Origin of the sequence: Pseudomonas sp. HLS-6, assembly GCF_002753995.1 — a bacterium.
Taxonomy (GTDB): Bacteria; Pseudomonadota; Gammaproteobacteria; order Pseudomonadales; family Pseudomonadaceae; genus Aquipseudomonas; species Aquipseudomonas defluvii.
In genome coordinates, this window is record NZ_CP024478.1 from 858810 (window position 1) to 913842 (window position 55033).

Here is a 55033-nt window from a genome sequence, read left to right on the forward strand (position 1 = left end):
CTTCGTACAGCTCCTGCACTTTGCGCAGAGCGCGCTCGTTCGGCAGCTGTTCAGGAAGCGGACCGGTCGGGCTGGTCTCACACATCACGTTCATAAAGAAGCCCAGTGCCTCATGCCACTGCACCTTGCGTTCCGCCAAGTGGCGCATGCGGTACATGAAGTCGTCCCATTGCGAGACGGCTATGCCGAGCTGCTTCTTCACCAGATCGCCGTCGAAGCGGGTGCTGTGCGGCACCTTGATCGCACGGCTGGTTCCATCCAAGGCGATGGTCAGAGTGTTGTTGCAGACCACACGAATGGTGGTGGGCGTTGCTGTGGTAGCCAGGGTGCCGTCACAGGAAGTGGCCAGCAGCAGGTAGCCATTCACCTGGTCGTTGCCCTTGAGCGCAGCGCCTTGGCCGGTACGCGCCAGCGCCCAGAACTTGCGCCCGCCCTTGAGCACCCCAGCGGTTTCCAGCTCGTAGCCGGAGACCTCGGTCAGATCCCTGTAAAACTCCAGCACATCCTTGGGCTGAACGGTGTGGTAGCGCTGCGAGACCACCGACAGTGGTGCCTTGGTGTCCGAGCGATAGAGCACCTTCTGTTCCGGGAACGAATGGATCGCGCCCAGGTGGCCGATGGCGTCCGATTTGAAATGCACAGGGCTTTCCAGGATCTGCCAGTCCATGCCGGCTTCGCGTTGCCAGACTTCGATGGGTTGCTTCTGCGGCAGGTTGTTGCCCAGGCCGTGCCACGGAGTAGCGCCAACGTAGGCCATTTGTTCGATTTGATGAGCCATGACGAATTTCCTTTGGGTGCAGGCCGGCATAAAGCGCCGCGCAGAGCGCAGCACCGGCAATCAGTGTTGGGTAAGGAAGAAGAGAGCGGTGGCCGGATCAGGTCGGCAGGTTGAAACGGTGACCGCAGAGCAGGCAGAGGTTGTGGGCCAGGACATGGCGGTCGAGCGACTCACCGAGCTGGGCGCCGAGCGCACAGCCGCCCACTCCACCGGCAAGGCCGCCGAGGATGGCACCTGATACATAGCCGAGCGTGATGCCGAAAGGCCCTGCGATAGTGCCAATCAGCGCACCTGCTTGGCCGCCTGCCAGAGCAGCACTGATGCCTCGTGCGAGACCACCGACAGCGCCGATGGCCGCGCCAGCTTTCATGGCGTGATGGAAAGAAGCGACTTTGGGAGAGTGACAGCGAGGGCACTGCAATGACATGGGGAGATCCTCCTTGTTGGCTATGTCATTGCGGTAATGTGTGGCTGAGATTTTTTTGAATCGAATGGCTGCTTCGCAGCAGTGCTAACTAGGTGCGAGCGGGCTGGAGTCGGCCAAAAGCGGACACAAAAAAGCGTCAAGGGAAACCGGCCTTAAGCTGGACCTTGAGCTCTACAACCTCTAAAGAGATCTTTGCTTGCTTGGTAAACTCGGGTGCCCGCCGCGTCAGGATAGTTGTCGTGTGAGTTGATTCGATGAGTCTTGGTCGGTGGGCGGACGTGAGAGCCGTGTGGCGCGTTATTCGATAGAGCATCGGGAGTGGGTGGTGCGGCAGATGATGCCGCCCTTGAACCGGACGGTGCCGGAGCTGGTGGAAGCGACAGGCATTACTGATGCCACCCTGTATGCTTGGCGCAAACAGGCCAGAGCAGCGGGAGCAGTGGTGCCGGGAGATGGACAGCAGGCCGACCAGTGGTCGAGCCAGGACAAGTTTCGGGTGGTGCTGGAAAGCGCCAGCCTCAATGCGGCTGAGCTGGCGGAGTACTGCCGGCGCAAAGGCCTGTATGTCGAGCAGATCAACGCCTGGCGCGAAGCCTGCGAGCAGGCCAACAGCCTGGCTCAGCCGAGCAAGACCCGGCGCGAACGCGAAGAGGAAAAGGCCGCGAAGAAGCGCATCAAGCAGCTGGAGCGTGAACTACGGCGCAAGGATGCGGCGCTGGCAGAAACCGCGGCTCTGCTGGTGTTGCGAAAAAAAGCCGAGGCGCTCTGGGGGAAGGACGAGGACGAATGATCAGCGCCCCGGATCGCCGTGAAACGCTGCAGTTGATCGAGGACGCCGTGGCGGCGGGAGCGCGGCGGGCGCAGGCCTGCGCCGAACTGGGCCTGTCGCTGCGCAGCCTGCAGCGCTGGCAGCACTGCCCGGAGGATCGGCGTCCTTCGGCACAGCGAGCTGAGCCGGCCAACAAGCTGACCCCGCAAGAGCGCCGCCGCGTGCTGGAGGTTGCCAATCAGCCCGAGTTTGCCAGCCTGCCGCCGCAGCAGATCGTGGCGCGGCTGGCCGATCAGGGCACCTGGCTGGCCTCGGAGTCGACCTTTTACCGGTTGCTGAAGGACGCCGAACAGCAGCATCCGCGCGGCCGTAGCCGCCCACCGGTGAAACGAGCGCTGACGACCCATGTGGCCGACGGCCCGAACCAGCTGTGGTGCTGGGACATCACCTGGCTGCCGACCACGGTCAAGGGCCGTTACTTCTACTGGTACATGATCAAGGACGTCTACAGCCGGAAGCTGGTGGCCAACGAGGTGCATGAAAGTGAAAGCGCCGAGCAGGCCGCCCAGCTGCTACGCCTGGCCTGCCTACGTGAACAGCGAGCAGGCCAGCCGCTGGTACTGCACTCGGACAACGGCAGCGCTATGAAGGGCTCGACCATGCTGGCGGCCATGCAGAACCTGGGTGTGATGCCCTCGTTCAGCCGCCCGCGGGTGAGCAATGACAACGCCTATGCCGAGGCCTTGTTCCGCACGGCGAAGTACTGCCCGCTGTGGCCGGAGCGGCCCTTCGACACGCTGGAGCAGGCCAGGAACTGGGTGAACAGCTTCGTGGCCTGGTACAACCATGAACATCGCCACAGCGCCCTGAAGTTTGTGACCCCGGCGCAGCGACATACTGGCCAGGCGGAAGAGTTGCTGCGCAAGCGTATCGAGCTGTACGAGGCGGCGCGTGCACGGCACCCGGAGCGCTGGAGCGGCAACATTAGGAACTGGGTGCTGGCACCAATCGTGTGCCTGAACCCGGAGCGGGAAGCGGTACTGCAGCAAACATCAAAGGCAGCGTGACACGCTCACGCGACAACTACCTTGAAAATCGCCGGCGGGGTCAACGTAAAGTCAAAACTTCGTCAACGCTTGATGGCTTGATAGTTGTCCACAGCGGACTTTGATACCTGGGGCTTAACACAAGGTGTTTCTTTAAATGCGAATTTTGCTGGTTGAGGACAATCCCGATCTCATGGCCAACGTCACCCATTTTTTGGAGGCGAAGGGCTTTGTTGTGGACTGTGCCAGAGATGGCCGAGCAGGATTGCACCTGGCGTCATCGCAGCACTACGACCTGATTGTGCTCGATATCATGCTCCCAGGGATGGATGGCTATCAGGTCTGCATGAACCTGCGTGACGTAGCCAGAAGTCACGTGCCGATTTTGATGCTGACGGCACGGGATACTCTGGAGGACCGCCTACACGGCCTTAAAGTAGGTGCAGATGACTATCTCATCAAACCATTCGCACTCAGCGAGTTGGTTGCGCGAATCGAGGCGATCGTACGTCGCGCGACCGGCGCGGTCAGCCGCTTTTTTAAGGTGGGTGACCTGACCTACGACGCAGACACGATGAAATTCGAGCGCGCAGGTATACCGCTTAAACTGTCGCCACAGAGTCAGAGGCTGCTGGTTCTGCTCATGCAACGCAGCCCCGCAGTGGTTCGGCGAGAAGTGCTCGAGGAGGCCATGTGGGGCGACGATTGCCCAGATAGCGACAGCCTTCGTAGCCACATCCATATGCTGCGTCAGGTTGTCGATAAGCCTTTTCCCCGCTCATTGATCCATACCCATCAGGGTGTCGGCTACCGGTTAGCAGAGATTGTCGATGAGTTCTAAGAAACCCCTGATGACGCGAATTGTCATCGCTTTTGTGCTGATGACTGCAGTATTCAGTGGCCTTTTTTCATTGAGCATTGTGCTGATAGTTCATGTCGTGGAAGAACACCTGGTCACCCAAGGCATGCAGGACGAGCTAGCAGCGGCACTTCATAGCCTTTCGGCAGAGCATCCACTTCGTCTGATGCCCGGCACTCGACTCTATAGTGATGGCGCCCGCTTCGGGAAGGCGAACATACCGGCGCGTTATGCAGATTTGGAACCTGGTTTTACCGAAGTGCTCAAGGGAGGGCGTGCAGTGTATGCGTTCACCAAGGTGCTTGATGGACAGAGGCTGGTTCTAGTCAAGGAGCAGGATAGTTTCGAGGCTAGGGAGCGAACTCTGTTCACGGTTGTTCTTGTCGGCTTTGTACTAACGGTTCTCGGCGCATTAGCATTCGGCTGGCAAGTGGCTCGCAGGGTGATGGTGCCTGTTACCCAGCTGGCCAAGCAGGTGCAGACGCTGGACGATCCTCAGATGCACTTACGGCCACTAGCAATGGATTACGCGGCTGATGAGGTAGGTCAACTCGCATCCGCCTTCGACAGCGCCTTTAGCAAAATTCGAGAGATGCTAGAGCGTGAGCAGCTGTTCACTGGTGATGTCAGTCACGAGTTACGTACCCCTCTCATGGTCGTGTCTACCTCCTGCGAAGTTCTTCGCCAGACCGAGCTCACAAATGAGCAACTAGAGCAGGTAGTGCGCATTGAGAGGGTGACCTTGGAGATGCGCAATTTGGTTCAGACCTTTCTGCTACTGGCGCGGGGTAACAGTACAGAGGCAAGCAGTGAGGAGCGGCAAGATCTGGCTGTTATCGCCGAGCGGCAATATCGCTACTGGCAACCAGCAATGGCTGACAAAGGCCTGGCATTTGACCTGGTTGTTGAAGCTGAGGATTCCGTAGGCTACAACGCAGTCTACCTAAGTCGTATCCTCTTCAATCTGCTACAGAATGCTCATCGTTACACCGACTTCGGAGAGGTTCGGTTGACCATAGGCAACGGATGGTTGCGCGTTGAAGATACTGGCCAGCCAATTCCATCGGCCCAGCATTCCGCTATCTTCGATCTGTTTTTTCGTGGCGAGGGGGCTGTAGGCGATGGCTTGGGCCTCGGGCTTTCGCTGGTCAAGCGCATCTGTCAGGCGAAGGGATGGAGCGTGGAGGTTTCCACTAAGGAACCAAGGGGGAACTGCTTCTTGGTGAGATTGGCGCCAGCCTGAAGGCTGCGAGAATGGAAGTGCCTACAAATAGCCAATTCCATGTACGTGCATCGATTAGAACAGTGCCAGGCCTGGAGCCGCCTGCTTAAAACTCCTAGCCCCCAAGTATTCTTAACCTTGGAGCCTCGCTAATCCAGGCCTGTTCGACGTCAAATGCCAGCCTATGGTTGTGCGCTGTTTCTTGACCGTTTCTCGACATTTCCCAGTGTATGTTGCTTAGCATTTATACGCTCGGAAACTCGTATGACTCTGCCACGTACCGCCCCTTTGCGTTATCTGTCTCTGTTGCTGGCCTGTTGGCTGGCCGTTTTCATAGCCACCCGTGGATTGCTCCTCGCTAGCAACTGGCATGAGGCAGGTGGTTTCGATCCTTCAGTGTTTGTCGTCGGCCTATTCTACGACCTTGGTTTTCTCGCCTATGCGGCACTGCCGTTGGGCCTTTACCTGTTTTTGTGTCCAGCACCCTTGTGGCAGCGCCGTGGCCACCGATTGATGCTTGGCTTGCTCCTACTAGCAAGCATCTTCGCCATGCTATTTGTGGCAACGGCCGAATGGCTGTTTTGGGACGAATTCGGCGTACGCTTCAACTTCATCGCGGTGGACTACTTGGTCTACTCCGATGAGGTGCTGAACAACCTGCTCGAATCTTATCCTCTGGGCCTCCTGCTGAGCGGCCTCGGCGTGCTTGCCGCGCTCATAGCGCTTGTCCTGCGTGCGCCGCTCAGCAAGGCGCTGCTGGCGCCGCTACCTAGTTGGCGCGCACGGGGCCTGGGCATCACCGGCCTGCTGTTGATGGCGGGGCTAAGTCTGCTCCTGCTCGACCAAGAAAGCCCGCGCGGCCTAGGCGGTAATGCCTACCGCCATGAGCTGGCGAGCAACGGTCCTTATCAGTTCTTCGCCGCGTTTCGTAACAACGAGCTGGACTACCGCCAGTTCTACTCCACCCTGCCGGACAGACAGATCGCTCCCACCCTGCGCCAGGAGTTGAACGAGCCGAATGCGACCTTTATCGGTAGCGACCCGCTGGACGTGCGTCGCCTGATCGACAACCCCGGCGTGCCACGCAAGCTGAATGTGGTGCTAGTGACCATCGAGAGCCTTTCGGCCAAGTACCTTGGCAGTTTCGGCGACCCGCGCGGCCTGACCCCGAACCTCGATGCTCTGCGCCAGAAGAGCCTGTTCTTCAACAACTTCTACGCCACAGGCACCCGTACCGACCGTGGCCTGGAGGCCATCACCCTGGCGATTCCGCCGACGCCCGGACGCTCCATCGTCAAACGAATTGGCCGTGAGAGCGGCTATGCCAGCCTCGGCCAGCAGCTCACCGCAAAGGGCTATGACAGCGTGTTCATATATGGCGGTCGAGGCTATTTCGACAACATGAACGCTTTCTTCAGCGGCAATGGTTACCGCGTGGTAGACCAGAGCAGCGTCGACGAGGAGGATATTCATTTCAAAAATGCTTGGGGTATGGCCGACGAGGATCTGTATGCCCAGGCCATCAAGGTCGCCGATAGCGATCATGCCGACGGTAAGCCCTTCTTCCTGCAACTGATGACTACCTCGAACCACCGCCCCTATACCTATCCGGATGGCCGTATCGATATTGCCTCGGGCGATGGACGCGAGGGAGCGGTCAAATACACCGACTGGGCCATCGGTAGCTTTCTCGAAAAGGCCAGAAGCAAGCCCTGGTTCGCCGACACCCTGTTCGTCTTTGTAGCTGACCACTGTGCAGGCAGCGCCGGAATGGAAGACCTGCCGGTCGCCAACTACCACATTCCGCTGTTTATCCATTCTCCTAAGTGGCTACCCGCGCGCGAAGATGGCCAACTAGCTAGCCAGATCGACCTGGCACCTACCCTGCTGGGCCTACTCAACTTAGATTACGAGTCCACTTTCTTTGGACGCGACCTGCTTAAACCCAGCAGTATCCCGCCACGCGTTGTCCTGGGTAATTATCAGCATCTCGGTCTATTTGACGGGCAGAACCTGGCCATTCTCAGCCCACGCCAGCACATGCGCCGTCACGATGATGCGCTGGGCGCCAGCAAGGAATATCAGGTAGATGCTAGCGACCCGCTTGTGCTGCGTGATATCGCCTACTATCAGGCCGCAAGTCATGGTTTCAAGAATCGATTGCTGGCCTGGAAAGGCTCGCATACCTCTGAGCTGCAGGTGGGGCAGCAATGAATGCCTCGCCTCGCTTTGACCGCCGCTGGTGGTACGGCCTGCCGCTGGCCCTGCTCGCCTTAATGCTGCTATTTGAGCCCAGCCGCCTAGACTTCGCGATCTCTGATCTGTTCTTTGTCCAAGGCCAGGGTTTCATAGGTCGACACAACAGTTTTCTCGAGGACGTGCTCCACGACCGAGCCAAGCAACTGGTGATCGTTATAGGCGCACTGGCCATCGTAGGATTTGTGCTAAGTCTGCTGCCGACACGCCTGCGCCCGCTGCGCCGAACCCTGGGCTACTTGGTGTTGGCAATGGGTGTCATTTTCAGAAGACGACTGCACCAGTTGATTGGGCGTAATGGCTGTTGTGCAGCCAGCTCCTGACAGTTCAATATCAGAAGTGATCTGCACCAATCTCGACTATGCTCAATACTCGTGTGCACCAAAGCGAGGTGAGCATGGCGACGGAGGCTCTGTTGCAAAGATTGGCGGCAGTCAGAGGTAGGCTGTCGCTCTGCGCCGATCAGGCGGCTGCTGCGAAATGGTGGTTGAGCATGCCCATGGCCTCCGTCAGCGCCGAGGGCCCAATGCCAAAAGCTCTCTCCACAAGGCGCACCTCGCCCCTGATGCCGGGCTGCAGGCACCAGGGGCGAGCCTGTCCTTTGCGCAGGGCTCGCATGACTTCGAATCCCTTGATCGTGGCATAGGCCGTGGGGATCGATTTGAAACCGCGCACCGGCTTGATCAGTATCTTGAGCTTTCCGTGATCGGCCTCGATCACGTTATTGAGATACTTCACCTGCCGGTGGGCCGTCTCCCGGTCCAGCTTTCCTTCGCGCTTCAATTCGGTGATCGCTGCACCATAGCTCGGCGCTTTGTCGGTATTGAGCGTGGCAGGCTTTTCCCAGTGCTTCAGGCCTCGCAGGGCCTTGCCCAGGAACCGCTTCGCTGCCTTGGCGCTGCGGGTCGGCGACAGGTAGAAATCGATCGTGTCGCCCCGCTTGTCGACTGCCCGGTACAGGTAGGTCCACTTGCCCCGCACCTTGACGTAGGTTTCATCCAGGCGCCAGCTCGGATCAAAGCCACGCCGCCAGAACCAGCGCAGCCGCTTCTCCATCTCCGGGGCGTAGCACTGGACCCAGCGATAGATCGTCGTATGGTCGACCGAAATGCCGCGTTCCGCCAGCATTTCCTCAAGGTCGCGATAGCTGATCGGATAGCGACAATACCAGCGCACCGCCCACAGGATCACATCACCCTGGAAATGGCGCCACTTGAAATCCGTCATCGTTCCGTCCGTCCAATCTCCGCCAAGCATGCTCAAGCTTCACGATTTTTGCAACAGAGCCCACACGAGTATTGAGCATAGTCGAGATTGGTGCAGATCACTTCTGATATTGAACTGTCAGGAGCTGGCTGCACAACAGCCATTACGCCCAATCAACTGGTGCAGTCGTCTTCTGAAAATGACATTTGGTATCTCTCATAAACGGATGTTTTTGAGAGAACTATCTTCGGCCTTCACACGCACGAAAGGCGGCGAAGCTCCGCCGTTAATCCGTCCGCCGGAGATCTCGCCCAGGCAGGCTGAAGGCCGAGCAAGCCTGACAGGCCCGAAAAGCCCGGCACGGGCGTCGGCGGCGATGACGGCGGCGGCATTATCCAGGGTTGATGATGGAAGTGGAGGATATCGACAACCTCTCGCGCAACCAAGACATCGCGGTCGGACTGCAAGTGATCTTGAAGCCACGGGCCCGTCCCACCCCGACATGGACCTCGATGCCCGAACGGACGTTAGATTTCGAGTTCTAGGCGTTCTGCGATGAAGGTTGGATCCCAGCCGGGATTGAAAGTGTCGACGTGGGTGAATCCGAGCCGCTCGTATAGGCCACGCAGGTTCGGGTGGCAGTCGAGCCGCAGCTTGGCGCACCCCTGCGTTCGCGCGGCATGGCGGCAAGCCTCGATCAGCGCGGAGCTGACACCCCGGCCCGCATGTGTCCGTCGCACCGCGAGCTTGTGCAGATATGCGGCCTCCCCCTTGAGGGCGTCGGGCCAGAACTCGGGATCCTCGGCCGACAAGGTGCAACAGCCGACGATGCCGTCGCTGCAACTCGCGACTAGGAGCTCGGATCTCAGGACGAAGGTCTCCGCGAATGTCCGGTCGATCCGCGCGACGTCCCAGGCGGGCGTTCCCTTGGCGGACATCCACGCCGCAGCGTCGTGCATCAGCCGCACAACCTCGTCGATATCACCCGAGCAGGCGACCCGAACGTTCGGAGGCTCCTCGCTGTCCATTCGCTCCCCTGGCGCGGTATGAACCGCCGCCTCATAGTGCAGTTTGATCCTGACGAGCCCAGCATGTCTGCGCCCACCTTCGCGGAACCTGACCAGGGTCCGCTAGCGGGCGGCCGGAAGGTGAATGCTAGGCATGATCTAACCCTCGGTCTCTGGCGTCGCGACTGCGAAATTTCGCGAGGGTTTCCGAGAAGGTGATTGCGCTTCGCAGATCTCCAGGCGCGTGGGTGCGGACGTAGTCAGCGCCATTGCCGATCGCGTGAAGTTCCGCCGCAAGGCTCGCTGGACCCAGATCCTTTACAGGAAGGCCAACGGTGGCGCCCAAGAAGGATTTCCGCGACACCGAGACCAATAGCGGAAGCCCCAACGCCGACTTCAGCTTTTGAAGGTTCGACAGCACGTGCAGCGATGTTTCCGGTGCGGGGCTCAAGAAAAATCCCATCCCCGGATCGAGGATGAGCCGGTCGGCAGCGACCCCGCTCCGTCGCAAGGCGGAAACCCGCGCCTCGAAGAACCGCACAATCTCGTCGAGCGCGTCTTCGGGTCGAAGGTGACCGGTGCGGGTGGCGATGCCATCCCGCTGCGCTGAGTGCATAACCACCAGCCTGCAGTCCGCCTCAGCAATATCGGGATAGAGCGCAGGGTCAGGAAATCCTTGGATATCGTTCAGGTAGCCCACGCCGCGCTTGAGCGCATAGCGCTGGGTTTCCGGTTGGAAGCTGTCGATTGAAACACGGTGCATCTGATCGGACAGGGCGTCTAAGAGCGGCGCAATACGTCTGATCTCATCGGCCGGCGATACAGGCCTCGCGTCCGGATGGCTGGCGGCCGGTCCGACATCCACGACGTCTGATCCGACTCGCAGCATTTCGATCGCCGCGGTGACAGCGCCGGCGGGGTCTAGCCGCCGGCTCTCATCGAAGAAGGAGTCCTCGGTGAGATTCAGAATGCCGAACACCGTCACCATGGCGTCGGCCTCCGCAGCGACTTCCACGATGGGGATCGGGCGAGCAAAAAGGCAGCAATTATGAGCCCCATACCTACAAAGCCCCACGCATCAAGCTTTTGCCCATGAAGCAACCAGGCAATGGCTGTAATTATGACGACGCCGAGTCCCGACCAGACTGCATAAGCAACACCGACAGGGATGGATTTCAGAACCAGAGAAAGAAAATAAAATGCGATGCCATAACCGATTATGACAACGGCGGAAGGGGCAAGCTTAGTAAAGCCCTCGCTAGATTTTAATGCGGATGTTGCGATTACTTCGCCAACTATTGCGATAACAAGAAAAAGCCAGCCTTTCATGATATATCTCCCAATTTGTGTAGGGCTTATTATGCACGCTTAAAAATAATAAAAGCAGACTTGACCTGATAGTTTGGCTGTGAGCAATTATGTGCTTAGTGCATCTAACGCCGGAGTTAAGCCGCCGCGCGTAGCGCGGTCGGCTTGAACGAATTGTTAGACATCATTTACCAACTGACTTGATGATCTCGCCTTTCACAAAGCGAATAAATTCTTCCAAGTGATCTGCGCGTGAGGCCAAGTGATCTTCTTTTTGTCCCAGATAAGCTTGCTTAGCTTCAAGTAAGACGGGCTGATACTGGGCAGGTAGGCGTTTTATTGCCCAGTCGGCAGCGACATCCTTCGGCGCGATTTTGCCGGTTATTGCGCTGTACCAAATGCGGGACAACGTAAGCACTACATTTCGCTCATCGCCGGCCCAGTCGGGCTGCGAGTTCCATAGCTTCAAGGTTTCCCTCAGCGCCTCGAATAGATCCTGTTCAGGAACCGGGTCAAAGAATTCCTCCGCTGCCGGACCTACCAAGGCAACGCTATGTTCTCTTGCTTTTGTAAGCAGGATAGCTAGATCAATGTCGATCATGGCTGGCTCGAAGATACCCGCAAGAATGTCATTGCGCTGCCATTCTCCAAATTGCAGCTCGCGCTTAGCCGGATAACGCCACGGGATGATGTCGTCATGCACGACAAGGGTGACTTCTATAGCGCGGAGCGTCTCGCTCTCGCCAGGGAAAGCCGAAGCCTCCATAAGGTCATTGAGCAATGCTCGCCGCGTCGTTTCATCAAGCTTTACGGCCACAGTAACCAACAAATCAATATCGCTGTATGGCTTCAGGCCGCCATCCACTGCGGAGCCGTACAAATGCACGGCCAGCAACGTTGATTCCAGATGGCGCTCAATGACGCTTAGCACCTCTGATAGTTGGTTCGAAATTTCGATGGTCACCGCTACCCTCATGATGTCTAACTTTGTTTTAGGGCGACTGCCCTGCTGCGTAACATCGTTGCTGCTCCATAACATCAAACATCGACCCACGGCGTAACGCGCTTGCTGCTTGGATGCCCGAGGCATAGACTGTACAAAAAAACAGTCATAACAAGCCATGAAAACCGCCACTGCGCCGTTACCACCGCTGCGTTCGGTCAAGGTTCTGGACCAGTTGCGTGAGCGCATACGCTACTTGCATTACAGCTTACGAACCGAACAGGCTTATGTCCACTGGGTTCGTGCCTTCATCCGTTTCCACGGTGTGCGTCACCCGGCAACCTTGGGCAGCAGCGAAGTCGAGGCATTTCTGTCCTGGCTGGCGAACGAGCGCAAGGTTTCGGTCTCCACGCATCGTCAGGCATTGGCGGCCTTGCTGTTCTTCTACGGCAAGGTGCTGTGCACGGATCTGCCCTGGCTTCAGGAGATCGGAAGACCTCGGCCGTCGCGGCGCTTGCCGGTGGTGCTGACCCCGGATGAAGTGGTTCGCATCCTCGGTTTTCTGGAAGGCGAGCATCGTTTGTTCGCCCAGCTTCTGTATGGAACGGGCATGCGGATCAGTGAGGGTTTGCAACTGCGGGTCAAGGATCTGGATTTCGATCACGGCACGATCATCGTGCGGGAGGGCAAGGGCTCCAAGGATCGGGCCTTGATGTTACCCGAGAGCTTGGCACCCAGCCTGCGCGAGCAGCTGTCGCGTGCACGGGCATGGTGGCTGAAGGACCAGGCCGAGGGCCGCAGCGGCGTTGCGCTTCCCGACGCCCTTGAGCGGAAGTATCCGCGCGCCGGGCATTCCTGGCCGTGGTTCTGGGTTTTTGCGCAGCACACGCATTCGACCGATCCACGGAGCGGTGTCGTGCGTCGCCATCACATGTATGACCAGACCTTTCAGCGCGCCTTCAAACGTGCCGTAGAACAAGCAGGCATCACGAAGCCCGCCACACCGCACACCCTCCGCCACTCGTTCGCGACGGCCTTGCTCCGCAGCGGTTACGACATTCGAACCGTGCAGGATCTGCTCGGCCATTCCGACGTCTCTACGACGATGATTTACACGCATGTGCTGAAAGTTGGCGGTGCCGGAGTGCGCTCACCGCTTGATGCGCTGCCGCCCCTCACTAGTGAGAGGTAGGGCAGCGCAAGTCAATCCTGGCGGATTCACTACCCCTGCGCGAAGGCCATCGGTGCCGCATCGAACGGCCGGTTGCGGAAAGTCCTCCCTGCGTCCGCTGATGGCCGGCAGCAGCCCGTCGTTGCCTGATGGATCCAACCCCTCCGCTGCTATAGTGCAGTCGGCTTCTGACGTTCAGTGCAGCCGTCTTCTGAAAACGACAATGGGCCTATCCACCAGTTTCGTCACGCCGCTGAAAAAAGTCAGTCAGATGCATTGTCCCTGGAGCTTGGAGCAGTACGGTGGTGTAGAGCACTTCTCACCACTGCTCGGCCCTCGCGCAGAACCAGTCGATAAGCCCGGTAACTGCTGGCCTGGCGGCCATGCCGCCGCTGGTTTCGCTCTGTTTGCTCTGTTCTTTGCGCTTCGCAACACTCACCCACGCTGCGCCAAGGCTGCGCTGATAGCCGCAATGACACTAGGAGTGGTGTTTTCCCTAGTACGCATTGCCCAAGGCGCGCATTTTCTCTCGCACAATCTTTGGACAGCATCACTGTGCTGGCTGATTAGCTTGGCTGTGTACGACTTGATGCTATATCGCCCATCGTCTGAATTAGCTACGGATCTAATCGCTTTCACCAACTGAATGGCACAAGAGTTATTAGTCATTCGATGGCAGCTATTGGCCGGTTTCTGCCTGTTACTACCGTCTGCTTTACGGTATTTGGCACAAATCAGCGTATCGAAACGACCTTCCAGTCCCGATTTTTCTTGATGACTGACATCGAAGGGGTTCTGGTAGCTTCCCTCTGAATGTGCTCAGTAAGCGTCCAGCCAAGTCACCTTCCGCAATCCCGCATTAAGGGCGATGGTGTCCGCGTATTTTTAAACGGACGCGATAGCCCTTATCGCCGGGATTTCCATGCGCCAACGAAGCTCTTACCCCAAACCGTTCAAGGCCCAGGTTGTTCAGGAGTGCCTGCAACCTGGTGCGACCGTCTCCAGCGTGGCCATACGCCATGGCATCAACGCCAACGTCATTCGCAAGTGGCTACCGCTTTATCGGGATCAACTGCCAGCGGCGTTGCCGGCGTTCGTTCCTGCGAGGGTTACGCCCAAACGACCAGCTGAAGCAGCGGTGATTATCGAGCTACCGCTGGGCGCGCAATCGGTCACGGTGAAATGGCCAGCCTCCGATCCTGAAGGTTGCGCCCGCTTTGTCCGTGGGCTCGCCCAGTGATCCGCGTGGATAGTATCTGGCTCGCCACCGAGCCGATGGATATGCGTGCGGGTACTGAAACCGCGTTGGCCCGCGTGGTGGCGGTGTTCGGTGCGGCGAAGCCGCACTGCGCCTATCTGTTCGCCAATCGCCGCGCCAACCGCATGAAAGTTCTGGTGCATGACGGCGTGGGTATCTGGCTCGCCGCGCGGCGCTTGCACCAGGGCAAGTTTCATTGGCCAGGCATCCGGCACGGCTCGGAAGTCGAACTCGACACCGAGCAACTTCAGGCTTTGGTACTGGGGTTGCCCTGGCAGCGAGTCGGCGCAGCCGGCGCGATCACAGTGCTGTAGCACCTGCCATTAGCCCATCGGTTTATCTCCGCTGACCGCCTGCTCTGGCACAATCAGCGGCATGACTTCCTCGCCCAATCTCGACCAACTGACACCTGACCAGCTGCGCGCACTGGCCGCGCAGTTGCTCACGCAAGTCGATGCGATGGGCAAAAAGATCCACCGCGATCAAACAGTCATCGAGCAGCTCACCCACGAAATCGCATGGTTCAAACGGCACAAGTTCGCCAAGCGCAGCGAGCAGCTAAGCCCTGATCAGGGCAGCCTGCTTGATGACCTGCTCGACACCGACATCGCCGCCATCGAGGCCGAGCTGAAAGCCGTCAATCCTCCGGTTACCCCAGCCGAACCACGCCAACAACCCAAGCGCACACCGCTGCCACCGCAATTTCCGCGCACCGTGATCCGTCACGAGCCGGAGAACACCCAGTGCGCCTGCGGTTGCCAGCTTCAGCGCGTCGGCGAAGACGTCAGCGAAAAGCTCGACTACACGCCGGGCGTGTTCACCGTCGAACAGCACGTGCGTGGGAAATGGGCCTGCCGCCAATGCGAAACGCTGATCCAGGCGCCCGTGCCGGCCCAGGTGATCAACAAGGGGATCCCTACCGCCGGCCTGCTGGCTCACGTGATGGTGGCCAAGTTCGCCGACCACCTACCGCTGTACCGGCAGGAGAAGATCTTTGGCCGTGCCGGCCTGGCCATCGCTCGTTCGACACTGGCACAGTGGGTCGGGCAAACCGGCGTGCAGCTCCAGCCCCTAGTCGATGCGCTGCGCGAAGCGGTGCTTGCCCAGCGCGTGATCCATGCCGACGAAACCCCGGTTTCGATGCTCGCGCCCGGCGAGAAGAAGACCCACCGTGCCTACGTCTGGGCCTACAGCACCACGCCCTTCGCCGATCTGAAGGCCGTGGTCTACGACTTCAGCCCCAGCCGTGCCGGCGAGCATGCGCGCAATTTTCTTGGCCAGTGGAATGGCAAGCTGGTCTGCGACGACTTCGCTGGCTACAAGGCCAGCTTCGAGCAAGGCATCACCGAAATCGGTTGCATGGCTCACGCCCGCCGCAAGTTCTTCGATCTGCACGCGGCGAACAAAAGCCAACTGGCCGAACAGGCGCTGCACTCTATCGCTGGGCTGTACGAAGTCGAACGCCAAGTGCGCGACATGAGCAATGAAGAACGCTGGCGAATACGGCAGGAAAAGGCTTCACCGCTCCTCGACGCACTACATGACTGGATGCTGGCCCAGCGTGATCTTGTGCCCAACGGCTCAGCCACGGCGAAAGCTTTGGATTACAGCCTCAAACGCTGGGTAGCGCTGACGCGCTACCTGGACGATGGCGCTGTGCCCATCGACAACAACCAAGTCGAGAACCAGATCCGCCCGTGGGCTCTAGGTCGCTCCAATTGGCTGTTTGCCGGGTCGCTACGCAGCGGCAAACGGGCGGCGGCAATCATGAGCCTGATCCAGTCGGCGCGGATGAATGGGCATGATCCGTATGCCTATCTCAAGGATGTGCTAACGCGACTGCCGACGCAGAAGGCCAGCGCTCTGGCCGAGCTGCTGCCGCACAGCTGGGTATCCGTCGGCAAGGTGTAATGCCCGTTCGCTTACTGTGCTCACTCCTCCAGGTCATCAGTGATCACTGCTTAGCGTAGTAGAGTCTGCAATGCGGCTCGTGTATGGTTCTTCCTTCATTTAGGAGGGATTATGCGCGTTAAACCAGTAGGTACACTTGTTTACAAGAAGAGCGGCCAAGAGTTTCGTATCCCAGCCAAGGAGCTATTACAGCAGGGTATGCAAAAGGAGGCTGTTGGCTTCCAGGGCGAGAGTGAGGATTGGTCGGTAATCTTCACTGCCGGGTTGGGTGCTGATAATTTTTCGTGGTATGTCACTTACACCATAGGTAATGAGGGGCTTGAGATTAATGATTCAGAAATTACTGAGCCTACTGGCGTTGAAGTGACCCAGGACGTGTCTTTCAAGTCAGCCTAAGCACTTTCATTTTTCCAGATGTCCAGTCTATCTGCCCATAGTTGCATCATGATGGCTCGGTCGCTTAGATACTCCGCGTGGTTGTACGTGCGGCGGACAGCATTTTGCTCGGTGTGAGCGAGCTGTCTTTCGATCCAGTCTGCTGAGTAGCCCATCTCATTGAGTCTGGTGCTGCCCGTTGTCCTCGTGGCATGCGGGCTGTATTTACCTCCCCAGCCAAGGGTGTTGAGCATCTGGCGGAATGAGGCCGCAACCATTGGGCGGGTGCGTACGTCGCGGTGAGGAAATACGTGGGTGTATTTTCCTGTGATGGAATGCAGGCCACGCAGTATTTCGACTGCCTGTCGCGGCAGTGGCACCGTGTGCTCTTTGCGCTTTTTCATCCGCTCGGCGGGAATGCGCCAAAGCGCCTTCTCCAGGTCAAATTCTGCCCACTGAGCCTCTACAGCTTCATTGGGGCGGCACAGAGTCAGCCACATGAGCTGGAAAGCGCAGAGGGTCTCATGGCGTCCGCCGTGAGATTCGACATCGCGTAACAGTTGGCCAATTTCTTCAGTGGAGAGAGGGCGTTTGTGCTGAGTCTTGTTGGCTGGCAGGGCTTTTCGAACGGGGTGTACCGGGTCGGTGCTGGCTCGCAACGTGGAAATTGCCAGTTCGAAAACTCCGGACATGCTCCGCTTGGCCTCTGCGGCAACAGATGGGCCATTATCTTGAGCGGCTGCTCTGAGCACTTCAAGAATGTGCATGGGGTTGATGGCTTTGATCGGCAGTTCACCGATTTTGGGAAATACGACGCGTTCAAGCATGTTGAGTCGTCTGGACTTGGTGATCTCCTCCCAGTCCTTCAGTGAAAGCCACTCTTTGGCGACGGCTTCAAACGTAATGGCCTTCTCGTGGTCGCGCTTCACCCGCTCCTGTTGCCGGTGGTGCGCGGGATTGATGCCCTGTATGACTAGGGCACGGGCTTTCACGCGCTCATCGCGTGCCTCTGCAAGAGTGAAGCGGCGCCCTTTGCGGCGCTCTTCGGCGTGCTCGGGTGATTCCCCTTTGGGTGCGATTACATAGTCCCCAATCGCGAACACGCTTTCCTTCCTGCTAGTTCCGTCGTTCAGCTCGAACCGATAGCGCCATGCCTTAACCCCGTTAGGCTTCACCTCCAGGTAAAGGCCATTGCCATCTGTGAGCTTGTAGGGCTTTTCCTTGGGCTTGGCGGTACGGCACTCGGTATCGGTAAGCGGCATGGCTGCTCAATCCTGTTATACCCGGTTATACGGGTAGGTGAATTTTTCGATACCCGGTAGCGTACCCGGTAAATATGCGGATCGTATAGATTCTTGTCGGACCTTTTGGGAAAAGAAAAACCCCTTGAGGCTCAATCTCTCAAGGGGTTATGTGTCCGGCAAGATCCTAGGAGATCTAAATTTCTATTTAGACGTTAAAGCGGAAGTGCATCACATCGCCATCTTTGACGATGTAGTCCTTGCCTTCCAGGCGCCATTTACCGGCTTCTTTCGCGCCGGCTTCGCCGTTGTACTTGATGAAGTCATCGTAGGAGATCACTTCGGCACGGATGAAGCCTTTCTCGAAGTCGGTGTGGATCACGCCGGCAGCCTGTGGGCCGGTGGCGCCAACGCGAACGGTCCAGGCGCGTACTTCCTTCACGCCAGCGGTGAAGTAGGTCTGCAGGTTGAGCAGGGCGTAGCCCGCGCGGATCACACGGTTCAGGCCAGGCTCTTCCAGGCCGAGGGATTCAAGGAACATGTCCTTCTCTTCACCGTCGTCCAGTTCGGCGATTTCCGCTTCGATCTTGTTGCACACCGGCACCACGATCGCGCCTTCTTCTTCGGCAATGGCCTTGACCACGTCCAGGTGCGGGTTGTTCTCGAAGCCGTCTTCGGCCACGTTGGCGATGTACATGACCGGTTTGCTGGTCAGCAGGTGGAAGCCACGGATCAGGGCTTTCTCGTCATCCGCCATGTGCTTCATCAGGCTGCGCGCAGGCTTGCCTTCGGTGAAGTGCGGGATGAGCTTTTCCAGAATGGCTTTCTGGGCCAAGGCGTCCTTGTCACCGCCTTTGGCGTTACGCGCGACTTTCTGCAGTTGTTTCTCGCAGCTGTCGAGGTCGGCGAAGATCAGTTCCAGGTCGATGATTTCGATGTCGCGCTTGGGGTCGACACTGTTGGAGACGTGAATCACGTTATCGTCTTCGAAGCAGCGCACCACGTGGGCGATGGCATCGGTCTCGCGGATGTTGGCGAGGAACTTGTTGCCCAGGCCTTCACCTTTCGAGGCGCCGGCTACAAGGCCTGCGATATCGACGAATTCCATGGTGGTGGGCAGCACCCGCTCAGGCTTGACGATGGCAGCCAGGGCGTCCAGGCGTGCATCGGGCATCGGTACGATGCCGCTGTTCGGCTCGATGGTGCAGAAGGGGAAGTTCTCTGCCGCGATACCGGATTTGGTCAAGGCGTTGAACAGGGTGGACTTGCCGACGTTGGGCAGGCCGACGATGCCGCAATTGAATCCCATGGTGAATCCCTCTTCGTGGAGTCAGGCCTTCTGGCTGTGCAGCTCTCTCATCGCACGCGTCCAATCGCCGGCGAGGATGTCCGGCAGCACGCCGAGGGCAAAATCGATACTGGCATCCAGTTTTTCCTGCTCGGCGCGTGGCGCCTTGCCCAGGACAAAACCGGACACCTTGCTGCTGTCACCCGGGTGGCCGATGCCAAGCCGCAGACGGTGAAAGTTATTCTGATTGCCGAGCTGCGCGATGATGTCGCGCAGGCCGTTGTGCCCGCCGTGGCCGCCACCGAGCTTGAGCTTGGCGACGCCGGGAGGCAGGTCGAGTTCGTCGTGGGCCACCAGGATGGCTTCTGGCGGTATACGGAAAAAACCGGCCAGTGCCGCGACGGCTTGGCCGCTGCGGTTCATGTACGTGGTGGGTATCAGCAGACGAACGTCTTTGCCCTGATAGCTGAACTTGGCTGTCAGGCCGAAATACTTGCGGTCAGCGGTCAGGTTGACGCGCTGGGCGCTGGCGATGCGTTCTACGAAAAGAGCCCCTGCGTTATGCCGGGTCTGTTCGTATTCGGGGCCGGGGTTTCCCAGGCCGACGATCAGTTGAATGGCGGTCACGTCAGGGGCTCTTCCTTGGAGTTGTGGGCCACGCGTTACGGCTGCGTGGCCCGGGCAACACCGGCGTGCTGAGTAAAATTACTCGGCAGCGCCTTCAGCTTCAGGCGCAACACGCGGAGCGTGAACGTTGGCTACTGCCAGGTCGTTGCCGTGAGCCAGTGCGACGAACTCGACGCCTTTCGGAGCTTTCAGGTCCGACAGGTGAACGATGGTGCCGACTTCGGCGTTAGCCAGGTCAACGGTGATGAACTCAGGCAGGTCTTTGGCTTCGCAAGAAACTTCGATTTCAGCCACTACGTGGGAGATCTCGCCGCCTTTCTTGATTGCAGCTTCTTCGTTTACGAAGTGAACTGGAACCTTGGCAGTCAGTTTCTGGCCAGCAACAACGCGAACGAAGTCGGCGTGCAGGATGATGCCTTTCGATGGGTGACGTTGCAGAGCTTTAACAACAACGTTCTGCTTGGCGCCGTCGACATTCAGTTCGATAACGTGGCTGAAAGCAGCTTCGTTTTCGAACAGCTTGGCGATTTCTTTAGCCAGGATGCTGACCGATACAGGGGCAGCGTCGCCACCGTATACAACAGCAGGAACTTGGCTGGCGAGACGACGCAGGCGGCGGCTCGCACCTTTCCCCAGGTCGTTACGCGCTTCGGCGTTCAGGATGAAATCAGTCATTTTGTATCTCCAAAATAGCCTCTCCGGTTTGGCGTTTGCGACCAGCGCCAAAGCGGGGTTGGCAAAAAAGCCCCGCCCCAACAACCAGTGTTGGGGCGGGGCGCTTTACGTCAACGTGATCTCGAAAAGGGCAGGGCCCTTAGCGGAACATCGCGCTGATCGATTCTTCGTTGCTGATGCGGCGAACCGCTTCTGCGACGACCGGTGCGATATCCAGTTGACGGATACGGTCACAGGCTTGAGCTGCGGCGGACAGCGGGATGGTGTTGGTCACCACCAGCTCGTCCAGCACGGATTTCTCGATATTCTCGATCGCCCGACCCGACAGAACAGGGTGCGTGCAATAGGCGTAAACCTTGGCAGCGCCGTGCTCTTTCAGGGCCTTGGCCGCGTGGCACAGGGTGCCAGCGGTATCGACCATGTCGTCGACCAGAATACAAGTACGACCCTCAACATCACCGATGATATGCATCACTTCGGAGTGGTTGGCCTTCTCGCGGCGTTTATCGATAATGCCGAGATCGACGCCCAGCGACTTGGCAACAGCTCGTGCACGCACGACGCCACCGATGTCTGGGGAGACAATCATCAGATTTTCGAAACGCTGGTCTTCGATGTCATCCACCAGAACGGGGGAGCCGTAGATGTTATCTACTGGAATATCGAAGAAACCCTGGATCTGGTCAGCGTGCAGGTCGACAGTGAGAACACGGTCGATACCAACGACGGTGAGCATATCAGCAACGACTTTGGCGCTGATTGCAACACGCGCCGAACGCGGACGGCGATCTTGGCGGGCGTAACCGAAGTAAGGAATCACGGCGGTGATTCGGGAGGCAGATGAACGGCGGAAGGCGTCAGCCATCACTACCAATTCCATCAGATTATCGTTGGTTGGCGCACAAGTCGGCTGAATGATAAATACGTCTTTACCGCGGACGTTTTCATTAATCTCAGTGCTGATTTCGCCGTCGGAAAACTTACCGACAGAAACATCACCCAGTGGGATATGCAGCTGACGTACGACACGCCGAGCCAGATCGGGGTTGGCGTTCCCCGTAAAGACCATCATCTTGGACACGCGCAGTACCTGAAGGCTGAGGGTAACCTGGATGAGTATAAGGAAAATGGCAGGGGCGGCTGGATTCGAACCAACGCATGGCAGGATCAAAACCTGCTGCCTTACCGCTTGGCGACGCCCCTGTATCTGTTGCTGCGAGTGCCTAACACTCGATTCCTAGAGCAGACTCTGTAGCGCGCGATGCAACATCGAAACGTTGCTTCCCTTTGCTACAAACCCTGTTTGGGTCTCTGTAAGAAGGGCCAAAACTTTATCAGCTTCAGCTTTGCTTGGGAAGGCCCCAAACACACAACTTCCAGTTCCGGTAAGCCTAGCTTCAGTGAACTTGCTTAGCAAATTCAGTGAGTTACGTACTTCTGGGTAACTCTGCTCTACTACCGGTTGGCAGTCATTTCGACTGTTTCCCTTGGGAACGGGGCGCATCTTAATGGGCGCTGAATCACGTGTCAACAATGGATGTGAAAAAATTTCCGCTGTACTTACAAATACTTGCGGGACGAGCACGACATACCAGGGTTCCTCAGGATCTACCGGGGTGAGCTTTTCGCCCACGCCTTCGGCGAATGCCGCGTGACCGCGGACGAAAACCGGGACGTCGGCGCCCAAGGTCAGGCCCAGTTCGGCCAGTTGGTCCTCACTCCAGCCCAATTGCCAGAGATGGTTGAGGCCGAGCAGGGTGGTTGCGGCATCTGAGCTGCCGCCACCGATGCCGCCGCCCATGGGCAGGATTTTTTTCAACCAGATATCAACGCCCTTGCTGCAGCCTGAAAGTGCCTGCAGTTTTCGCGCAGCTTTCACGATCAGGTTGCTGTCGTGAGGAACGTTGTCGATTTCGGTGTGCAGGCGTATTTCGCCATCTTCTCGTAGGGCAAAAGACAACTCATCGCCGTAGTCGAGAAATTGAAACAGGGTCTGCAGTTCGTGATAGCCATCGGGGCGGCGACCCAGAATGTGCAGCATCAGGTTCAGTTTGGCCGGTGCCGGCAGTGTCAGGGTGGTTGCGTGCATGTCAGTGCCCCAGCTGGCGTGGCTGCCAGTCCTTGACCACCAGGGTCACGTCCAGGTTCTGGCCGTGCAGCTTGAGGCGTTCCGGCAGCCAGTAACCGTTCTGCTGGATGTAGCTCAGGTACTCGACGTTCCAGCCATCCTGGTCGAGGCTGGCCAGGCGGCTGTCACCGCTCAGGGTCAGGCGGCTCTTACTGCCGGGTGCGGGCAAGCCGCGTACCCACCAGACCAGATGCGACACTGGCAGTTGCCAGCCCAATTGCTCCTCCAGCAAGGTCTCCGGGCTCTGGGCCTCGAAGCGTCCCTGGTTGGCGACTTCCAGTACGACTTGACCCGGGTGCCCGGTCAGGCGGGCGGCGCCCCGGCCCAGCGGGCCAGACAGGCGGATATCGTAATAATCCTGGCGTTGCAGCCAGAACAAGGTGCCGCTACCGGAGTCTTTCGGTGCGCGGATGCCCACCTTGCCGTTGATCTGCCAGCCGTCGAGGGTGCTCAACTGTTGTTTGTGCTCGCGCCACAATTGTGGGCTGCCCTGGCCCTGAAGGGCTTCGCGGGAGCCGAAGCCGGCGCAGCCGGCGAGCAGGGCGATCAGGCTGAAGGTAATGCAGTGGCGCAGGAACATAGGCTTACAGAGTCTCGGATCCGGTCAGGCGCAGAAGGGTTTTGCGCAGGATAGGGCTGTCAGGTTGGTCTTCTAGGGCTTTGGCCCAGACATGGCGTGCTTCGCGGCGTTTGCCGTTGGCCCAGAGCACTTCGCCCAGGTGGGCGGCGACTTCGTGGTCAGGGAAGCGTTCCAGGGCCTGGCGCAGCAGGCGTTCAGCTTCGTCGAGGTTGCCCAGGCGGTAGTTGACCCAGCCCAGGCTGTCGAGCACGGCGGGGTCTTCCGGGTTGATCTGGTGTGCTTTTTCGATCAGGCCCTTGGCTTCGGCATAGCGTGTCGTGCGGTCGGCCAGTGTGTAGCCCAGGGCGTTGAGGGCCATGGCATTTTCCGGCTCGCGGCTGATGATGCTGCGCAGGTCCTTTTCCATCTGGGCCAGGTCGTCGCGCTTTTCCGCAAGCATGGCGCGGGTGTAAAGCAGGTTCAGGTCGTCGGGGTACAGTTTGATGGCCTGTTGCAGCACCTGCAGGGCCTGGGCGTCCTTGTTGTTGTTGCCAAGGGTTTCGGCTTCGATCAGGTACAACTGGATAGCGTAGTCCGGTTGGGCTTCACGCGCTGCGGCCAGGCGCCGCGAGGCTTCGGTGGCTCGACCGTTGGCGATGAGAATGTCGGCCTGGCGCAGTTGTGCTGGCAGGTAATCATTGCCGGGGCCAACCTGGGCGTACTCGATCAATGCGCGTTCCGGGTCATTACGCTCTTCATGCAGGCGACCCAGGTTCAGGTGTGCCGAATCGACCCGGCTACCGCGGGCAATCAGCTCTTGCAGGTAGCTTTCGGCTTCGTTCCAGGCCTTGGCCTCCAGGCTGACCAGTGCCAGTGAGTAGCGCAGCTCGTCATCGTCGGGGTATTGCTGTAGCAGGCTGGCAAACTCGACCTTGGCATCCTCGACCCGGTCCTGTTCGACCAGCATGCGCGCGTAGGTCAGGCGCAGGCGCTTGTCGTCGGGGTACTTGCGAATGGTCTTTTGCAGTAGTGGCAGTGCTTCCTTGCCGCGATCGAGGCTTTGCAGCAGGCGTGCCTGCAGCAGTACCGGAGCGATTTCGCCGGCCTCTGGCGGGTGTTTTTCGAGCAGTTCCAGTGCGGCGTTCGCATTGCCATCCTGTTGTAGCAACAGGGCTTTGCCAAACACCAGCTGACCATTGTCCGGGTACTTCAGCAGCAGGCGGTCGAAACTTTTCTGCAGGCCATCACGGGTTTCCTGATCGGTTTCGGCGGCTGACAGCGCCAGGAAATCGAAGTGCGTGTCACCCTGGCCCTGCAGGACCTTCTCCATGTAGTTCATGGAGTCGTCATAGCGCCCGGCCCGCGCCAGCTGGATTGCGGCGGCGCGTTGCGCATCGAGGCTTTCTGGTGCGTTCTTTGCCCAGATCAGCGCCGTGTCCAGCGCAGCCTGGTCGGCACCGAGGTACTCGGCGATGCGGAAGGCACGTTCTGAGATACCGGCGTCCTGGGTTTTGATGGCTTGGGCAACATAGTTGTCCAGCGCGATATCGAAGCGATTGCGCTGGCCTGCCAATTCGGCGGTCAACAGGCTATAGACGGTGTCCTGGCTGAAGGATCCGTAGACCGTGGGCTTGACCTGCTCAGGAGGTGCAGTCTCGGCGGCAGGCGCCTTGGCATCCGGGGAATCCGGAGCCAAGGTCTGGCAGCCCTGAAGCAAGGCAAAGGCAAGGAACAACGCGGAGGATCTATTCATAGTGGGGATTTTGGGCGACTAACCTGCGGTCGGATCATCATGACACAAGCGCTAGGGCAAACCCATAAGTGATGGCCTCTGGAAGTACAGACTTAGGTACTGACTATAGAGACAATAGTGAGCGGTGGTTGTTCTCTAACCTGCGAAGTAGGACAATTATCGGCTTCACGTCATAATCAGCGACCTTGAATGGCCTTTCTTGCACTCGGTATCAACCATAAGACTGCCTCGGTAGACGTACGCGAGCGCGTGGCGTTTACGCCCGAGCAGCTGGTCGAAGCCTTGCAGCAGCTCTGTCGACTCACCGCCAGCCGCGAAGCCGCGATCCTCTCGACCTGCAACCGCAGCGAACTTTACATCGAACAGGACCACCTGGCGGCCGACAGCGTATTGCGCTGGTTGGCCGAATATCACCAGCTCAGCCTCGAAGAGCTGCGTGCCAGTGCCTATGTCCATGAAGATCACGATGCCGTGCGGCACATGATGCGGGTTGCCTCCGGGCTCGACTCGCTGGTGCTGGGCGAGCCGCAGATCCTGGGCCAGATGAAATCGGCGTATGCCGTGGCACGCGAGGCCGGGACCATCGGCCCCTTGCTGGGGCGTTTGTTCCAGGCCACGTTCAGTGCTGCCAAGCAGGTGCGCACCGACACGGCCATCGGCGAAAACCCGGTGTCAGTGGCGTTTGCCGCTGTGAGCCTGGCCAAGCAGATCTTCAGTGACCTGGGGCGTAGCCAGGCGCTGCTGATCGGGGCTGGTGAAACCATTACCCTGGTGGCCCGTCACCTGCATGAGCAGGGGGTGCGGCGCATTGTGGTGGCTAACCGAACCCTGGAGCGTGCGAGCACGCTGGCCGAACAGTTCGGTGCCCATGCGGTGTTGCTGGCAGACATTCCCCATGAACTGGTGCACAGCGATATCGTGATCAGTTCCACCGCCAGCCAGTTGCCGATTCTTGGCAAGGGGGCGGTAGAAAGCGCATTGAAATTGCGTAAGCACAAGCCGATTTTCATGGTGGATATCGCCGTACCTCGGGATATCGAACCAGAAGTCGGTGAGTTGGACGACGTTTACCTGTACACCGTCGATGACCTGCACGACGTTGTCGCCGAGAACCTCAAGAGCCGTCAGGGCGCCGCCCAGGCGGCCGAGGAGCTGGTCTCGGTCGGTGCCGAAGACTTCATGCTGCGCCTGCGTGAGTTGGCGGCGGTGGATGTGCTCAAGGCCTACCGCCAGCAAGGTGAGCGGCTGCGCGACGAGGAATTGCAAAAGGCCCAGCGCCTGCTGGCCAACGGTGCCAATGCCGAGGAGGTCTTGGTGCAGTTGGCCCGTGGCTTGACCAACAAGTTGCTGCATGCGCCGAGTGTGCAGTTGAAAAAGCTCTCTGCCGAAGGCCGCCTCGATGCGCTGGCCATGGCCCAGGAACTCTTTGCCCTCAACGAGGGCTCGACGGATAAACCCCCGCAATGAAAGCGTCGCTGCTCAATAAACTGGATACCCTCCAGGACCGCTTCGAGGAACTGACTGCCCTGTTGGGTGATGCTGAAGTCATTTCCGATCAGACCCGCTTCCGTGCCTATTCCAAGGAGTACGCCGAAGTTGAGCCCGTCGCGGCTGCCTATGCGCAGTGGCGCAAGGTTCAGGACGCGCTTGAGGGGGCTCAGGCGCTGCTCAAGGACAGTGACCCGGATATGCGGGAAATGGCTGTGGAAGAGGTGCGCGAATCCAAGGAGCAGTTGCTCGCACTGGAAAGCCAGTTGCAACGCATGCTGCTGCCCAAGGACCCGAACGATGGGCGCAACGTGTTCCTGGAGATCCGCGCGGGTACGGGCGGGGACGAGGCGGCGATTTTTTCCGGCGACCTGTTCCGCATGTACTCGCGTTATGCCGAGCGACGTGGCTGGCGTTTGGAGATCCTCTCGGAGAACGAGGGCGAGCACGGCGGCTACAAGGAAATCATTGCGCGTGTCGAAGGCGATAACGTCTACGGCAAGCTGAAATTCGAGTCGGGTGCGCACCGCGTGCAGCGGGTACCGGAAACCGAATCCCAAGGGCGCATTCATACCTCGGCGTGTACCGTCGCGGTGTTGCCCGAGCCTGACGAGCAGGTGGCAATCGAGATCAACCCGGCTGATTTGCGGGTCGACACTTACCGCTCTTCCGGGGCGGGCGGTCAGCACGTGAACAAGACCGATTCGGCGATTCGTATCACGCACTTGCCAACCGGCATCGTGGTGGAGTGCCAGGAAGAGCGTTCGCAGCACAAGAACCGGGCGCGCGCCATGTCCTGGCTGTCGGCCAAGCTCAATGACATGCAGACCAGCGCAGCACAGAATGCCATTGCCAGTGAGCGCAAGCTGCTGGTCGGCTCGGGCGATCGTTCCGAGCGTATTCGTACCTACAACTACCCACAGGGCCGGGTGACCGATCACCGTATCAACCTGACCCTGTATTCCCTTGATGAAGTGTTGGCGGGCGGGGTCGATGCGGTCATCGAACCATTGCTGGCCGAGTATCAGGCTGACCAACTGGCAGCACTGGGTGAGTAAATGACGATTATTGCCAGCCTGCTTCGCGGTGCGGAGCTGCCGGATTCGCCGACGGCGCGTCTGGATATCGAGTTGTTGCTGGCGGCTGCCATCGGCAAGTCGCGCAGTTACCTGCATACCTGGCCAGAGCGGATCGTCACCAGTGAGGCGGCCCAGACCTTTGCCGACTACCTGCAGCGCCGCCGTGCCGGTGAGCCTGTGGCGTATATTCTGGGGCAGCAGGGGTTCTGGAAACTTGATCTGGAAGTGGCGCCTCATACACTGATTCCGCGTCCGGAAACCGAGTTGCTGGTAGAGGCGGCCCTTGAGCTGCTGCCAGCGCTGCCCGCTCGTGTACTCGATCTTGGTACCGGAACCGGGGCCATTGCGCTGGCACTGGCCAGCGAGCGCCCACAGTGGCAGGTGACCGCCGTCGACCGTGTGCTCGACGCCGTGGCCCTGGCTGAACGCAACCGCCAGCGTCTGCAGCTGGACAACGTCCGGGTGCTCAACAGTCACTGGTTCAGCGCGCTGGACGGTGAGCGTTTCCACCTGATCATCAGCAACCCGCCTTACATCGCTGCTGCAGATCCGCATCTGGTGGCCGGTGATGTGCGGTTTGAGCCCAGCAGTGCGCTGGTTGCAGGCGAAGATGGCCTGGACGATCTGCGCGCGATCATCACTCAGGCGCCGCAGCACCTGCAGCCGGGCGGCTGGTTGTTGCTTGAACACGGTTACGATCAGGCCGCTGCGGTACGCGAGCTGCTGGCTCAGAACGACTTCGAGCAGATCGAAAGCCGCGATGACCTTGCCGGTCATGAACGTATTACCTTGGGGCGCCTCCTGTGCTGAGCGATCAGGAGCTGTTGCGCTACAGCCGACAGATCCTCCTGGCGCAGGTCGATATCGACGGTCAGTTGAAGCTCAAGGGCAGTCGGGCGCTGATAGTCGGCCTCGGCGGCCTCGGCTCACCGGTCGCGTTGTATCTGGCTGCTGCAGGTGTTGGTGAACTGCACCTGGCTGACTTTGATACGGTCGACCTGACCAACCTGCAGCGTCAGGTCATGCACGACACTTCATCAATCGGCATGAGCAAGGTCGATTCTGCGCTGGCACGCTTGCAGGCGATCAACCCCGAGATTGCCCTGGTGGCCCATCGTACGGTGCTCGACGAAGACTCGTTGGCTGAGGCCGTGCGCGCAGTTGACCTCGTGCTCGACTGCTCGGACAACTTCGGCACCCGTGAGGCGGTCAATCGCGCGTGTGTGGCAGCGGGCAAACCGCTGGTCAGTGGCGCCGCGATTCGCCTGGAGGGGCAATTGTCGGTCTTCGACCCGCGACAGCCACACAGCCCCTGCTACCACTGCCTGTATGGGCATGGCAGTGACGCCGAGCTGACCTGCAGCGAGGCGGGCGTGATTGGCCCGCTGGTTGGGTTGGTTGGCAGCTTGCAGGCACTGGAAGCCTTGAAGATGCTGGCGGGTTTCGGTGAGCCGCTGATTGGGCGATTGTTGTTGATTGATGCGCTGGGCAGCCGTTTTCGCGAGCTGCGTGTGAAGCGCGACCCGGGGTGTGCCGTTTGCGGTGATCGACATGGGTGATCCGGCAGCACCCGTCGGGGTTTTCGATTCTGGCGTCGGCGGGTTGTCGGTGCTTGCTGAAATCGCGCGTTTATTGCCCCGCGAGTCACTGCTGTATGTCGCTGATTGCGGACATATCCCCTATGGGGAGAAGTCGCCGGCGTTTATCCGTCAGCGTTGCCAGATCGTTGCCGAATTTTTCCGTGCCCAAGGGGCCAAGGCGATGGTGTTGGCGTGTAACACTGCAACAGTCGCTGCGGTGGCCGACCTGCGGGAACGTTACCCTGACTGGCCGATTGTGGGTATGGAGCCTGCGGTCAAACCCGCTGCGGCAGCAACCCGCAGCGGTGTGGTGGGTGTGCTGGCAACGACGGGTACGCTACAGAGCGCCAAGTTTGCCGCGTTGCTCGATCGCTTCGCCAATGATGTGCAGGTGGTCACCCAGCCGTGCCCGGGCCTGGTCGAATGCATTGAAGCCGGCGATCTAGACAGCCCCTCGTTGCGCCAGTTGCTGCAGGGCTATGTGACACCGCTGTTGGCTGCCGGGTGCGACACGCTGATCCTGGGTTGCACGCATTATCCTTTCCTCAAGCCATTGCTCGCCCAGCTTGTTCCGCCCGACATAGCAATCATCGATACTGGCGCAGCGGTGGCTCGGCAATTGCAGCGTTTGCTCGGTGAACGCGGGTTATTGGCGCAGGGCCCAGCCCGGCCCGCGCAGTTCTGGACGAGTGCCAGCCCAGCGCATCTGCTGAAAATCCTGCCATTGTTGTGGGGTCAGTCTGAGAACGTGCACAGTCTTGGTTTGTGAAGCGCTGGGGGAGAGCGTTTTTGCGGTGCGGAACTGACAACTGATGGCAATTTTCTACTACGTTGTTGAATGAAACAGAAAAACTAAAAACTGCATTAAGAACAGGACGTTTCTCATGAAGAAACTGCTTTGCTTGGCTGCAACTGCAGCCGTGATTCTGGGGCAATCATTTACAGCTCAAGCCGCCGATGCATCGGTCTCGGTAGGGCAGACCGGCGACTCGACCATGGTCTATCGCTTTGGTTTGCAATCCAACTGGGATGCCAGTTGGTTGCAGACCAGTGTCGGCCGTGTCACGGGGTACTGGGATGGCGCCTACACCTATTGGGAGGGCGATGAAACCACCAGTAACCACAGCCTGTCGTTTGCACCGGTGTTTGTTTATGAGTTTGCCGGTGAGTCCATCAAGCCTTATGTCGAAGCCGGCATTGGTGTCGCAGCCTTCTCCAGCACCGAGCTGGAAAGCAACAGGCTCGGTTCGTCGTTCCAGTTTGAAGACCGTATCGGCTTTGGTCTGCGTTTCGCCGGTGGGCATGAGCTGGGTGTGCGTGCCATCCACTACTCTAACGCCGGCCTGACAACGCCCAACGACGGCGTAGAAAGCTACTCCCTGCACTATCGCATGCCACTCTGATTCCTTGGCGTTTACTCGAGCAGCGGCTTAGCCGCTGCTCAACTGACTCTTCATTCGGGTTTTTGGGGTAAGTGTTTGAACGCACTCAGGGCCCGCTGTCGACTGCTGCCCAGATCCACTATCGGGCCAGGATAGTGACGAACAGCAAACAGCCCGCCTACAGACTGAGGGGCGTGGATGGTTTTGTTGTCCAGGTCAGCCAGCTCCGGCAACCAATGCCGGATAAAACGTCCCTCACTGTCGAAGCGTTGCGACTGACTGATCGGGTTGAAGATCCGAAAATAAGGGACGGCATCCGTGCCCGTTGATGCGCTCCATTGCCAGCCGCCGTTATTTGCCGCCAGGTCACCGTCGATCAGATGACGCATGAAAAAGCGTTCGCCTTCACGCCAGTCAATCAGCAGGTTTTTGGTCAGGAACATCGCAACGACCATGCGCAGGCGGTTATGCATCCAGCCGGTGGCCAGTAGTTGGCGCATGGCTGCATCGATGATCGGAATGCCGGTGCGCCCTTGCTGCCATGCCTCCAGCTCGTCAGGTGCGTTGCGCCACGGCACCGCTTCGGTTTCCAGGCGGAAAGCGCGGTGTCGCGATACCCGCGGATACCCGACCAGAATATGTTTGTAGAACTCGCGCCACAGCAGTTCATTCACCCAGGTCACAACACCCTTGTTGCCACTGTCGAACTCGCCTCGATTGTGTGAAAGCGCCGCGTGCAGGCACTGGCGTGGGGAGATCACCCCGGCAGCGAGGTAGGGGGACAACTGGCTCGTGCCAGGCAGCGCCGGAACGTCGCGCTGATCCTGATAGTCCTCGATGGCGTCCTCGACAAAGGCGTTCAGCCGCCTTTGAGCTTCTTGCTCGCCGGCTGGCCAGAGCGCGCGCAGTGTTTCCGAGACGTTGTTGAAACCCGGTACTGATTCAGGGATCGGGTCGCTAGCAATTGCCAAGGGTTGCTGCGGCGCGGGGCTTGCGATCAGCCGAGGCAGGGCCAGGTGCAGGCGTTCATAGCAGGTTTTGCGAAACTGACTGAACACCTGAAAGTAACCGCCGGTCCTGGTCAATATGCTGCCGGGTTTGAACAGCAACTGGTCCAGATAGCTCACCACCTCGATTCCGGCGTCGCTCAACTGGTTACGTACGGCATCGTCTCGGCGCTGTTCGTGAACCCCGTATTCCTCATTCATGTGCAGTGTCTGCACATGGTGCTCCCGGCACAGCTGTAGCAGAACCTGGGGGGCGTTGTCCCAGTGCTCTGCCTGACGAACCAGTAGTGGAATGTTCAATGCAGCCAGTGACTGGCTGAGGGTTCGCAGGCTGCGTAGCCAGAAGTCGACCTTGCACGGCGCATCGTCATGCGCCAGCCACTGGCTTGGGCTGACCAGCCAGACGGCCAGTGTCGGGCCGCGCTCGGCAGCGGCGGCCAGAGCGGTGTTATCGGACACGCGAAGATCGCTACGCAGCCAGAGGAGTTGCATGTGGGTTCCTTGATATCGCAGGGGTTGAGTTATCGTGAGGCGTCTTGCAACGCTTGCACGACCTCCAACGGGGTGTCGAGCAGGCATAGCCGGGGGTTTTTCACCGCCAGTGCCATGAGGTCATCCTGATGGATGCTGATCGCGCTGCCGTCCAGCAGGGTAGGTATCTGGATTGCACTCAGGCTGCGCTCAAGTTGACGCATATCGACCGCCCTGTTCAGGCACAGTAACAGCGCCTGGGGTTGCATGCGTTCGAGGGTCAGCGCCAGCTCGGCCGGGGGCAGTGGCCAGTCGAATACTTCTACCGCGTACCCGGCACTACTGAGCAGCCAGGCGCATAGCCACAACCGTGGATCGAAGACCAGGTCTGAGCCGTTGATCAGCAGTACTGCCGGGCCATTGAGTTGGCGGTTGCTGTGATAGAGGCGCGCTCCGAGTTTGCTGCGTAGCCAGCAGTGGAAGAACACTTGTTCCATGCGTGCGCCAAACTGGCTTTGCCAGCGCAGCTCCAGCTCGGCGAACAGGGGTAGCAGCAGTTGCTCGCACAGCGTGGTCGCAGGGTACAAGGCGATCGCCTGATTGAACTGTTGGTCCAGACGGCGTTCTGCCAAGGCAGCGATGCTGCCGGTTATGTCCTGGCGCATGGCCTGCCAGGCACCGTGTTGATCTGTCTGGGAGGCTACCGGGCGGCTGTCCAGCAGTGCCTTGATCTGGCCGACAGACACACCACGGTTGAGCCATTGGACGATCTGTTGAATGCGCTGCACATGCTCGGTGCTATACAGTCGATGGCCTTTGCCTGTGCGTTGTGGGGTAATCAGGCCATAGCGTCGTTCCCAGGCGCGAAGCGTAACCGGGTTGACGCCGGTGAGGCGTGCAACCTCTCGGATCGGCAGTGGCAGCGGCTCAGATGGCATTGCGCAGGCCAAGGGTTTCAGGGTGTGGCTTCAGGTAGATTTGCTGCTCCAGATAAGGGTCAGGGTGCCGACGCAGGTGGTGCTTGAGCAGGGTCAGTGGGACGACCAGTGGCACCGTTCCGGCTTGATACTGATCGATCGTCTGGCGAATTTCCTCTTTGTCGGCGGCCTCAATGAAATCGCGCAGGTACCCACTCAGGTGCATCAGTACGTTGCCATGGGTGCCGCGATTGGCGCAGCGGCTCAGTGCCTTCATCAGTTGGCTGAAGTAGCGCGGGCCAATTTCTTCGGCGTCATCACTGCGGCTCATGCTACCCAGCAGCTTGCCCAGGACTTTGTACTGTTGTGGGTTGTTTGCCATCAACAGGTACTTGCAGCGGGCGTGGAAGCTGATCAGTGCATGTCGGCTCAGGCCTTGCGCCAGGTATTTTTGCCACTCCGCGTACACGTAGACGCGGGTGATGAAGTTCTCACGCAAGGCCGGGTCGCACAGGCGGCCATCTTCCTCCACAGGAAGATCAGGTCGTTCGGCACAAAACGCTGCGGCATAGGCACCACGTCCACCCTCTGTGGCCGGGTAGCCGTTGTCTTGATACACCTTGACCCGTTCAAGCCCACAGGACGGCGACTTCTGCATGAAGATATAGCCGCAGATGTCCTGAAGCTCATTGGCCATCTGCCGCCCGTAGGCACCAAGCGGGCCAGAAAGGTCCAGCTCGGGTTCGCGAGGGTTGATCACACGAGGCTGCTGAGGATCGCCCACCAATCGAATGGCGGCCCGCGGAACGCCCAGGCCGATGGCCATTTCCGGGCACAACGGAACGAAGTCGAAGTACTTGGCCAGTGTCTCGTTGCATAGCTTCGAGGCTTTATGGCCAGCATTGAAGCGTACTTCCTGGCCGACCAGGCAAGCGCTGATGGCGATTTTGGGTTTGTGTGGCAGCTCGTGAGTATCCATGGCGAGTCCAAAACTTGTACAAATTAAATGTTATGTACAGATTTGATCATCATAGATAGGAGGCTGTACAAGTCAAACGATTTGTACAGCTTTTTGGCAAAATCAGTCCAGATGCTCAAGTAGTCGCCGAGCGGCTTCCTGGCCACTCAGCCAGGCCCCTTCAACCCGACCTGACAGGCACCAGTCGCCGCAGGCATACAGGCCCTGGTCAGGGTCAGCCAGCGCCCCCCACTCATGGTTGCTGGAAGGGCGTGCATACAGCCAGCGATGGGCAAGGGAGAAGCTCGGCGCTGGCACGGCACAGCCAATCAGCTCGGCGAAGTTGCCGAGCAACTGCTCGATCACGGCCTCCTTGGCGAGGTCGATGTGCTGTTTGCTCCAGTTCGCGGTGGCGTGAAGCACCCAGGTATCAATGTGTTCGTCGCGTCCTGGCTTGCTGCGATTGCGCGCGAGCCATTCGAGTGCGCTGTCTTGTATGAAGCACCCCTGCAGGGGCGTATCCAGTGGGCTTTCAAACCCCAGCGCAATGGCCCAGGTGGGGTCCATCTGTACGCTGGCGACGGTTGCGGCAAGCTTGGGTGCCGCCGTCAGGAGCTGGGTTGCCTGAGGGGCGGGCACCGCAATGATGACGCGGCTGAACGGGCCATGGCTGCAGCCTTCGGTGTCCTGCAGGTGCCAGTAATGCTTGCCGCGAAAGACTTCGGCGATCCGGCAATTGAAGTTCACCGTCGAGTCTTTGAGCAAGGCGCGGGTAATCGCGCTCATGCGTGGCACACCTACCCAGCGAACTTGCTCGTCTGGCGAGGGGGTGAGTTGGCCCGCGCTGTAGTTGTAGAGGTGTGGTTTCCACTCTGCGACCGAGCCGTGTGCCTGCCATTCCTGAACCTGGGCAAGGAAGCGCCTGTCGCGGGCAGTGAAATACTGTGCGCCGAGGTCGAGTGCCCCGGCTTCGCTGCGTTTGCTGGCCATGCGCCCACCGCTGCCTCGGCCTTTGTCGAAAAGATGCACAGTCTGCCCGGCTTTTTGCAGTGCCTGGGCAGCGGACAAGCCGGCGATGCCTGCGCCGATGATTGCGATAGGTATGGTCATGATGGCCTCTTTGAACCTTTGATACGCAGACTACGCTGTCTGACAAACCTGTACAATGTCTGTTCAATGTACAATATTGATCCGCGCGTTACAGCCAGGTTCGCCTATGTTTATCCGAGAGCGATCGGTCAAAAAAGTGCCTTGTTCTTAAAAATAGACCAAGCGTGCGCCACATGAGGACACAGTCATGCATATATTGCTGACCGGCGGTACTGGTTTGATTGGCCAACGGCTTTGCCAGTACTGGCTGACAAAAGGGCATCAGTTGACAGTGTGGAGTCGACGACCTGAACAGGTGGGGCGTCTCTGTGGGGCAGGGGTGCGAGGCATTGATCGACTTGAGGCGTTCGGTGATCAAACGCTGGATGCAGTGGTCAATCTGGCAGGTGCACCCATCGCCGATCGACCTTGGACCAGTGCGCGGCGTGCGCTGCTCTGGGGTAGTCGGATCACCCTCACCGAGCAATTGCTGGCCTGGCTTGAGCAGCGCCAGCAACGGCCTTCCGTGCTGATCTCCGGTTCGGCTGTGGGTTGGTATGGTGATGGTGGTGAGCGTGAATTGACAGAGGCCTCACGGCCGGTCAAAGAGGATTTCGCCAGCCAGTTGTGCATTGCCTGGGAAGAAACGGCGCAGCAGGCCGAGGCCTTGGGTATTCGCGTCGTGCTGGTGCGAACCGGGCTGGTGCTGGCCAGTGAGGGCGGTTTTTTGTCGCGCCTGCGACTGCCATTCAAACTCGGCCTGGGTGGGCCTATTGGCGATGGGCGGCAGTGGATGCCATGGATTCATATCAATGACGAAATCGCCCTGATTGATTTTCTCTTGCAGCATAACGACGCCAGCGGTCCCTATAATGCCTGCGCACCAGAGCCTGTGCGTAACCGAGAGTTTGCCAAGCGGCTTGGTCGGGCGCTGCATCGGCCAGCCTTGTTACCCCTTCCGGCACCGTTGCTGAAGCTTGGGCTGGGTGAGTTGTCGACGCTGCTGCTGGGTGGCCAGCGTGTGCGCCCCGTGCGCTTGCTGGCAGCTGGCTTCACTTTTCAATTCAATGATGTGCAATCTGCCCTGGATGAATTGTCCAGTCGCCTCTGAAATAGGACGTTGCATGACCGATCATGCTCTGCTGCTGGTCAACTTGGGTTCGCCGGCTTCCACCGATGTCGCCGATGTGCGCCGTTACCTCAATCAATTCCTGATGGACCCTTACGTCATCGACCTGCCTTGGCCGGTTCGCCGGTTGCTGGTCTCGCTGATCCTGATCAAGCGCCCAGAGCAGTCGGCTCATGCCTATGCCTCGATCTGGTGGGACGAAGGCTCGCCGCTGGTGGTCCTGACACGCCGCCTGCAGCAGGCGATGAGCGAGCAATGGACGCACGGCCCGGTGGAAATCGCAATGCGCTATGGTGAGCCTTCTTTGCCTACCGTACTGGCGCGCCTGGCGGCTCAGGGGGTGCGCAAGGTCACGCTGGCGCCGCTGTACCCTCAGTTCGCCGACAGTACTGTCACCACGGTGGTCGAACAGGCGCGGCAGGTCATTGCCGAGCAGAAATTGTCGTTTGAACTGGCAGTGCTGCAGCCGTTCTACGATCAACCAGAGTACATCGACGCACTGGTTGCCAGTGCCAAGCCCTACCTGCAGGAAGATTTCGATCACTTGCTGCTGAGTTTCCATGGCTTGCCCGAGCGTCACCTGACCAAGCTTGATCCTACCGGCAACCATTGCTTCAAGAGTGCCGACTGCTGCCGCACGGCATCGCCACAAGTACTTGCCGTGTGCTATCGCGCACAGTGCATTCGTGCGGCCGAGTCTTTTGCCCGGGCCATGGGCCTGCCCGAGGGCAAATGGTCGGTGTCATTCCAGTCCCGGCTGGGGCGGGCGAAGTGGATCGAACCCTACACCGAAGCGCGCCTGGACGAGTTGGCCAAAGCCGGGGTCAAGCGCTTGCTGGTAATGTGCCCGGCGTTTGTCGCCGACTGCATCGAGACCCTGGAAGAGATCGGCGACCGTGGGCGTGAGCAGTTCATCGAGGCGGGAGGGAAGGAGTTGGTGCTGGTGCCGTGCCTGAATGATCACCCGGATTGGGTACAGGCCCTCAAGACGCTCTGCGAAAGGGCGTAAAGCAGGTGGTATGGCTGCAGGGGCCAGCACGGCTGGCTCCTGCAGGATCAAGCACCCGGTGCAATCAAGGCAACTGATCGTCCAGTGCCTTGTTCTTCCAGCTGTCGTTGCCCGGCAGCAACAGGTTCAGGCCGATGGCAACCACGGCGCACAGGGCAATGCCTTTCAGGCCCCAGTCGCCAGGGCCGGTGCCGCTGCCAATCAATACGCCGCCAATACCAAACACCAGTGTCACCGAAACGATTACCAGGTTACGGGCCTCGCTCAGATCGATCTTGTGCCGGATCATGGTGTTCATCCCCACCGCGGCAATCGAACCGAACAGCAGGCAGAGGATGCCCCCCATTACCGGTACCGGGATGCTCTGCAGCAGTGCGCCGAACTTGCCGATGAAGGCCAGGCCAATGGCGAAAATCGCCGCCCAGGTCATGATCTTCGGGTTGTAGTTCTTGGTCAGCATCACTGCGCCGGTGACTTCGGCATAGGTGGTGTTGGGCGGGCCGCCAAACAGGCCGGCTGTGGTGGTGGCGATGCCGTCACCGAGCAGGGTGCGGTGCAGGCCCGGCGTTTTCAGGTAGTCGCGACCGGTCACGCTACCGACGGCTATGACCCCGCCGATATGTTCGATCGCCGGGGCCAAGGCCACCGGAACGATGAACAGGATGGCTTGCCAGTTGAATGCAGGTGCGGTGAAGTGCGGCAGTGCCAGCCATGGGGCCGCCGCGATCTTGGCCGTGTCGACCACGCCAAACACGAAGGCGAGGGCGAAGCCCACCAGCACGCCAGCGATGATCGGTACCAGGCGGAAGATGCCCTTGCCGAACACGGCGACGATCAGGGTGGTCAGCAGCGCCGGCATGGAGATCAGCATCGCCGTGCTGTAGGGAATCAGCTCAGTGCCGTCACCGGCCTTGCCCATTGCCATGTTGGCGGCAATCGGCGCCATGGCCAGGCCGATCGAAATGATCACCGGACCAATCACTACCGGCGGCAGCAGGCGGTCGATAAAACCGGTGCCCTTGATCTTCACGGCCAGGCCGAGGAAGGTATAGACGAAGCCGGCAGCCATTACCCCGCCCATGGTTTCGGCCAGGCCGAACTGGCCCTTGGCGAGGATGATCGGGGTGATGAAGGCGAAACTGGAGGCCAGGAACACCGGAACCTGACGCCCCGTGACCACCTGGAACAGCAGCGTTCCGAGACCCGCGGTAAACAGTGCCACGTTCGGGTCGAGGCCGGTGATCAGAGGCATCAGCACTAGCGCGCCAAAGGCGACGAAGAGCATCTGCGCACCGGAGACGACCTGACGCCAAAGCGGGTCGTTGAACTCATCCTGCATGCTCAGGCGTCCTTCTGCTTGGTACCGAAGATCTTGTCTCCGGCGTCGCCCAGCCCTGGGATGATATAGCCGTCTTCATTGAGGCGTTGGTCGATCGACGCGGTGTAGATCTGTACGTCGGGGTGAGCCTTCTCGACCGCTGCAATACCTTCGGGGGCAGCGACCAGAACCATGGCGCGGATGTCCTTGCAGCCAGCCTTTTTCAGCAGGTCGATGGTGGCAACCATCGAGCCGCCAGTGGCCAGCATCGGGTCGATGATCATTGCCAGGCGCTCGTCGATTTCCGGCACGAGCTTTTCAAGGTAGGTGTGCGCTTCGAGGGTTTCCTCGTTGCGGGCAACACCAACGGCGCTCACCTTGGCGCCAGGGATCAGGCTGAGCACGCCGTCGAGCATGCCAATGCCGGCACGCAGGATCGGTACGACGGTGATCTTCTTGCCGGCAATTTTTTCGACCTGGACAGTACCGCACCAACCTTCGATGTCGTAGTTCTCCAGGGGCAGGTCCTTGGTCGCCTCGTAGGTCAGGAGTGCGCCGACTTCCTGGGCGAGTTCGCGAAAATTCTTCGTGCTGATATCGGCACGGCGCATGAGGCCGAGCTTGTGGCGGATCAGCGGATGGCGGATCTCACGGGTAGGCATAGGAAATGGCTCCGGGGGCGGGCAAAAAAACCGCGCTAGATTAATCTATTCGCTTCAGGTGTCCTATAGGTTATCAGGACGTTAGTCCAGAAATGCTTGATCTGATGCCCGTGGGTGCGTACCTTTGCCCGCTTTTCTCAATTGCCGCCCCTGGAGAGCGCCATGTCCGCTGATCTCGAGCACATCCGTCAAGTCATGCGCGAGGCTGACTGCCTGTACACCGAAGCTGAAGTCGAAGCAGCGATTGCCCGCGTGGGTACGCAGATCTGCGCAGACCTGGCCGATAGCAATCCAGTCGTGTTCTGTGTCATGAACGGCGGCCTGATTTTCGCTGGCAAGTTGCTGACACACCTGAACTTCCCGTTGGAGGCGTCGTACCTGCACGCCACCCGCTACCGCAACCAGACCAGCGGCGGCGATCTTTTCTGGAAAGCCAAGCCGGAAGTCTCGTTCATTGACCGCGACGTGCTGATCATCGACGACATCCTCGATGAAGGGCATACTCTCAGCGCCATCATCGACTTCTGCAAGCATGCCGGCGCGCGCACTGTGCACACCGCTGTGCTGATCGACAAAGACCACGACCGCAAGGCCAGTCCGGACTTGAAGGCTGACTATGTCGGCCTGGGCTGTATTGACCGTTACATTTTCGGTTACGGCATGGACTACAAAGGTTATTGGCGCAACGCAGCCGGTATCTACGCGGTCAAAGGGCTGTAAGGCCCGCAACGCCCTCGTTGCCGACAAGGTCGGCGCCTTGCAGCATCTCATGTTGCAGGTGCCAGCCTTGCCGACGATGGGGGCATCCGCCACACTGCAAGGCCATCCGCGAAGGAGCCTGCCGTGCGCCTGTTTATCCCCCTCCTGTTAGCACTGAGCCTCCCTGTCGCTGCTGCGCCGTTGCACAGCCAGTTCTTGCCACCTGATGACCTTTCCCTGCGCCAGGAAAAGCCTGAATCTCAGCAGCTGATGCAGGTCACCGACTATTCCGTGGTGGTCGGCAATCAGCGCCAATCAAATCAGCAACCGATCCCGGTGACATCGCCTCTGGTGTTGCGCTTGAAGGGCAAGCCGCTGAGCAAGGGGGCGACCATCAGCCAGGTCGTGATCAGCTTCGATGCTGAAAGCAAAAGCTTGAAGAAACCGGCGTTTGACGACAAGTCGCGCACGCTGACGCTCAACTACCCGCTTGCCCAGTATCGGGTCATTCTTGATTTGCTACGCAACGATACGGTGTATGTGCAATTTTTGACCTATGCCAATGGCCACATCTGGGCGGACCTGCACACGGGAACCGTACGCACGCGTTGAGGCGCGAGGTGGCCCGGGGGTAAACTGCCGACCCCTGAAATGTTCGTGATGGTTCAGCTGGAGTCGGCAATGCGTAAAGACAAGAAACAGGTAATTGGTGATGAGATCGGCGACGCGCAGATCAAGTTGTTCCTCGATTTCGAGCCGGCCGATGCCACTTCGCCGTCGCTGCACAAGCTGATCAAGGCTTATCGCGGTCTGCGGGTCGACGACTTCGAGCGTTTTGTCGGTTTCTTTGTTGAGGCCGGTCTGGATCTCGATGGCAAGGATGAGCAGGGCAATACCTTTGTCACGCTGATCAAGGACCAGCGTAACGCTGCCGACTACATCGAGATCATCGAGAAAGCGCGCGGCTGAGTCTGCCAGGCCCATAAAAAAACGCCCCGAAGGGCGTTTTTTTATGGCTGCAGATCAAGCGTAGTTCTGAGTCGGGCTGGGCTCTGCCAGTTGCAGTGCCTCGTCGTTGTACGCGCTGATTTTGCGGTACAGCGCAGCATCGGCCGCCAGAACCTTTTCCCGTGCCGGGAAAATTTCCTTGAGCTTGGCCGCCCAGGCGCCTTTGGCTTGCTCAGGGAAGCAGCGTTCGATCAGTTCAAGCATGATCGACACGGTTACCGAAGCACCTGGCGATGCGCCCAGCAGGGCAGCAAGGGAGCCGTCTTTGGCTGCGACCAGTTCGGTACCGAACTGCAGAACGCCGCCTTTTTTCGGGTCTTTCTTGATGATCTGCACGCGTTGCCCAGCCACTTCCAGGCGCCAGTCTTGCGCCTTGGCTTCTGGGTAGAAGCGACGCAGCGACTCCAGGCGTTGCTCCATCGACTGCATCACTTCGCTGACCAGGTAGCGGGTCAGGTCCATGTTGTCGCGGGCAACGGCGAGCATTGGGCCAATGTTACCCAAGCGTACCGACAGTGGCAGGTCAAGGAACGAGCCGTGCTTGAGGAACTTGGTGGTGAAGCCGGCATATGGCCCGAACAGCAGGGACGTCTTGCCGTCGACAACACGGGTATCCAGGTGCGGAACCGACATCGGTGGCGCGCCGACAGACGCCTGGCTGTAAACCTTGGCCTGGTGCTGTTTGACGATTTCCGGGTTGTCGCAGCGCAGCCACTGGCCGCTGACCGGGAAGCCGCCGAAGCCCTTGCTCTCTTCGATGCCCGACATCTGCAGCAGCGGCAGGGCCGCGCCACCGGCGCCAAGGAAGACGAAGCGAGCATCAACTTCACGGCTGCTGCCGCTGTTGACGTCCTTGATGCTGACGGTCCAGCCGCTGCCGTTACGACGCAGGCCGGTGACCTTCTTGCTGTACTTGACCTGTGCATCGGGTGCATTGGCCAGGTGCTTGAGCAACTTGTTGGTCAGGGCGCCGAAGTTGACGTCGGTACCCTTGACGACGCGGGTAGCGGCGATGTGCTGGTCGGCCGGACGGCCTGGCATCATCAGCGGCATCCACTCCTTCATAACCGCTTTGTCTTCGGTGTACTCCATGTCGGCGAACGCATGGTGCTGCTTGAGCAGCTCATAGCGCTTCTTGAGGAAGGCAATGCCTTTCTCACCCTCGACATAGCTCAGGTGTGGAATCGGGTTGATGAATGCCCGCGTTGAGTTGAAAGCACCCTTTTTGCTCAGGTACGCCCAGAACTGACGGGAGACCTCGAACTGGGTGTTGATGTGTACAGCCTTCTTGATGTCGATGCTGCCGTCGGCAGCTTGAGGCGTGTAGTTCAGTTCACACAGCCCGGCATGGCCGGTACCGGCGTTGTTCCACGGGTTGGAACTTTCCGCGGCACCCGAATCCATCAACTCGACGACTTCCAGCTTGACTGCCGGGTCGAGTTCCTTGAGCAGTACGGCCAAGGTGGCACTCATGATGCCTGCCCCTACCAGTACCACATCGACTGCTTCGTTCTGCGCCATTAACGCGTCTCCAAAATCTTCAGCACCAAATTGACAGCATGGGACCCCTGGGTAAGCCAGGATCGCCATGTCCGATTCTTCGCAGGTTTTGCAACTTCAGCGGACACCACCAACCGGGCTTTGCGTTGCCTATGAACGCATTTTAGTACCCGTGCGGCAATTCGACTTATGGTCAAGGTATCCGTCGTGCGTTATGGACCGGCCTCAGTCGCCCACCTTGGATGAGCGCTGTTGCCAGCTGTTTGGGGCTTGTTGGGACACTGCTGGTGCTTTTGCACATGCCAGACTGTTCATTTTGCTCGCCACACTCTTGTGAAGTTGTGAAACCCGTTTTTTCACGCTCTTTTGGAGACGTGAACCTCAAAATGGGCTGCGCGATGGCAGACCCGGCAGGTTCTGTGCAGAGCAAGGGTCGAATGAATCAGACTCACTGGCTGGTGCAAGACCTGTGTGGAAGGCTCTCTGTGGGCGGTGCGGAGGGTGCCAACAGTTGGTATTGGCGGTGCTGCGAGGCCCGATCAGGAGACGTCCTTATAATCGGGGGGAGATTATAACGAAGTCTTCGGCAGAAACGACCTTTTTAGCGACATTTCTTGAACCTGTCGTCAGGCGGCGAGTGTTCGCTGAGGGCGGGAGCTCATTGAGCGGGCCATTACTTTGGCACTGGTCGGCAAGGGGCGGTTCAGCCAATGTAGCCGAATTTCGTTGATCTCCACCCAGTGGCCGTCAATTGGTGCGTCGGTGCAGTGTTTGAAAGCCTGGCACAGCCCTGCGCCATCGAGTCGGGCAAAGTAGCGTTGGGGTTGGCGTTTGAACAGCAGGGCCCAGAGGGAATTCATGGCAGCGTACCTGTTATGACTGCATCAAGCATAACCCCCAGCAGATGACAGGGTGTTGACAGCGAACCGCTGTCCGTTCTCACGGTCTGATTCGCCAGTGGCCAGCCGATGGCTGCTACCGTCGGTGCTGGTTATACTGATGCCCTTTGTTGCTATTCCTGGAGAGATGCGCATGTTGCACCGTCTGTTGTTCGGTTTGATCGCTGTGACCAGTCTGACCCTGGTCGGTTGTGCCCACAGCCCGCAACAACTCAGCCCGCAACCGAAACTCACCGCCCAGCTTGCACCGGTTGGCCATGGTCAACCGGTCGTGGTACGCGTGGTTGATGGTCGTGCTTCGCAGACCTTGGGCACCCGGGGTGGTCTGTACCCTGAAACCAGCGCAATCACGGTTTCCGGTAACGATATCCAGCCAAAATTGCAGGCTCAGGCCGAAGCTGCCGTGCGTTTGCTGGGCTTCACCCCTTCGCCGAATGCCTATAACGCGCCACAGTTGACCGTGACGCTGGTCGAGCTGAAGTATCAGTCGCCCAAAGAGGGCCTGTATGTCACCGAGGCCACCATTGGCGCTACCTTCCGCGCTGATGTCGCCAATGCCAACCGTCGATACAGTGGCCGCTATGGGGCATCCCTCGACCAGCGTTTCGGCATGGCGCCGAATCAGGACACCAATACCCAACTGGTGAGTGATGTGCTCAGCGATGCGCTGACCCGTTTGTTCAAAGACCCGACTGTCGGTCAGGTCCTGGGCGAATAACCCGACGCGTGTTCAGCAAAAAGCCCGCTACCGGTTGTCCGGTAGCGGGCTTTTTTGTACCCGCTGTATCAGGCCGCTTCGACGTAGAAGTCCAGCATGCTGATACCGGTCTGGCTGTCGACTTCGGGCAGGTGCTCATGCGCATGGCCGCCCAGCGCGCAGTACACCAGCCACTGACGGTCCTGAACGTTGAACGCAAGGCCGTCGATCAGCGCCTGCTGTTCATCGCTCTGGGCGATCAGGTAGAGGCGATCCTGGTTTTCGGCGTGCAGCATGACGAAGCTCCGTGTCTTTTCAACGGCCGATAGACTGGCCTGGCTGCATGACGATCGGATGACAGTGGGGCGGTCGTTTGTCGCAAAGCGCAGGACTGGAGCCAAGGCTTGGGTAGAATGCCGGGCTCTGGTTGTCCCGTTTCGCATTTATGAGGTTTTCGATGTCGCTGCAGATGCTCTGGGGGCTGATGGCCGCCCATCCCGCCAAGCTGATCAACGTGCTGGCGTTGCTACTGACCTGTCCGGGCAGCTTTTTGTTGCATGGTGCTCGACGTCGCGAGGCCCGCGCCCTGGCGGAGCGGCCTGCGGGTGAGGCGGTGCTCGATGTGACGACTGTGCGGGTCAATCGTTTCTATTACGCGCTGGGCTTTGCCTTCCTGGCAATGGCGCTGCTGCTGTCCTGGGTCAGCACCTGGGCCTGATTCAACCGTGCTCGCTCAGGGGCGCCTGAGGCATCAGGGCTGAGCCTGCACGGCCTGTGCAGGCGCCCGGCGGTGCCGGCGCCTGCAGTTGGCGTGCGGTTAAAGCGCCAAGCCCGCCTTTACCCGGTACTGGTTACGTACCGGCGTCGCGTACTGCAGCACCAGATACGGCCGATGTTCGGCGGGGCAGGCGTCCAGTCGGCGCTGCCATTCGGCCTGCGCCTTGGCCAGTTCATCTGCCGCGAACAGCTCGGAGGCCTTTGGCACCTGCAGGCTCGGGTCGGCGTCGCTCCACTGGGCATAGGCCAGGTAGTGCGCCGGGAACAGGCGATAACCACCGAGAATCTGCCGGTCGATCGCCGCTGCCAACTGCTTGGTGTCTTCGTAAGCTTCGGTGATCGGCGCGGCGAAGTTGATGTGCACCCGGCCTTTGTAGCCCGTGATGCCCTGGGCAATGCTCAGGTCATCTTCACCTGGCGCCTTGGTATAGCTGCCGGTGGTGGCGCGAATGTACAGCTCGCGGGCCTTGGCCAGGTCGCAGGGGTCGTATTCGTAGCTGATCGACACCGGGCTCAGGTTCAGCGAGCGAATCACCTCACCGAATGGCTCGTCCTTGCGGCTCATGTGGAACATCTTGAGGATCGCCGAATCGGTGCGATCATCGCCATCTTTCGCCCGGCCTTCGGCCTGGGCAATCCAGATCGACTGGCCGTCGGTACGGATCGAATGGTTGATGTAGGCCGAAAGCAGTTGATAGGCCGCCAGTTTCTCACGGCGGCCGGTCAACGAACGGTGCACGATGAAACTCTTGTTCAGGCGCATCATGTCGCTGACAAATGGCTTCTGCAGCAGGTTGTCACCGATGGCGATGCGCGGGGTTGGCAGGCCGGCATGGTACACGGCGTAGTTGACGAAGGCCGGGTCCATCACGATATCGCGGTGGTTGGCCAGAAACAGGTAGGCCGTACCGGACTTGAGCCCCTCGACGCCGGTATAGGTCACGCCGTCGGTAGCCCGTTCTATAGTGTGATCGACGTAGAACTCGACCTTGTCCTGCAAGGTTGATACGCAGGTAACCCCGGCGAATTCATGGCGCAGGCGGCGGGCGATCAGGGGCTTGAGCAGCCAGCCGAACGCGCCAGCCATGCGCGGGAAGCGAAAGTGGGTGAGGATATCGAGGAAAGCCGGGTCGCTGAGCAGGCGTGCCAGAACGGCAGGGACCTCAGCGTCGTTGTACGGTCGGATGGCATCGAATTCGCCCATCATGCTCTCTTGTTGGAAACGGCTAGGGTAATAGTAAGGCCTGGGTCTGAAAAAACGGCTCAGACACGCAAAGGGCTTGTAAACAGACCGGTGATTATACGCACAAGTCACGCTGGAGGCCGCGATGCTGGAGACTGAGTTCCATGATTGTCCCTACTGCGGGGAGGAGTTTGAAGCGGTGCTCGATCTGTCGGGCGGCGATCAGGAGTATGTCGAGGACTGCCCCGTATGTTGTCGACCGATCGTGTTCATGCTGCAGGTTCACGATGGCGAGTGGATGCTCGATCTAAAACGCGAGGACGAGTGATGCAACGGATCTATGAGCCGGAGAATCTGCTTGAGGCTGAATTGCTCTTTGGCATGTTGGTCAACGAAGGTATCGACGTGTACCTTGCGGGTCGCCACCTGCTGGGCGGTGTCGGCGAGCTTCCCATGCAGGGGTTGCTGGGGCTGACGGTGCCGGACGAGCAGGCAGAGCGCGCACGTCGGCTGATCGCCGAGTACAATGTTGCTCAACCCCTCGCGGGTGATGAACCGGAGAGCCTCCCCGGTATTCTGATTTGCTAGGTTGCCTGCCTCATGTGTGGACGTTACGCCCTGTTTCGCTGGTCTTCGGCCTTTGCCGCCTTGCCTGGCTTTCCCGCCGACCAGCAGGCGCAGTGGAACATTTCGCCCGGTGCGTCGGTGCTGATACAGCGCCGTGTCGACGGTGATCTGGAGCTTGCCAGGGCGCGTTGGGGGCTGACGCCGGCCTGGCTGACCGACCTGTCGCGCACACCGGCTCATGCGCGCGCCGAAACCCTGGCAGAGCAGCCAATGTTCCGCGACGCCTTCCGTTTGCGCCGTTGTCTGATGCCGGCCAACGGCTTTTACGAATGGCGCGGTTCAGTGCGCAAGCGGCCTTACTGGTTGACGCCGGGGGAAGGAGCTTCGCTATTCTTTGCGGCTGTCTGGGAAGCCTATCCGGTGCAGGAGCAGGTGTGGTTGAGCACGGCAGTGGTAACCCAGGCTGCGATGAGCCAGCGTCGGCCGCTCATTCTGGACGAGGCTGGCCAGGCTGCCTGGCTGAACCCCGAAACGCCGCTGGCCGAGCTGCATAGCCTGCTGGCCAGCCCTGCCGCGGCACTGCGTGAACGGGTGCTGGCGAACCTGGTCAATGACCCCAAGCTCAATGCACCGGAGTGCCTGACGCCGGCGTAAGGCCGGCGCTAAAGCAGCACAGGCCCTCTGCGCAGGTGCCTGGTCGTCTGAGGCTCAGACCTTGAACTGGTTGATCAGCCGCCGCTGCTGTTCAGCCAGTTTGGTCAGTTCGGCGCTGGCGTTGCTGGACTCGTCCGCACCACCGGCGACCTCGTTGGCCACCTGGCCGATGTTGATTACGTTGCGGTTGATGTCTTCGGCCACCGCACTTTGTTCTTCCGCCGCGCTGGCGATCTGGTTGTTCATGTCGTTGATCACCGAAACGGCCTGGGTGATGCTCTCCAGCGCTTCGGCTGCCTTGGCTGCCTGTTGCACGCTGTCGTCGGTCTTGCCCTGGCTGTCTTCCATGACCTTGACGACATCGCGGGTGCCTTGCTGCAACTGCTGAATCATCTGCTGGATTTCTTCGGTGGCCTTCTGGGTTTTCTGTGCCAGGTTGCGTACTTCGTCGGCGACCACCGCAAAGCCGCGACCTTGCTCACCTGCACGGGCGGCTTCGATGGCTGCGTTCAGGGCCAGCAGGTTGGTCTGCTCGGCGATGGCGCGGATCGCCACCAGAATGGCATTGATGTTCTCGCTGTCGCGGGCCAGGTTTTGTACGACCCCCACTGCACGGCCGATTTCATTGGCCAGTGCACTGATCGAGTTGGAGGTGCTGCGCACGATCTGCAGGCCTTCGTTGGCGGCCTGGTCGGCGCTGCTGGCCGCTTGGGCTGCATGGGTTGCGTTACGGGCCACGTCCTGCGCCGTGGCGGTCATTTCATGTACTGCCGTGGCTACCAGGTCGATTTCGGCCATTTGCTTGTGCACACCCTGGTTGGTGCGAATGGCGATATCGGCGGTGTGTTCAGAGGAGTCGCTGACTTTCTGTACCGAGCTGACCACCTGAGTGATCATTGCCTGCAGTTTACTCAGAAAGGTGTTGAAGCCTTTGGCAATGGCGCCGAGTTCGTCGCTGCGATCACTGGTCAGTCGCCGGGTCAGGTCACCTTCACCCTGAGCGATGTCGTTGAGCATGGCCACCATCTGCCGCAAGGGTCGTGCGATACCGTGGGCCAGCAGCCAGATCACCAACAGGCCGAGTGCGGCGATAGTCAGGCCGACCAAGGTCATTCCGGTGATATCAGTGGCCCGTTGTGCACTCAAGTCGCTCTGCAGCTTATCCAGCTCGGCCATCACCGCGCTGATTGGCAATTGCAGCATCAGGGTCCAGCGAGCGTCGGTATTGCCGATGCGAAACGGCAAGAACAGCTCGATCTGGCCGTTGCTACGGTCAATCTCGTAACGCAGGTTATCGCCGGTCAGGCTATTCAATGCCTGAGCTTTATTGGCGCCAAGCACATCGCTGGCTTTTTCGCCGAACTTGCTTTCGTCCTTGGTGTAGGCCACCAGGCGTCCGTTGCTGGACACCAGCGCGAGTTCACCGGCGCCATTGTAGAGTTGGCTGTCGGCGGCCTTGAGCATGTCCTGAATGAAGTTCACCGACAGGTCGGCACCCGCAATGCCCTGGAACTGACCGTCTACCATGATGGGCTCGATGAACGAGGCAAGCATGACCACCTTGTCACCCACCTTGTAGGGTGCCGGGTCGATGACACAGGCCTTTTTCGAGTCTTTCGAGCACAGGTAGTACTCGCTGGCGCGCACGCCCGTGGCTAGTTGTGTCGGGTCGTCGACATCGGCCAGTTTATCCACGCCCAGGCTACCGTCGTCGTTGCGGAACCACCAGGGCAGGAAGCGTCCGGTGGCGCTGTCGATGCCGATGATCGAGGTGCCGACGAAGCGCGCATCGTCGTGGTCCAGCGCGTTGGGCTCCCAGCCGAGATAGCTACCGAGGATCAGTGGGTTGCTTGCTACGGTCTGCTTGACCATGGCGATCAGTTGTTCACGCTCGATGTTCAGCAAGGGCTTACCCGTAGCGTCCTTCATGCCCAGCATGGCGTTGCTGGTCGCCAGGCTGCGGGCGATCAGCAGCGGCGCTTCGAGGCCGCGCTGAATCTGGCTGACCTGGGTGCTCGCCAGCGCCGTCAGGCGTTGCTCAATGACGGTTTCGAACTGCTGCTGGGTGCGGCTTTGTACCAGCGTCTGAGTCCGTGCGCCGGAAAACACGGCGTACAGCACCAGTGCGGCAACGATGCTCAACACGATGGCGCCAGCAAGGGCTGCCACGGAAAACTGGATCGACTTGAACTTCATCAGGGGCTCCGAGCACACGTAATGGCGTCTGCACAGCGTTATCGGCCCGAAGTGTGAAAAGCATGAGTGCCGTTCGTGAAATGTTCGCGAACGGCAATAGCGTAGTTATCCTAGTCGGCCTAGGATACGCAGCGTGTTTGAATGGAGTGTTTTCATGCGTAAGTTATTTGTAATGGGTGCCTTGAGTGCCAGCGTCCTGCTCAGTGGTTGCCAGGCAATCAATACCACCAGCGGCGGAGCGGTCGGTGTCGAGCGCAAGCAGTACATGTTCAGCATGCTCTCGACCGATGAAGTCAATCAGATGTACGCCCAGTCTTACCAGCAAACCCTCGGCGAAGCGTCGAGCCAAGGCGTGCTCGACAAGACCAGCAGCAATGCGCGCCGCGTTCAGGCCATCGCTGATCGCCTGATTGCCCAGGCACCACAGTTCCGTCCCGATGCTGCGCAGTGGAAGTGGGAAGTCAACCTGATCCAGAGTGACGAGCTCAACGCCAACTGCGGGCCTGGCGGCAAGATCATTTTCTACAGCGGCCTGATCGACAAGCTGAAACTCAGCGACGATGAAATTGCTGCGGTCATGGGCCATGAAATCGCTCACGCCCTGCGTGAACATGGACGTGAAGCCATGTCCAAGGCGTATGGCATTGAAATGGCCAAACAAGGTGCCGGCGCATTGCTCGGCCTGGGCCAGGACAGCATGGCGCTGGCCGATACCGTGGTGCAGTACAGCCTGACACTGCCCAATAGCCGCGACAATGAAAACGAAGCTGACCTGATTGGCCTGGAGCTGGCCGCGCGAGCCGGTTACAACCCGAATGCCGCGATCACCTTGTGGAACAAGATGAACCAGGCGTCGGGTGGCGCATCGCAGCCTGAGTTCATGAGTACTCACCCGGCCTCCAGCAGCCGGATTGCTGCGCTGCAAGCGGCCATCCCGAAAGTGATGCCGCTGTACCAGCAAGCCAAGCGATAACGCCATACCCCTTGCAAGCAATGAAAACCGCGCCTCCTGATTGAGGCGCGGCTCCATCCTCGATAACAGGCGCTTGTGTCAGCTTATCCAGCCGCTGACTTGCATCGCCGAGTACACCGCTACTGCGGCCAGCACGAAGAAGGCTGTGGCTGCCAGGCGACGGATCAGCGTCAGTGGCAGTTTTTCGGCCGCAAAGTTGCCTGCCAGTACCACGGGCACGTTGGCAATCAGCATCCCCAGGGTCGTCCCTAGAATGACCAGGATCAGGTGAGGGTACTGGGCGGCCAGCATCACTGTGGCCACTTGGGTCTTGTCACCGATCTCGGCAATGAAGAATGCAATCAGCGTGGTCAGGAACGGGCCGAAGCGTCGTGCCGTGCTGCCTTCGTCATCGTCCATCTTGTCTGGAACCAGGGTCCACAGGGCAGTGGCGGCAAAGCAGGCGGCGAGGATCCAGTGCAAGGTCACGGCGGAGAAGAAACTGCTGACCCATGCACCCACCGCACCCGCAGCGGCGTGGTTGGCCAGGGTTGCGGCGATGATACCGGCAATGATTGGCCAGGGTTTGCGGAAGCGAGCCGCAAGGATGAGCGCGAGCAGTTGGGTCTTGTCGCCAATTTCGGCGAGCGCGACGATTGCGGTTGGGACTAGCAATGATTCCAGCATCAGGATTCCTACGGGGGCGGGTCGACACGGCTATGACACGTACGACCTCCCCGCCCCGGGTAAGGTGTGCGTGTCATAGGTCTTGTCAAACCCTGGGCTCGCTTTGCGGGCCGTGGGTCGCACGCGCCATGGTCTGTGGACCAAGTATGTTGACGCGTACCGGGCGAGCAGGGCGCTCGCGGGAGACTACTCCCCTAGGACGGAGCGGATTCTGCCTAGGCCAAGCCGATTCGGCAAGTGCTGTTTTAACTGCGGGTTGCCTGGTAGATCCGAAAGCCCTGCGCTTCGATGCGCAGCTGGCAGTTACCCAGCGCAGCCTCGATCAGCGGTTGATAGCGCAGGAAGTTGTTGGCGACCAAGCGCAGTTCTCCACCTTTTTTCAGATGTTTGGCTGATTTTTGCAGCAGGTTCTCCGATGTCTGGTAGTGAGTGTGCACCCCGGTATGGAACGGCGGATTGCTCAGGATCAGGTCCAGATTGTCGGGGGCGGCGTCGATACCGTCACCACAGATGACCTCACCTTCCAGGCCGTTGGCGGCCAGGGTCAGGCGGCTGCTCTCGACGGCGAAGGCATCCACGTCGAGCAGGGTCACCTGGCTCTGTGGATAACGGCGTTTGACTACTGCGCCGAGCACGCCGGCACCGCAACCGAAGTCCAGCACATGGCCGACCGGTAGCTGCTCCAGGTGTTCGAGCAGCAGTGCGCTGCCGCGGTCGAGCCGGCCATGGCTGAACACGCCCGGCAGGCTGACCACGGTCAATGGGCCTTCGGCCAGCGGCAATTCGAAACGTTGAGCCAGGCTGTGCAGGTTTGGCGCTTCAGGCACGTTATCGACGGTCACCTGCCACAGTTGGCAATGGCGAGCACTGTCGAGTTTGCGCGGTTTGCCGAAGGCCTGCAGTTGCTTGGCCGCGCCCTCGATGCCGCCGCGTTTTTCCCCCACCAGGTACAACTCGCGGCCCGCCAGGCGTGAGGCCAGCGCGTTGAGCAGGTAACTGGCCAATTCACGGGACTTGGGCAGAAACAGCACCGCCGCCTCGAATGGCTGGGGCGTGACCTCTACTCCAAAATGGCTGCGGCCGCTGAAGCGCGCCTGCAGCGCAGCCTGATCGCCAGCATGCCAGCTCCAGCCGTGGGCCGCAGGCAGTTGGCCGAGCAGGTCGTCGGCGGGCAAGCCGGCCAGCAACAGCGAACCCTGAAACAAGTCGGCCTGTCGAAGCAACACTTCACTGCGCGGGTCCATGGACGGCGGCTCCTGAAAAAGGGACGGAGTTTACCAGAAGCCTGGGTGTCAGCTGACAACCCGGCGTGGCTGGCCGGCAAAAAACGCCTGGGCGTTTTCGTGCAACTGCTCGACGATGCGCTGCCGCGCCTCGCGAGCACCCCAGGCGCTGTGTGGCGTGACGATCAGGCGCGGGACATCGGTGGCCAGCAATGGGTTGCCGTTAACGGGGGGCTCGACGCTCAACACATCCGTCGCAGCACCACCGAGATGACCCGAGCGCAATGCATCGGCCAGCGCCTGTTCGTCGATCAGCCCGCCACGGGCCGTGTTGACCACGAATGCACCGGGCCTGAGCAAGGCCAGTTCACGGGCGCCGATCAGGTTGCGGGTGTTGTCAGTGAGTGGGCAGTGCAGGGTCAGTGCATGCACCTGTGGCAACAGTTCATCCAGCGGCAGGCGGTCTTCACGGGGTGGGCGTCCTGGCAGTTGGCCAAACAGCACGCGCATACCGAAGGCTTCGGCCAGGCGCGCCACCGCGCCACCCAGTTCGCCATGCCCGAGCATGCCCAGTGTCTTGCCTTCCAGTTCGACAATCGGGAAATCCAGCAGGCAGAACTGTTTCGCCTGCGCCCAGCGACCCGCGGCGACAGCCTGCTGGTAGTCCGTCAGGCGTGTGGCCAGGGCCAGCAACAGGGCCAGCGTGTGCTGGGCCACCGAGGGCGTGCCATAGCCCTGGCAGTTGCTGACGACAATGCCTTGGGCCCGGGCGGCATTCAGGTCGACATTATTGGTGCCGGTGGCGGCTACCAGGATCAGCTTCAAGTCCGGGCAGGCGGCCAGTGTGGCGGCATCCAGCACGACTTTGTTGCTGATGGCCACTGTGGCTCCTCGCAGGCGTTCAACAACCTGGTCCGCTGTGCTGGAAGGATACAGCTGCAACTCGGCGAAACCTTCACGCAGCGTACCGAGGTCAAGGTCGCCCAGATCGAGGGAGCTGTGGTCGAGGAAAACAGCGCGGTGAGGGGTATTCATCGAGGAAGGATTCCAGGTCGGCAAGGAGGTTTGGAAACACGGGCAGTGTGGCTACTTGAGGATCTTAGCGCTCCCCAGCCGCCCAGGAAACGTAGGGCTTTCGTATTTCAGCTCATCGCGGGTCGCGCCTCTTCCAGGCGGCTCAGCTCGAAGCTGCATTGCGCACGGGCGTCCTGAACGCTGGCTTCAAATTCGACCAGGCCATCATGCAGGCTTTGCAGCGTGTCGATCTGGGCGCGCAATTCGTGCTTTTTGTCGGCGATTGCCTGCTGGGCCAGGTCCCAGGGAATTTTATCGCCACGGTAATCCTGGAAAATCGCCTGCATTTCCTTGAGCTTGAAGCCCAGTTGCTGAGCGCATTTGATGAACGACAGCAGTTCGACACTCTGCTGGTTGTAGATCCGGTACTTGCCTTCGCGCACGGGCTCGGGCAGCAAACCGATCTTTTCATAGTGGCGGATGCATTTGACGGTGGTGCCTGAAAGCTGGGCTGCTTTGCCGATGTACATCGATAGTCCCTTCGTTCCTTGAAAAGTGGCAACGCACATGCCAACTCCCCGGCGCAGCCGTGCAGGCCTTAGCGACCGGCGAGGGTTCTGGTCTGGGCCAGCCAGGTTTCGCGCTGTGCCGGTGTCGAGCCAAGCATCGGCCCGAACGTCAGGGTACGGGTCGGCTTGATGCCGCAGAACGCCAACGTGGTCTTGCGTATCTGGTGCAGGCCGGGCATGCGGTAGATCCAGCGGTAATACCACGGTGGCGTGTCCATCGTCACCAGCAGATGGGCCGTTCGTCCCTTGAGCAGCTTGTCCGGAAAAGCGGAGTCGCTGCGGTATTTGAAGGCGAACCCGGGCAGGAAGACCCGGTCGAAGAAGCCCTTGAGCAAGGCTGGAATGCCGCCCCACCAGATCGGGTAAACGAAGGTCAGGTGATCCGCCCAGAGAATCTGCTTCTGTGCCTCCAACAGGTCGGGCTCAAGTGCCTGGATCTCCTTGTAACCCTCATGCAGGACTGGATCGAAATCCAGTGCCGGGAGGTTCAGCAGGCGAACCTCGTGGCCTGCTTCGGTGGCGGCTTTGACATAGGTGTCGGTCAGCGCGGCACAAAAGCTGTCGGATGAGGGGTGGCCAAGAACGACCAGAATACGTTTGCTCATGGTGACTCCAACGACAGGATGAAGTCGATGAGGGTAGAGTCTGCCCCTAACGGTAGAGTCAAGCAAAAAATCGTTGGTAACTGTGTCTGTTGCTCGAGGTATCGACTGGTCTAAGGTAGGCACCTTACTTAAATCCGTGACAAGGAGTCCCCATGTATTGGGCTGAGTTTCTCACCGTTGCCCTGATTCACTTGCTGGCAGTCGCCAGCCCCGGCCCGGACTTCGCAGTCGTGGTTCGTGAAAGCGTGACCCATGGTCGACGTGCGGGTACCTGGACTGCATTTGGCGTGGGAACAGCGATCTTCCTGCATGTGGGCTATTCGCTGCTGGGCATCGGGCTGATCGTGTCGCAGTCGATCATGCTGTTCAATGCGCTGAAGTGGCTGGCGGCGGCGTACCTCTTGTACATCGGCTTCAAGGCCTTGCGTGCCAGCCCCGCCAAGCCTGGTAGCGATGAGGTGCAGGCTGCAACGGTAGAGCGCACCCCGCGCGGTGCCTTTGTCGCCGGTTTCATGACCAACGGCCTGAACCCGAAAGCCACCTTGTTCTTCCTGTCGCTGTTCACGGTCGTCATCAACCCGCATACCCCCCTGCTGGTACAGGCAGGTTATGGTGTGTACCTGGCACTGGCCACTGGCCTGTGGTTCTGCCTGGTGGCGATGTTGTTCAGCCAACAGCGGGTGCGTGCCGGTTTTGCCCGCATGGGTCACTGGTTCGACCGTGCCATGGGGGCTGTACTGGTGGCGCTGGGTATCAAGATCGCGTTTACCGAGATGCATTGATCGATGCCGTTTCCAGTAGGCCGCTGATCCCGGCGTCGTTCAAATCATTCCTTTGGCTGATTTGGACGGCGCAGCGGCGTTCTAAAGTGAAGGTCTGTTTTGACCCAGACCATGCACTTCAGAAA

The 55033-nt window shown here is 59.5% G+C and carries 58 protein-coding genes, 1 tRNA gene, 3 pseudogenes and 1 riboswitch (1 of these 63 running past the window's edge); of the genes and pseudogenes, 29 read left to right on the top strand and 33 right to left on the bottom strand.

The features are described 5' to 3' along the window. Positions 1-778, bottom strand: partial view of a DUF932 domain-containing protein gene (locus tag CS390_RS03770; RefSeq protein WP_099773521.1) — the 5' portion only. The gene continues 191 nt to the left of window position 1, outside the view; the window shows 778 of its 969 coding nt (coding positions 1-778); the start codon lies at positions 776-778; its stop codon lies beyond the left edge, outside the window. Between the two features lie 97 nt (positions 779-875). Further along, positions 876-1205 carry a hypothetical protein gene (locus CS390_RS03775; RefSeq protein WP_099773522.1) on the bottom strand — a complete coding sequence of 110 codons (330 nt, stop codon included), beginning with the start codon at positions 1203-1205 and terminating at the stop codon, positions 876-878. Positions 1206-1494: 289 nt separating this feature from the next. Between CS390_RS03775 and CS390_RS03780 the strand changes: the two genes are divergently transcribed. From CS390_RS03780 to CS390_RS24890, 5 genes are all read left to right on the top strand, one after another. Continuing rightward, positions 1495-3041, top strand: a protein-coding gene (locus tag CS390_RS03780; RefSeq protein WP_256587615.1) for an IS3 family transposase whose coding sequence is annotated in 2 segments (ribosomal slippage) — positions 1495-1981 and positions 1981-3041 — 1548 coding nt in all. Because the reading frame shifts where the segments join, the coding sequence is not laid out codon by codon here. 136 nt (positions 3042-3177) lie between these two features. Next, on the top strand, positions 3178-3861 hold the full coding sequence (locus CS390_RS03785; RefSeq protein WP_099773523.1) for a response regulator transcription factor: 684 nt from the start codon (positions 3178-3180) through the stop codon (positions 3859-3861). After that, the gene (locus CS390_RS03790) at positions 3851-5122 is read left to right on the top strand and encodes a HAMP domain-containing sensor histidine kinase (RefSeq protein ID WP_099773524.1); all 1272 of its coding nucleotides are present in this window, start codon (positions 3851-3853) and stop codon (positions 5120-5122) included. Before CS390_RS03785 ends, CS390_RS03790 begins: the two co-directional genes overlap by 11 nt. A 243-nt stretch (positions 5123-5365) precedes the next feature. After that, positions 5366-7315 (top strand): LTA synthase family protein, encoded by a 1950-nt coding sequence (locus CS390_RS03795; RefSeq protein WP_099773525.1) that lies wholly within the window; start codon positions 5366-5368, stop codon positions 7313-7315. Then, a complete protein-coding gene (locus tag CS390_RS24890; RefSeq protein WP_157767113.1) occupies positions 7312-7680 on the top strand; it encodes a hypothetical protein in 369 nt (122 codons plus the stop codon). The genes CS390_RS03795 and CS390_RS24890 overlap by 4 nt, the downstream gene beginning before the upstream one ends. Positions 7681-7819: 139 nt before the next feature. Here CS390_RS24890 and CS390_RS03810 read toward each other — a convergent pair whose 3' ends face one another. The 5 genes and pseudogenes from CS390_RS03810 to CS390_RS03840 form a co-directional block, all read right to left on the bottom strand. Further along, the gene (locus tag CS390_RS03810; RefSeq protein WP_001389365.1) at positions 7820-8584 is read right to left on the bottom strand and encodes an IS6-like element IS6100 family transposase; all 765 of its coding nucleotides are present in this window, start codon (positions 8582-8584) and stop codon (positions 7820-7822) included. Between the two features lie 506 nt (positions 8585-9090). After that, complete coding sequence (locus tag CS390_RS03820; RefSeq protein ID WP_000376623.1) at positions 9091-9591, bottom strand: GNAT family N-acetyltransferase; 501 nt, start codon at positions 9589-9591, stop codon at positions 9091-9093. A 127-nt stretch (positions 9592-9718) separates the two neighbouring features. Beyond that, positions 9719-10558: a sulfonamide-resistant dihydropteroate synthase Sul1 gene (gene sul1, locus CS390_RS03830; RefSeq protein ID WP_000259031.1), complete on the bottom strand. Its 840-nt coding sequence runs from the start codon at positions 10556-10558 to the stop codon at positions 9719-9721. Further along, the gene (locus tag CS390_RS03835) at positions 10552-10899 is read right to left on the bottom strand and encodes a quaternary ammonium compound efflux SMR transporter QacE delta 1 (protein ID WP_000679427.1); all 348 of its coding nucleotides are present in this window, start codon (positions 10897-10899) and stop codon (positions 10552-10554) included. Before CS390_RS03835 ends, sul1 begins: the two co-directional genes overlap by 7 nt. Before the next feature lie 116 nt (positions 10900-11015). Beyond that, positions 11016-11854: pseudogene (locus CS390_RS03840) on the bottom strand (AadA family aminoglycoside 3''-O-nucleotidyltransferase). Positions 11855-11999: 145 nt separating this feature from the next. On the opposite strand from CS390_RS03840, the gene intI1 reads away from it, so the two are divergent. From intI1 to CS390_RS03870, 6 genes and pseudogenes are all read left to right on the top strand, one after another. Next, complete coding sequence (gene intI1, locus CS390_RS03845) at positions 12000-13013, top strand: class 1 integron integrase IntI1 (RefSeq protein ID WP_000845048.1); 1014 nt, start codon at positions 12000-12002, stop codon at positions 13011-13013. A 190-nt stretch (positions 13014-13203) separates the two neighbouring features. Then, a pseudogene (locus tag CS390_RS25230) lies at positions 13204-13638 on the top strand (phosphatase PAP2 family protein); the annotation flags it as partial. Between the two features lie 276 nt (positions 13639-13914). Further along, entirely contained in the window at positions 13915-14232 is a 318-nt protein-coding gene (locus tag CS390_RS03855; protein ID WP_079761861.1) for a transposase, read from the top strand. Positions 14233-14237: 5 nt separating this feature from the next. Continuing rightward, positions 14238-14564 (top strand): IS66 family insertion sequence element accessory protein TnpB, encoded by a 327-nt coding sequence (gene tnpB, locus CS390_RS25235; RefSeq protein ID WP_145991801.1) that lies wholly within the window; start codon positions 14238-14240, stop codon positions 14562-14564. 61 nt (positions 14565-14625) lie between these two features. Then, complete coding sequence (locus CS390_RS03865) at positions 14626-16161, top strand: IS66 family transposase (RefSeq protein ID WP_099773211.1); 1536 nt, start codon at positions 14626-14628, stop codon at positions 16159-16161. A gap of 111 nt (positions 16162-16272) precedes the next feature. Continuing rightward, positions 16273-16557, top strand: coding sequence for a hypothetical protein (locus CS390_RS03870; protein ID WP_099773528.1), 285 nt, complete (start codon positions 16273-16275; stop codon positions 16555-16557). Here CS390_RS03870 and CS390_RS03875 read toward each other — a convergent pair. From CS390_RS03875 to CS390_RS03915, 9 genes are all read right to left on the bottom strand, one after another. Next, positions 16554-17798, bottom strand: a complete 1245-nt coding sequence (locus tag CS390_RS03875) for a tyrosine-type recombinase/integrase (protein WP_099773529.1) — start codon at positions 17796-17798, stop codon at positions 16554-16556. The genes CS390_RS03870 and CS390_RS03875 overlap by 4 nt on opposite strands. Before the next feature lie 187 nt (positions 17799-17985). After that, entirely contained in the window at positions 17986-19086 is a 1101-nt protein-coding gene (gene ychF / locus CS390_RS03880; RefSeq protein ID WP_065761927.1) for a redox-regulated ATPase YchF, read from the bottom strand. Between the two features lie 21 nt (positions 19087-19107). Continuing rightward, positions 19108-19692, bottom strand: coding sequence for an aminoacyl-tRNA hydrolase (gene pth, locus CS390_RS03885; protein WP_065761926.1), 585 nt, complete (start codon positions 19690-19692; stop codon positions 19108-19110). Between the two features lie 78 nt (positions 19693-19770). Next, the gene (locus tag CS390_RS03890; RefSeq protein WP_099773530.1) at positions 19771-20367 is read right to left on the bottom strand and encodes a 50S ribosomal protein L25/general stress protein Ctc; all 597 of its coding nucleotides are present in this window, start codon (positions 20365-20367) and stop codon (positions 19771-19773) included. A gap of 139 nt (positions 20368-20506) precedes the next feature. Further along, the gene (locus CS390_RS03895) at positions 20507-21448 is read right to left on the bottom strand and encodes a ribose-phosphate pyrophosphokinase (protein ID WP_099773531.1); all 942 of its coding nucleotides are present in this window, start codon (positions 21446-21448) and stop codon (positions 20507-20509) included. A gap of 47 nt (positions 21449-21495) precedes the next feature. Beyond that, positions 21496-21570: transfer RNA gene (locus CS390_RS03900), tRNA-Gln, on the bottom strand. Positions 21571-21604: 34 nt separating this feature from the next. Further along, positions 21605-22456: a 4-(cytidine 5'-diphospho)-2-C-methyl-D-erythritol kinase gene (gene ispE, locus CS390_RS03905; RefSeq protein ID WP_065761004.1), complete on the bottom strand. Its 852-nt coding sequence runs from the start codon at positions 22454-22456 to the stop codon at positions 21605-21607. Between the two features lies 1 nt (position 22457). Next, on the bottom strand, positions 22458-23075 hold the full coding sequence (gene lolB / locus CS390_RS03910) for a lipoprotein insertase outer membrane protein LolB (protein ID WP_065761005.1): 618 nt from the start codon (positions 23073-23075) through the stop codon (positions 22458-22460). A 4-nt stretch (positions 23076-23079) separates the two neighbouring features. Then, complete coding sequence (locus CS390_RS03915) at positions 23080-24807, bottom strand: tetratricopeptide repeat protein (protein WP_099773532.1); 1728 nt, start codon at positions 24805-24807, stop codon at positions 23080-23082. 189 nt (positions 24808-24996) lie between these two features. Between CS390_RS03915 and hemA the strand changes: the two genes are divergently transcribed. The 6 genes from hemA to CS390_RS03945 all read left to right on the top strand — a co-directional run bounded on the left by hemA (position 24997) and on the right by CS390_RS03945 (position 30357). Next, positions 24997-26274, top strand: a complete 1278-nt coding sequence (gene hemA, locus CS390_RS03920; RefSeq protein WP_099773533.1) for a glutamyl-tRNA reductase — start codon at positions 24997-24999, stop codon at positions 26272-26274. After that, positions 26271-27353, top strand: coding sequence for a peptide chain release factor 1 (gene prfA / locus CS390_RS03925; RefSeq protein ID WP_065761008.1), 1083 nt, complete (start codon positions 26271-26273; stop codon positions 27351-27353). Before hemA ends, prfA begins: the two co-directional genes overlap by 4 nt. Then, positions 27354-28184, top strand: a complete 831-nt coding sequence (gene prmC / locus CS390_RS03930; RefSeq protein ID WP_099773534.1) for a peptide chain release factor N(5)-glutamine methyltransferase — start codon at positions 27354-27356, stop codon at positions 28182-28184. Next, on the top strand, positions 28178-28933 hold the full coding sequence (locus CS390_RS03935; RefSeq protein ID WP_099773535.1) for a molybdopterin-synthase adenylyltransferase MoeB: 756 nt from the start codon (positions 28178-28180) through the stop codon (positions 28931-28933). Before prmC ends, CS390_RS03935 begins: the two co-directional genes overlap by 7 nt. After that, on the top strand, positions 28926-29723 hold the full coding sequence (gene murI / locus CS390_RS03940) for a glutamate racemase (protein ID WP_099773536.1): 798 nt from the start codon (positions 28926-28928) through the stop codon (positions 29721-29723). Before CS390_RS03935 ends, murI begins: the two co-directional genes overlap by 8 nt. 115 nt (positions 29724-29838) lie before the next feature. Further along, the gene (locus tag CS390_RS03945; protein ID WP_099773537.1) at positions 29839-30357 is read left to right on the top strand and encodes an acyloxyacyl hydrolase; all 519 of its coding nucleotides are present in this window, start codon (positions 29839-29841) and stop codon (positions 30355-30357) included. Positions 30358-30407: 50 nt separating this feature from the next. Here the strand turns inward: CS390_RS03945 and phrB are convergent, their stop codons facing one another. The 4 genes from phrB to CS390_RS03965 all read right to left on the bottom strand — a co-directional run bounded on the left by phrB (position 30408) and on the right by CS390_RS03965 (position 34799). Continuing rightward, the gene (gene phrB / locus CS390_RS03950; RefSeq protein WP_099773538.1) at positions 30408-31835 is read right to left on the bottom strand and encodes a deoxyribodipyrimidine photo-lyase; all 1428 of its coding nucleotides are present in this window, start codon (positions 31833-31835) and stop codon (positions 30408-30410) included. 29 nt (positions 31836-31864) lie between these two features. After that, positions 31865-32752 carry a MerR family transcriptional regulator gene (locus tag CS390_RS03955; RefSeq protein ID WP_099773539.1) on the bottom strand — a complete coding sequence of 296 codons (888 nt, stop codon included), beginning with the start codon at positions 32750-32752 and terminating at the stop codon, positions 31865-31867. Beyond that, positions 32742-33710: a DUF523 and DUF1722 domain-containing protein gene (locus CS390_RS03960; RefSeq protein ID WP_099773540.1), complete on the bottom strand. Its 969-nt coding sequence runs from the start codon at positions 33708-33710 to the stop codon at positions 32742-32744. Before CS390_RS03960 ends, CS390_RS03955 begins: the two co-directional genes overlap by 11 nt. A gap of 102 nt (positions 33711-33812) precedes the next feature. Beyond that, complete coding sequence (locus tag CS390_RS03965) at positions 33813-34799, bottom strand: NAD(P)/FAD-dependent oxidoreductase (RefSeq protein WP_065761016.1); 987 nt, start codon at positions 34797-34799, stop codon at positions 33813-33815. A 187-nt stretch (positions 34800-34986) separates the two neighbouring features. Here CS390_RS03965 and CS390_RS03970 point away from each other — a divergent pair, with 187 nt between their 5' ends. Both CS390_RS03970 and hemH read left to right on the top strand, forming a co-directional pair. Continuing rightward, a complete protein-coding gene (locus CS390_RS03970) occupies positions 34987-35889 on the top strand; it encodes a TIGR01777 family oxidoreductase (protein WP_099773541.1) in 903 nt (300 codons plus the stop codon). Positions 35890-35902: 13 nt separating this feature from the next. Next, a complete protein-coding gene (hemH, locus tag CS390_RS03975) occupies positions 35903-36916 on the top strand; it encodes a ferrochelatase (protein WP_099773542.1) in 1014 nt (337 codons plus the stop codon). Between the two features lie 64 nt (positions 36917-36980). Here the strand turns inward: hemH and CS390_RS03980 are convergent, their stop codons facing one another. After that, entirely contained in the window at positions 36981-38255 is a 1275-nt protein-coding gene (locus CS390_RS03980; protein WP_065761019.1) for a uracil-xanthine permease family protein, read from the bottom strand. Between the two features lie 2 nt (positions 38256-38257). Beyond that, entirely contained in the window at positions 38258-38896 is a 639-nt protein-coding gene (upp, locus tag CS390_RS03985) for a uracil phosphoribosyltransferase (protein ID WP_065761020.1), read from the bottom strand. 162 nt (positions 38897-39058) lie between these two features. Between upp and CS390_RS03990 the strand changes: the two genes are divergently transcribed. The 3 genes from CS390_RS03990 (at position 39059) to CS390_RS04000 (ending at position 40564) form a co-directional block, all read left to right on the top strand. After that, on the top strand, positions 39059-39616 hold the full coding sequence (locus CS390_RS03990) for a hypoxanthine-guanine phosphoribosyltransferase (RefSeq protein WP_065761021.1): 558 nt from the start codon (positions 39059-39061) through the stop codon (positions 39614-39616). 123 nt (positions 39617-39739) lie between these two features. Further along, positions 39740-40207: a hypothetical protein gene (locus tag CS390_RS03995; protein WP_065761022.1), complete on the top strand. Its 468-nt coding sequence runs from the start codon at positions 39740-39742 to the stop codon at positions 40205-40207. Positions 40208-40276: 69 nt separating this feature from the next. Beyond that, complete coding sequence (locus CS390_RS04000) at positions 40277-40564, top strand: PA4642 family protein (RefSeq protein ID WP_099776533.1); 288 nt, start codon at positions 40277-40279, stop codon at positions 40562-40564. Positions 40565-40618: 54 nt separating this feature from the next. Here CS390_RS04000 and mqo read toward each other — a convergent pair whose 3' ends face one another. Then, positions 40619-42124 (bottom strand): malate dehydrogenase (quinone), encoded by a 1506-nt coding sequence (gene mqo, locus CS390_RS04005; protein ID WP_099773543.1) that lies wholly within the window; start codon positions 42122-42124, stop codon positions 40619-40621. Between the two features lie 605 nt (positions 42125-42729). Beyond that, positions 42730-42963 (bottom strand): hypothetical protein, encoded by a 234-nt coding sequence (locus tag CS390_RS04010; RefSeq protein ID WP_099773544.1) that lies wholly within the window; start codon positions 42961-42963, stop codon positions 42730-42732. A 172-nt stretch (positions 42964-43135) separates the two neighbouring features. Here CS390_RS04010 and CS390_RS04015 point away from each other — a divergent pair, with 172 nt between their 5' ends. Then, the gene (locus CS390_RS04015) at positions 43136-43720 is read left to right on the top strand and encodes a YajG family lipoprotein (protein ID WP_065761025.1); all 585 of its coding nucleotides are present in this window, start codon (positions 43136-43138) and stop codon (positions 43718-43720) included. Positions 43721-43788: 68 nt separating this feature from the next. Here the strand turns inward: CS390_RS04015 and CS390_RS04020 are convergent, their stop codons facing one another. Continuing rightward, a complete protein-coding gene (locus tag CS390_RS04020) occupies positions 43789-43995 on the bottom strand; it encodes a hypothetical protein (RefSeq protein ID WP_065761026.1) in 207 nt (68 codons plus the stop codon). A gap of 161 nt (positions 43996-44156) precedes the next feature. On the opposite strand from CS390_RS04020, the gene CS390_RS04025 reads away from it, so the two are divergent. Next, complete coding sequence (locus tag CS390_RS04025; protein ID WP_065761027.1) at positions 44157-44417, top strand: hypothetical protein; 261 nt, start codon at positions 44157-44159, stop codon at positions 44415-44417. A gap of 99 nt (positions 44418-44516) precedes the next feature. Here CS390_RS04025 and CS390_RS04030 read toward each other — a convergent pair whose 3' ends face one another. Then, positions 44517-45683 carry a 1-acyl-sn-glycerol-3-phosphate acyltransferase gene (locus tag CS390_RS04030; protein WP_099773545.1) on the bottom strand — a complete coding sequence of 389 codons (1167 nt, stop codon included), beginning with the start codon at positions 45681-45683 and terminating at the stop codon, positions 44517-44519. 121 nt (positions 45684-45804) lie between these two features. Between CS390_RS04030 and CS390_RS04035 the strand changes: the two genes are divergently transcribed. From CS390_RS04035 to CS390_RS04045, 3 genes are read left to right on the top strand one after another with little or no spacing between them, the layout of a single operon-like run. Beyond that, entirely contained in the window at positions 45805-45987 is a 183-nt protein-coding gene (locus CS390_RS04035) for a CPXCG motif-containing cysteine-rich protein (RefSeq protein WP_065759153.1), read from the top strand. Beyond that, complete coding sequence (locus CS390_RS04040) at positions 45987-46247, top strand: DUF2007 domain-containing protein (RefSeq protein ID WP_099773546.1); 261 nt, start codon at positions 45987-45989, stop codon at positions 46245-46247. The genes CS390_RS04035 and CS390_RS04040 overlap by 1 nt, the downstream gene beginning before the upstream one ends. A 12-nt stretch (positions 46248-46259) precedes the next feature. Beyond that, positions 46260-46880: an SOS response-associated peptidase gene (locus CS390_RS04045; protein WP_099773547.1), complete on the top strand. Its 621-nt coding sequence runs from the start codon at positions 46260-46262 to the stop codon at positions 46878-46880. A 54-nt stretch (positions 46881-46934) separates the two neighbouring features. On the opposite strand, the gene CS390_RS25595 is transcribed toward CS390_RS04045, so the two are convergent. Both CS390_RS25595 and CS390_RS25600 read right to left on the bottom strand, forming a co-directional pair. After that, positions 46935-47777, bottom strand: coding sequence for a methyl-accepting chemotaxis protein (locus CS390_RS25595; RefSeq protein WP_371917185.1), 843 nt, complete (start codon positions 47775-47777; stop codon positions 46935-46937). A 12-nt stretch (positions 47778-47789) separates the two neighbouring features. After that, positions 47790-49076 (bottom strand): annotated as a pseudogene (locus tag CS390_RS25600) (HAMP domain-containing protein); the annotation flags it as partial. Between the two features lie 154 nt (positions 49077-49230). On the opposite strand from CS390_RS25600, the gene CS390_RS04055 reads away from it, so the two are divergent. Then, complete coding sequence (locus tag CS390_RS04055; RefSeq protein WP_065759149.1) at positions 49231-50049, top strand: M48 family metallopeptidase; 819 nt, start codon at positions 49231-49233, stop codon at positions 50047-50049. Positions 50050-50127: 78 nt separating this feature from the next. Here CS390_RS04055 and CS390_RS04060 read toward each other — a convergent pair whose 3' ends face one another. From CS390_RS04060 to CS390_RS04080, 5 genes are all read right to left on the bottom strand, one after another. After that, positions 50128-50715, bottom strand: coding sequence for a TMEM165/GDT1 family protein (locus tag CS390_RS04060; protein ID WP_099773549.1), 588 nt, complete (start codon positions 50713-50715; stop codon positions 50128-50130). 88 nt (positions 50716-50803) lie between these two features. Continuing rightward, a riboswitch (yybP-ykoY riboswitch) is annotated at positions 50804-50922 on the bottom strand. A 38-nt stretch (positions 50923-50960) separates the two neighbouring features. Continuing rightward, positions 50961-51959 carry a class I SAM-dependent methyltransferase gene (locus tag CS390_RS04065; RefSeq protein ID WP_099773550.1) on the bottom strand — a complete coding sequence of 333 codons (999 nt, stop codon included), beginning with the start codon at positions 51957-51959 and terminating at the stop codon, positions 50961-50963. 48 nt (positions 51960-52007) lie between these two features. Beyond that, positions 52008-52973, bottom strand: coding sequence for a 2-hydroxyacid dehydrogenase (locus CS390_RS04070; RefSeq protein ID WP_065759146.1), 966 nt, complete (start codon positions 52971-52973; stop codon positions 52008-52010). Positions 52974-53080: 107 nt separating this feature from the next. Next, the gene (locus tag CS390_RS04075; protein WP_065759145.1) at positions 53081-53482 is read right to left on the bottom strand and encodes a MerR family transcriptional regulator; all 402 of its coding nucleotides are present in this window, start codon (positions 53480-53482) and stop codon (positions 53081-53083) included. Between the two features lie 68 nt (positions 53483-53550). Continuing rightward, the gene (locus CS390_RS04080) at positions 53551-54126 is read right to left on the bottom strand and encodes an NAD(P)H-dependent oxidoreductase (protein WP_065759144.1); all 576 of its coding nucleotides are present in this window, start codon (positions 54124-54126) and stop codon (positions 53551-53553) included. Between the two features lie 152 nt (positions 54127-54278). Here CS390_RS04080 and CS390_RS04085 point away from each other — a divergent pair, with 152 nt between their 5' ends. Beyond that, the gene (locus tag CS390_RS04085) at positions 54279-54908 is read left to right on the top strand and encodes a LysE family translocator (protein WP_065759143.1); all 630 of its coding nucleotides are present in this window, start codon (positions 54279-54281) and stop codon (positions 54906-54908) included. Positions 54909-55033: the final 125 nt, after the last annotated feature.

Coding starts and splice junctions, on each gene's coding strand:
- CS390_RS03775 (WP_099773522.1), bottom strand. CDS start 1,205: ATGTCATTGCAGTGCCCTCGCTGTCACTCTCCCAAAGTCGCTTCTTTC.
- CS390_RS03785 (WP_099773523.1), top strand. CDS start 3,178: ATGCGAATTTTGCTGGTTGAGGACAATCCCGATCTCATGGCCAACGTC.
- CS390_RS03790 (WP_099773524.1), top strand. CDS start 3,851: ATGAGTTCTAAGAAACCCCTGATGACGCGAATTGTCATCGCTTTTGTG.
- CS390_RS03795 (WP_099773525.1), top strand. CDS start 5,366: ATGACTCTGCCACGTACCGCCCCTTTGCGTTATCTGTCTCTGTTGCTG.
- CS390_RS24890 (WP_157767113.1), top strand. CDS start 7,312: ATGAATGCCTCGCCTCGCTTTGACCGCCGCTGGTGGTACGGCCTGCCG.
- CS390_RS03810 (WP_001389365.1), bottom strand. CDS start 8,584: ATGACGGATTTCAAGTGGCGCCATTTCCAGGGTGATGTGATCCTGTGG.
- CS390_RS03820 (WP_000376623.1), bottom strand. CDS start 9,591: ATGGACAGCGAGGAGCCTCCGAACGTTCGGGTCGCCTGCTCGGGTGAT.
- sul1 (WP_000259031.1), bottom strand. CDS start 10,558: ATGGTGACGGTGTTCGGCATTCTGAATCTCACCGAGGACTCCTTCTTC.
- CS390_RS03835 (WP_000679427.1), bottom strand. CDS start 10,899: ATGAAAGGCTGGCTTTTTCTTGTTATCGCAATAGTTGGCGAAGTAATC.
- intI1 (WP_000845048.1), top strand. CDS start 12,000: ATGAAAACCGCCACTGCGCCGTTACCACCGCTGCGTTCGGTCAAGGTT.
- CS390_RS03855 (WP_079761861.1), top strand. CDS start 13,915: ATGCGCCAACGAAGCTCTTACCCCAAACCGTTCAAGGCCCAGGTTGTT.
- CS390_RS03865 (WP_099773211.1), top strand. CDS start 14,626: ATGACTTCCTCGCCCAATCTCGACCAACTGACACCTGACCAGCTGCGC.
- CS390_RS03870 (WP_099773528.1), top strand. CDS start 16,273: ATGCGCGTTAAACCAGTAGGTACACTTGTTTACAAGAAGAGCGGCCAA.
- CS390_RS03875 (WP_099773529.1), bottom strand. CDS start 17,798: ATGCCGCTTACCGATACCGAGTGCCGTACCGCCAAGCCCAAGGAAAAG.
- ychF (WP_065761927.1), bottom strand. CDS start 19,086: ATGGGATTCAATTGCGGCATCGTCGGCCTGCCCAACGTCGGCAAGTCC.
- CS390_RS03890 (WP_099773530.1), bottom strand. CDS start 20,367: ATGACTGATTTCATCCTGAACGCCGAAGCGCGTAACGACCTGGGGAAA.
- ispE (WP_065761004.1), bottom strand. CDS start 22,456: ATGCACGCAACCACCCTGACACTGCCGGCACCGGCCAAACTGAACCTG.
- lolB (WP_065761005.1), bottom strand. CDS start 23,075: ATGTTCCTGCGCCACTGCATTACCTTCAGCCTGATCGCCCTGCTCGCC.
- CS390_RS03915 (WP_099773532.1), bottom strand. CDS start 24,807: ATGAATAGATCCTCCGCGTTGTTCCTTGCCTTTGCCTTGCTTCAGGGC.
- hemA (WP_099773533.1), top strand. CDS start 24,997: ATGGCCTTTCTTGCACTCGGTATCAACCATAAGACTGCCTCGGTAGAC.
- prfA (WP_065761008.1), top strand. CDS start 26,271: ATGAAAGCGTCGCTGCTCAATAAACTGGATACCCTCCAGGACCGCTTC.
- prmC (WP_099773534.1), top strand. CDS start 27,354: ATGACGATTATTGCCAGCCTGCTTCGCGGTGCGGAGCTGCCGGATTCG.
- murI (WP_099773536.1), top strand. CDS start 28,926: ATGGGTGATCCGGCAGCACCCGTCGGGGTTTTCGATTCTGGCGTCGGC.
- CS390_RS03945 (WP_099773537.1), top strand. CDS start 29,839: ATGAAGAAACTGCTTTGCTTGGCTGCAACTGCAGCCGTGATTCTGGGG.
- phrB (WP_099773538.1), bottom strand. CDS start 31,835: ATGCAACTCCTCTGGCTGCGTAGCGATCTTCGCGTGTCCGATAACACC.
- CS390_RS03955 (WP_099773539.1), bottom strand. CDS start 32,752: ATGCCATCTGAGCCGCTGCCACTGCCGATCCGAGAGGTTGCACGCCTC.
- CS390_RS03960 (WP_099773540.1), bottom strand. CDS start 33,710: ATGGATACTCACGAGCTGCCACACAAACCCAAAATCGCCATCAGCGCT.
- CS390_RS03965 (WP_065761016.1), bottom strand. CDS start 34,799: ATGACCATACCTATCGCAATCATCGGCGCAGGCATCGCCGGCTTGTCC.
- CS390_RS03970 (WP_099773541.1), top strand. CDS start 34,987: ATGCATATATTGCTGACCGGCGGTACTGGTTTGATTGGCCAACGGCTT.
- hemH (WP_099773542.1), top strand. CDS start 35,903: ATGACCGATCATGCTCTGCTGCTGGTCAACTTGGGTTCGCCGGCTTCC.
- CS390_RS03980 (WP_065761019.1), bottom strand. CDS start 38,255: ATGCAGGATGAGTTCAACGACCCGCTTTGGCGTCAGGTCGTCTCCGGT.
- upp (WP_065761020.1), bottom strand. CDS start 38,896: ATGCCTACCCGTGAGATCCGCCATCCGCTGATCCGCCACAAGCTCGGC.
- CS390_RS03990 (WP_065761021.1), top strand. CDS start 39,059: ATGTCCGCTGATCTCGAGCACATCCGTCAAGTCATGCGCGAGGCTGAC.
- CS390_RS04000 (WP_099776533.1), top strand. CDS start 40,277: ATGCGTAAAGACAAGAAACAGGTAATTGGTGATGAGATCGGCGACGCG.
- mqo (WP_099773543.1), bottom strand. CDS start 42,124: ATGGCGCAGAACGAAGCAGTCGATGTGGTACTGGTAGGGGCAGGCATC.
- CS390_RS04010 (WP_099773544.1), bottom strand. CDS start 42,963: ATGAATTCCCTCTGGGCCCTGCTGTTCAAACGCCAACCCCAACGCTAC.
- CS390_RS04015 (WP_065761025.1), top strand. CDS start 43,136: ATGTTGCACCGTCTGTTGTTCGGTTTGATCGCTGTGACCAGTCTGACC.
- CS390_RS04020 (WP_065761026.1), bottom strand. CDS start 43,995: ATGCTGCACGCCGAAAACCAGGATCGCCTCTACCTGATCGCCCAGAGC.
- CS390_RS04025 (WP_065761027.1), top strand. CDS start 44,157: ATGTCGCTGCAGATGCTCTGGGGGCTGATGGCCGCCCATCCCGCCAAG.
- CS390_RS04030 (WP_099773545.1), bottom strand. CDS start 45,683: ATGATGGGCGAATTCGATGCCATCCGACCGTACAACGACGCTGAGGTC.
- CS390_RS04035 (WP_065759153.1), top strand. CDS start 45,805: ATGCTGGAGACTGAGTTCCATGATTGTCCCTACTGCGGGGAGGAGTTT.
- CS390_RS04040 (WP_099773546.1), top strand. CDS start 45,987: ATGCAACGGATCTATGAGCCGGAGAATCTGCTTGAGGCTGAATTGCTC.
- CS390_RS04045 (WP_099773547.1), top strand. CDS start 46,260: ATGTGTGGACGTTACGCCCTGTTTCGCTGGTCTTCGGCCTTTGCCGCC.
- CS390_RS25595 (WP_371917185.1), bottom strand. CDS start 47,777: ATGATCACTCAGGTGGTCAGCTCGGTACAGAAAGTCAGCGACTCCTCT.
- CS390_RS04055 (WP_065759149.1), top strand. CDS start 49,231: ATGCGTAAGTTATTTGTAATGGGTGCCTTGAGTGCCAGCGTCCTGCTC.
- CS390_RS04060 (WP_099773549.1), bottom strand. CDS start 50,715: ATGCTGGAATCATTGCTAGTCCCAACCGCAATCGTCGCGCTCGCCGAA.
- CS390_RS04065 (WP_099773550.1), bottom strand. CDS start 51,959: ATGGACCCGCGCAGTGAAGTGTTGCTTCGACAGGCCGACTTGTTTCAG.
- CS390_RS04070 (WP_065759146.1), bottom strand. CDS start 52,973: ATGAATACCCCTCACCGCGCTGTTTTCCTCGACCACAGCTCCCTCGAT.
- CS390_RS04075 (WP_065759145.1), bottom strand. CDS start 53,482: ATGTACATCGGCAAAGCAGCCCAGCTTTCAGGCACCACCGTCAAATGC.
- CS390_RS04080 (WP_065759144.1), bottom strand. CDS start 54,126: ATGAGCAAACGTATTCTGGTCGTTCTTGGCCACCCCTCATCCGACAGC.
- CS390_RS04085 (WP_065759143.1), top strand. CDS start 54,279: ATGTATTGGGCTGAGTTTCTCACCGTTGCCCTGATTCACTTGCTGGCA.